Annotated in this window: 58 protein-coding genes (2 of these 58 running past the window's edge); 28 read left to right on the top strand and 30 right to left on the bottom strand. The window is 36.0% G+C overall.

What is annotated here, in order from left to right; all coding sequences use genetic code 11:
* Window positions 1–757, bottom strand: partial view of a glycogen synthase gene (locus tag SFA27_RS09940; protein ID WP_407297949.1) — the 5' portion only. 650 nt of this gene lie to the left of the window's left edge; only the first 757 of its 1,407 coding nucleotides appear in the window; the start codon lies at window positions 755–757; its stop codon lies off the left edge, out of view.
* A 3-nt stretch (window positions 758–760) separates the two neighbouring features.
* Window positions 761–2,707 (bottom strand): 1,4-alpha-glucan branching protein GlgB, encoded by a 1,947-nt coding sequence (gene glgB, locus SFA27_RS09935; RefSeq protein ID WP_407297948.1) that lies wholly within the window; start codon window positions 2,705–2,707, stop codon window positions 761–763.
* A gap of 198 nt (window positions 2,708–2,905) precedes the next feature.
* Here glgB and SFA27_RS09930 point away from each other — a divergent pair, with 198 nt between their 5' ends.
* The 9 genes from SFA27_RS09930 to SFA27_RS09890 all read left to right on the top strand — a co-directional run bounded on the left by SFA27_RS09930 (window position 2,906) and on the right by SFA27_RS09890 (window position 12,978).
* Window positions 2,906–4,027 carry an alpha/beta hydrolase gene (locus SFA27_RS09930; RefSeq protein WP_047374350.1) on the top strand — a complete coding sequence of 374 codons (1,122 nt, stop codon included), beginning with the start codon at window positions 2,906–2,908 and terminating at the stop codon, window positions 4,025–4,027.
* Window positions 4,028–4,118: 91 nt separating this feature from the next.
* A complete protein-coding gene (locus SFA27_RS09925) occupies window positions 4,119–5,534 on the top strand; it encodes a M17 family metallopeptidase (protein ID WP_407297947.1) in 1,416 nt (471 codons plus the stop codon).
* A 141-nt stretch (window positions 5,535–5,675) separates the two neighbouring features.
* The gene (locus SFA27_RS09920) at window positions 5,676–6,890 is read left to right on the top strand and encodes an acetyl-CoA carboxylase biotin carboxylase subunit family protein (protein ID WP_407297946.1); all 1,215 of its coding nucleotides are present in this window, start codon (window positions 5,676–5,678) and stop codon (window positions 6,888–6,890) included.
* A 306-nt stretch (window positions 6,891–7,196) separates the two neighbouring features.
* Window positions 7,197–7,910, top strand: a complete 714-nt coding sequence (locus tag SFA27_RS09915) for an alpha/beta hydrolase-fold protein (protein WP_264517776.1) — start codon at window positions 7,197–7,199, stop codon at window positions 7,908–7,910.
* A 54-nt stretch (window positions 7,911–7,964) separates the two neighbouring features.
* The gene (locus SFA27_RS09910) at window positions 7,965–8,918 is read left to right on the top strand and encodes a RimK family alpha-L-glutamate ligase (protein ID WP_407297945.1); all 954 of its coding nucleotides are present in this window, start codon (window positions 7,965–7,967) and stop codon (window positions 8,916–8,918) included.
* A gap of 30 nt (window positions 8,919–8,948) precedes the next feature.
* Window positions 8,949–10,067 (top strand): carboxylate-amine ligase, encoded by a 1,119-nt coding sequence (locus tag SFA27_RS09905; protein WP_047374342.1) that lies wholly within the window; start codon window positions 8,949–8,951, stop codon window positions 10,065–10,067.
* Window positions 10,068–10,100: 33 nt separating this feature from the next.
* Window positions 10,101–10,934 carry a type 1 glutamine amidotransferase gene (locus SFA27_RS09900; RefSeq protein ID WP_264517774.1) on the top strand — a complete coding sequence of 278 codons (834 nt, stop codon included), beginning with the start codon at window positions 10,101–10,103 and terminating at the stop codon, window positions 10,932–10,934.
* Between the two features lie 191 nt (window positions 10,935–11,125).
* A complete protein-coding gene (locus SFA27_RS09895) occupies window positions 11,126–12,310 on the top strand; it encodes a hypothetical protein (RefSeq protein WP_047374339.1) in 1,185 nt (394 codons plus the stop codon).
* A gap of 176 nt (window positions 12,311–12,486) precedes the next feature.
* Window positions 12,487–12,978, top strand: coding sequence for a MepB family protein (locus SFA27_RS09890; protein ID WP_407297944.1), 492 nt, complete (start codon window positions 12,487–12,489; stop codon window positions 12,976–12,978).
* Window positions 12,979–13,202: 224 nt separating this feature from the next.
* Here SFA27_RS09890 and cphA read toward each other — a convergent pair whose 3' ends face one another.
* Window positions 13,203–15,833, bottom strand: coding sequence for a cyanophycin synthetase (cphA, locus tag SFA27_RS09885; protein ID WP_047374336.1), 2,631 nt, complete (start codon window positions 15,831–15,833; stop codon window positions 13,203–13,205).
* A 198-nt stretch (window positions 15,834–16,031) separates the two neighbouring features.
* Between cphA and SFA27_RS09880 the strand changes: the two genes are divergently transcribed.
* From SFA27_RS09880 to SFA27_RS09870, 3 genes are all read left to right on the top strand, one after another.
* Window positions 16,032–16,922: a cyanophycinase gene (locus tag SFA27_RS09880; protein WP_047374335.1), complete on the top strand. Its 891-nt coding sequence runs from the start codon at window positions 16,032–16,034 to the stop codon at window positions 16,920–16,922.
* Window positions 16,923–17,201: 279 nt separating this feature from the next.
* Window positions 17,202–18,044: an isoaspartyl peptidase/L-asparaginase gene (locus SFA27_RS09875; RefSeq protein WP_407297943.1), complete on the top strand. Its 843-nt coding sequence runs from the start codon at window positions 17,202–17,204 to the stop codon at window positions 18,042–18,044.
* A 99-nt stretch (window positions 18,045–18,143) separates the two neighbouring features.
* Window positions 18,144–18,380 carry a YtxH domain-containing protein gene (locus SFA27_RS09870; protein ID WP_047374332.1) on the top strand — a complete coding sequence of 79 codons (237 nt, stop codon included), beginning with the start codon at window positions 18,144–18,146 and terminating at the stop codon, window positions 18,378–18,380.
* A 118-nt stretch (window positions 18,381–18,498) separates the two neighbouring features.
* On the opposite strand, the gene SFA27_RS09865 is transcribed toward SFA27_RS09870, so the two are convergent.
* From SFA27_RS09865 to SFA27_RS09830, 8 genes are all read right to left on the bottom strand, one after another.
* Window positions 18,499–19,290 carry a class I SAM-dependent methyltransferase gene (locus tag SFA27_RS09865; protein ID WP_407297942.1) on the bottom strand — a complete coding sequence of 264 codons (792 nt, stop codon included), beginning with the start codon at window positions 19,288–19,290 and terminating at the stop codon, window positions 18,499–18,501.
* A 59-nt stretch (window positions 19,291–19,349) separates the two neighbouring features.
* The gene (locus SFA27_RS09860; protein WP_407297941.1) at window positions 19,350–19,886 is read right to left on the bottom strand and encodes a PH domain-containing protein; all 537 of its coding nucleotides are present in this window, start codon (window positions 19,884–19,886) and stop codon (window positions 19,350–19,352) included.
* A 65-nt stretch (window positions 19,887–19,951) separates the two neighbouring features.
* Window positions 19,952–20,599, bottom strand: coding sequence for a GNAT family N-acetyltransferase (locus tag SFA27_RS09855; protein WP_407297940.1), 648 nt, complete (start codon window positions 20,597–20,599; stop codon window positions 19,952–19,954).
* Window positions 20,600–20,608: 9 nt separating this feature from the next.
* Complete coding sequence (locus SFA27_RS09850) at window positions 20,609–21,466, bottom strand: PH domain-containing protein (protein ID WP_407297939.1); 858 nt, start codon at window positions 21,464–21,466, stop codon at window positions 20,609–20,611.
* 9 nt (window positions 21,467–21,475) lie between these two features.
* Complete coding sequence (locus SFA27_RS09845) at window positions 21,476–22,336, bottom strand: PH domain-containing protein (RefSeq protein ID WP_407297938.1); 861 nt, start codon at window positions 22,334–22,336, stop codon at window positions 21,476–21,478.
* Window positions 22,337–22,562: 226 nt separating this feature from the next.
* Window positions 22,563–23,930 (bottom strand): histidine--tRNA ligase, encoded by a 1,368-nt coding sequence (gene hisS, locus SFA27_RS09840; RefSeq protein WP_407297937.1) that lies wholly within the window; start codon window positions 23,928–23,930, stop codon window positions 22,563–22,565.
* Window positions 23,931–24,054: 124 nt separating this feature from the next.
* On the bottom strand, window positions 24,055–24,510 hold the full coding sequence (locus SFA27_RS09835) for an HRDC domain-containing protein (protein ID WP_264517764.1): 456 nt from the start codon (window positions 24,508–24,510) through the stop codon (window positions 24,055–24,057).
* A gap of 14 nt (window positions 24,511–24,524) precedes the next feature.
* Window positions 24,525–24,857, bottom strand: coding sequence for a single-stranded DNA-binding protein (locus SFA27_RS09830; RefSeq protein WP_047374319.1), 333 nt, complete (start codon window positions 24,855–24,857; stop codon window positions 24,525–24,527).
* A 349-nt stretch (window positions 24,858–25,206) separates the two neighbouring features.
* On the opposite strand from SFA27_RS09830, the gene SFA27_RS09825 reads away from it, so the two are divergent.
* Complete coding sequence (locus SFA27_RS09825; protein ID WP_407297936.1) at window positions 25,207–25,581, top strand: helix-turn-helix domain-containing protein; 375 nt, start codon at window positions 25,207–25,209, stop codon at window positions 25,579–25,581.
* A 74-nt stretch (window positions 25,582–25,655) separates the two neighbouring features.
* Here SFA27_RS09825 and SFA27_RS09820 read toward each other — a convergent pair whose 3' ends face one another.
* From SFA27_RS09820 to SFA27_RS09810, 3 genes are all read right to left on the bottom strand, one after another.
* A complete protein-coding gene (locus tag SFA27_RS09820; protein ID WP_407297935.1) occupies window positions 25,656–26,438 on the bottom strand; it encodes a GLPGLI family protein in 783 nt (260 codons plus the stop codon).
* A gap of 62 nt (window positions 26,439–26,500) precedes the next feature.
* Window positions 26,501–26,701 (bottom strand): hypothetical protein, encoded by a 201-nt coding sequence (locus SFA27_RS09815; protein ID WP_407297934.1) that lies wholly within the window; start codon window positions 26,699–26,701, stop codon window positions 26,501–26,503.
* A gap of 323 nt (window positions 26,702–27,024) precedes the next feature.
* Complete coding sequence (locus SFA27_RS09810; RefSeq protein ID WP_407297933.1) at window positions 27,025–28,050, bottom strand: methyltransferase; 1,026 nt, start codon at window positions 28,048–28,050, stop codon at window positions 27,025–27,027.
* Between the two features lie 344 nt (window positions 28,051–28,394).
* Between SFA27_RS09810 and SFA27_RS09805 the strand changes: the two genes are divergently transcribed.
* The 12 genes from SFA27_RS09805 to SFA27_RS09750 all read left to right on the top strand — a co-directional run bounded on the left by SFA27_RS09805 (window position 28,395) and on the right by SFA27_RS09750 (window position 36,866).
* Window positions 28,395–29,291, top strand: a complete 897-nt coding sequence (locus SFA27_RS09805) for an arginase family protein (RefSeq protein ID WP_407297932.1) — start codon at window positions 28,395–28,397, stop codon at window positions 29,289–29,291.
* A 10-nt stretch (window positions 29,292–29,301) separates the two neighbouring features.
* Complete coding sequence (locus tag SFA27_RS09800) at window positions 29,302–29,904, top strand: HPP family protein (RefSeq protein ID WP_264517761.1); 603 nt, start codon at window positions 29,302–29,304, stop codon at window positions 29,902–29,904.
* A gap of 4 nt (window positions 29,905–29,908) precedes the next feature.
* A complete protein-coding gene (locus tag SFA27_RS09795) occupies window positions 29,909–30,253 on the top strand; it encodes a hypothetical protein (RefSeq protein ID WP_047374313.1) in 345 nt (114 codons plus the stop codon).
* A gap of 24 nt (window positions 30,254–30,277) precedes the next feature.
* The gene (locus SFA27_RS09790) at window positions 30,278–31,186 is read left to right on the top strand and encodes a TIGR01777 family oxidoreductase (RefSeq protein ID WP_407297931.1); all 909 of its coding nucleotides are present in this window, start codon (window positions 30,278–30,280) and stop codon (window positions 31,184–31,186) included.
* Between the two features lie 4 nt (window positions 31,187–31,190).
* Entirely contained in the window at window positions 31,191–31,781 is a 591-nt protein-coding gene (locus SFA27_RS09785; protein WP_407297930.1) for a Crp/Fnr family transcriptional regulator, read from the top strand.
* A gap of 53 nt (window positions 31,782–31,834) precedes the next feature.
* Complete coding sequence (locus SFA27_RS09780; RefSeq protein WP_047374310.1) at window positions 31,835–32,194, top strand: NUDIX hydrolase; 360 nt, start codon at window positions 31,835–31,837, stop codon at window positions 32,192–32,194.
* Window positions 32,181–32,762 (top strand): GDP-mannose pyrophosphatase NudK, encoded by a 582-nt coding sequence (gene nudK / locus SFA27_RS09775; RefSeq protein WP_407297929.1) that lies wholly within the window; start codon window positions 32,181–32,183, stop codon window positions 32,760–32,762. Before SFA27_RS09780 ends, nudK begins: the two co-directional genes overlap by 14 nt.
* Before the next feature lie 121 nt (window positions 32,763–32,883).
* Complete coding sequence (locus tag SFA27_RS09770; protein ID WP_407297928.1) at window positions 32,884–33,549, top strand: DUF2306 domain-containing protein; 666 nt, start codon at window positions 32,884–32,886, stop codon at window positions 33,547–33,549.
* A 284-nt stretch (window positions 33,550–33,833) separates the two neighbouring features.
* Entirely contained in the window at window positions 33,834–34,214 is a 381-nt protein-coding gene (locus SFA27_RS09765) for a VOC family protein (RefSeq protein ID WP_407297927.1), read from the top strand.
* Window positions 34,215–34,424: 210 nt separating this feature from the next.
* Entirely contained in the window at window positions 34,425–35,189 is a 765-nt protein-coding gene (locus tag SFA27_RS09760; RefSeq protein WP_264517755.1) for a hypothetical protein, read from the top strand.
* A 184-nt stretch (window positions 35,190–35,373) separates the two neighbouring features.
* Window positions 35,374–36,270, top strand: coding sequence for a retropepsin-like aspartic protease (locus SFA27_RS09755; RefSeq protein ID WP_407297926.1), 897 nt, complete (start codon window positions 35,374–35,376; stop codon window positions 36,268–36,270).
* A 149-nt stretch (window positions 36,271–36,419) separates the two neighbouring features.
* Window positions 36,420–36,866: a KTSC domain-containing protein gene (locus SFA27_RS09750; RefSeq protein WP_047374300.1), complete on the top strand. Its 447-nt coding sequence runs from the start codon at window positions 36,420–36,422 to the stop codon at window positions 36,864–36,866.
* 462 nt (window positions 36,867–37,328) lie between these two features.
* On the opposite strand, the gene SFA27_RS09745 is transcribed toward SFA27_RS09750, so the two are convergent.
* The 5 genes from SFA27_RS09745 to SFA27_RS09725 form a co-directional block, all read right to left on the bottom strand.
* Window positions 37,329–40,517, bottom strand: a complete 3,189-nt coding sequence (locus SFA27_RS09745; RefSeq protein WP_407297925.1) for an efflux RND transporter permease subunit — start codon at window positions 40,515–40,517, stop codon at window positions 37,329–37,331.
* Window positions 40,518–40,524: 7 nt separating this feature from the next.
* Window positions 40,525–41,586, bottom strand: coding sequence for an efflux RND transporter periplasmic adaptor subunit (locus tag SFA27_RS09740; RefSeq protein WP_047374295.1), 1,062 nt, complete (start codon window positions 41,584–41,586; stop codon window positions 40,525–40,527).
* Window positions 41,587–41,595: 9 nt separating this feature from the next.
* Entirely contained in the window at window positions 41,596–42,948 is a 1,353-nt protein-coding gene (locus SFA27_RS09735) for a TolC family protein (RefSeq protein ID WP_047374293.1), read from the bottom strand.
* Window positions 42,949–43,037: 89 nt separating this feature from the next.
* The gene (locus SFA27_RS09730; RefSeq protein ID WP_047374291.1) at window positions 43,038–43,631 is read right to left on the bottom strand and encodes a TetR/AcrR family transcriptional regulator; all 594 of its coding nucleotides are present in this window, start codon (window positions 43,629–43,631) and stop codon (window positions 43,038–43,040) included.
* A gap of 253 nt (window positions 43,632–43,884) precedes the next feature.
* Window positions 43,885–44,709 carry a S1 RNA-binding domain-containing protein gene (locus SFA27_RS09725; protein ID WP_047374289.1) on the bottom strand — a complete coding sequence of 275 codons (825 nt, stop codon included), beginning with the start codon at window positions 44,707–44,709 and terminating at the stop codon, window positions 43,885–43,887.
* A gap of 135 nt (window positions 44,710–44,844) precedes the next feature.
* Here SFA27_RS09725 and SFA27_RS09720 point away from each other — a divergent pair, with 135 nt between their 5' ends.
* Window positions 44,845–45,291, top strand: a complete 447-nt coding sequence (locus SFA27_RS09720; RefSeq protein ID WP_407297924.1) for a hypothetical protein — start codon at window positions 44,845–44,847, stop codon at window positions 45,289–45,291.
* A 28-nt stretch (window positions 45,292–45,319) separates the two neighbouring features.
* Here the strand turns inward: SFA27_RS09720 and SFA27_RS09715 are convergent, their stop codons facing one another.
* The 11 genes from SFA27_RS09715 to recQ all read right to left on the bottom strand — a co-directional run bounded on the left by SFA27_RS09715 (window position 45,320) and on the right by recQ (window position 55,921).
* Window positions 45,320–46,111 carry an SDR family NAD(P)-dependent oxidoreductase gene (locus tag SFA27_RS09715; RefSeq protein ID WP_407297922.1) on the bottom strand — a complete coding sequence of 264 codons (792 nt, stop codon included), beginning with the start codon at window positions 46,109–46,111 and terminating at the stop codon, window positions 45,320–45,322.
* Window positions 46,112–46,156: 45 nt separating this feature from the next.
* Window positions 46,157–46,738: a TetR/AcrR family transcriptional regulator gene (locus tag SFA27_RS09710; RefSeq protein WP_407297921.1), complete on the bottom strand. Its 582-nt coding sequence runs from the start codon at window positions 46,736–46,738 to the stop codon at window positions 46,157–46,159.
* A gap of 57 nt (window positions 46,739–46,795) precedes the next feature.
* On the bottom strand, window positions 46,796–47,716 hold the full coding sequence (locus SFA27_RS09705; RefSeq protein WP_407297920.1) for an AraC family transcriptional regulator: 921 nt from the start codon (window positions 47,714–47,716) through the stop codon (window positions 46,796–46,798).
* A 17-nt stretch (window positions 47,717–47,733) separates the two neighbouring features.
* A complete protein-coding gene (locus SFA27_RS09700; RefSeq protein WP_407297919.1) occupies window positions 47,734–48,567 on the bottom strand; it encodes an SDR family NAD(P)-dependent oxidoreductase in 834 nt (277 codons plus the stop codon).
* Between the two features lie 126 nt (window positions 48,568–48,693).
* A complete protein-coding gene (locus SFA27_RS09695) occupies window positions 48,694–49,548 on the bottom strand; it encodes a DUF4476 domain-containing protein (protein ID WP_407297918.1) in 855 nt (284 codons plus the stop codon).
* 121 nt (window positions 49,549–49,669) lie between these two features.
* On the bottom strand, window positions 49,670–51,073 hold the full coding sequence (gene lpdA / locus SFA27_RS09690; RefSeq protein ID WP_407297917.1) for a dihydrolipoyl dehydrogenase: 1,404 nt from the start codon (window positions 51,071–51,073) through the stop codon (window positions 49,670–49,672).
* A gap of 130 nt (window positions 51,074–51,203) precedes the next feature.
* A complete protein-coding gene (locus SFA27_RS09685) occupies window positions 51,204–51,590 on the bottom strand; it encodes a cupin domain-containing protein (protein ID WP_081995422.1) in 387 nt (128 codons plus the stop codon).
* 48 nt (window positions 51,591–51,638) lie between these two features.
* Window positions 51,639–51,989, bottom strand: a complete 351-nt coding sequence (locus SFA27_RS09680; protein WP_047374274.1) for a hypothetical protein — start codon at window positions 51,987–51,989, stop codon at window positions 51,639–51,641.
* A gap of 78 nt (window positions 51,990–52,067) precedes the next feature.
* The gene (locus SFA27_RS09675) at window positions 52,068–53,150 is read right to left on the bottom strand and encodes a glycosyltransferase (RefSeq protein ID WP_047374272.1); all 1,083 of its coding nucleotides are present in this window, start codon (window positions 53,148–53,150) and stop codon (window positions 52,068–52,070) included.
* 10 nt (window positions 53,151–53,160) lie between these two features.
* A complete protein-coding gene (locus SFA27_RS09670) occupies window positions 53,161–53,715 on the bottom strand; it encodes a hypothetical protein (RefSeq protein WP_047374270.1) in 555 nt (184 codons plus the stop codon).
* 1 nt (window position 53,716) lies between these two features.
* Window positions 53,717–55,921, bottom strand: a complete 2,205-nt coding sequence (gene recQ / locus SFA27_RS09665) for a DNA helicase RecQ (RefSeq protein WP_047374268.1) — start codon at window positions 55,919–55,921, stop codon at window positions 53,717–53,719.
* A gap of 158 nt (window positions 55,922–56,079) precedes the next feature.
* Between recQ and SFA27_RS09660 the strand changes: the two genes are divergently transcribed.
* Together SFA27_RS09660 and tatC are read left to right on the top strand one after the other, a co-directional pair.
* The gene (locus SFA27_RS09660) at window positions 56,080–57,039 is read left to right on the top strand and encodes an SIS domain-containing protein (RefSeq protein ID WP_047374267.1); all 960 of its coding nucleotides are present in this window, start codon (window positions 56,080–56,082) and stop codon (window positions 57,037–57,039) included.
* A gap of 134 nt (window positions 57,040–57,173) precedes the next feature.
* Window positions 57,174–57,671, top strand: the 5' portion of a protein-coding gene (tatC, locus tag SFA27_RS09655) for a twin-arginine translocase subunit TatC (protein ID WP_185097806.1). 330 nt of this gene lie beyond the right edge of the window; only the first 498 of its 828 coding nucleotides appear in the window; the start codon lies at window positions 57,174–57,176; its stop codon lies beyond the right edge, outside the window.

Below are 57,671 nucleotides of genomic sequence, written 5' to 3'. Positions count from 1 at the left end.
GGTTCCAGACTTCAGCATCAATACCGTTGATGATTCCATATGCTTTTCCAAATTCCTGGCGGACGAGACTTTCCAAACCGCGAAAGCTTATAAAAAGTTCTTCCAGATATCCTTCTGAAACGGTGGTAAAGGCATCGGCACATTTAATCATACTGGCCAGAGGATTCATAAATCCGTTCCAATCCATCAGTCCCCATTTATAAGAATCGAAAGACGGCATATAATTGGCCATTCCCCAGCTCATCATCCCCTGGTATTCTCCGTTGTGGATCGTTCCTATTGTTTTCACTCCTTTTAAGAATCGGAATTCTGAACAGTTTTCTACCATAAAAGGAACCAGACCCGTATGATAATCATGACAGTGTAAAACATCAGGGCGGATTTCCATGGCACACAGCCAGTGTAACACCCCATGCTGGAAAGCCATAAACTGGAAACTTTCATCCTGATAACCATAAGGATTGTCTCTGTCTAATAATCCGGGAATTCTCACCATATAGAGTTCAAATCCCAAAACATCTGTCTTTTCTTTCAACACCTGAACCTGCAGCATATTGGTTCCCTGATGAATAAATCCATCAAAAACCAGATCAAATTCATGATCATATATAAAGGGCTTATTGTACCATGGCATTACTACCTTAGCTTCTATTCCTTTAATTTTATTCTGATATTTTGGCAGCGCTCCCACTACATCCGCAAGACCACCTACTTTTGCTACAGGATAACATTCTGTACTTAAATGATAAACAACCATTCTTTATCTCTTGTGTTTAATTCTGTGTAATTTATACTTTTTATCTTTCTTCTGTCTTAAAATAATTCCTGCCAATGGCGGTAATTTCACAGTCATTGATTTCGGATATCCTCTCCATTCTTCATCCTTTTCTTCCAGGATTTCAGGTTCTACACCACTTCCGCTGTATTTTTCATCATCGGAATTTAAAATAACCTCCCAATGAGTTCCTGAAGGAATCCCGATTTTATAATCCAGTACTTTTGGAGCCAGATTTAAAGCTACCATAGCAACATCATCTTTTCGTTTTCCTTTTCTCAGGTATACATACACAGAGTTTTCCAGGTCATCGGCTTCTACCCACTCAAAACCATGTTTATCAAACTGATTTTCATAAAAGGCAGATTCTGATGTATACAGGTGATTCAGTTCTTTAACAATTTCCTGCATTCCTTTATGAACAGGATATTTCAGCAAATGCCAGTCGAGACTTCGGGTAAAGTTCCATTCACTCGTCTGCCCGAATTCATCCCCCATGAAAAGCAGTTTGGCCCCGGGATGGGTATACATGTATACATATAAGGTACGCAGATTGGCAAATTTCTGCCATTCATCACCTTTCATTTTATAGATCAGACTTGCTTTTCCGTGTACGACTTCATCGTGCGACAAAGGCATCATATAATTTTCATTATACATATACATAGAAGCAAACGTCAGCTTATGATGATGGAATTTACGATTATCAAAATCTTCTTTGAAATAATCCAAAGTATCATGCATCCAGCCCATCATCCATTTCATTCCAAAGCCTACACCTCCGTCATGCACAGGTTTTGTAAGCATAGGGAAATCTGAACTTTCCTCTGCTATGGTCATGATATTATTTCCGAATTCCTTATAAACTGCAGTATTAAATTCCTGCAGAAAGGTTTTTGCTTCCAGATTTACATTGGTTCCATAGATATTCGGTTCCCATTCTCCTTCATTTCTAGAATAATCCAGATGAAGCATTGAAGTTACTGCATCCACACGCAATCCGTCAGCATGGTAGCGGTCCAGCCAGAACATAGCATTTGAAATCAGAAAAGATTTGACTTCATTTCTTCCGTAATTGAAAATATGGGATTTCCAATCGGGATGAAAACCTTTTCTAGGATCTTCATGTTCATAGAGATATGATCCATCAAAACGGTGAAGACCATTAGCATCTCCCGGAAAATGAGACGGAACCCAATCCAGGATAACACCTATATTATTTTTATGAAGTTCATCAATGAGAAACATCAGATCCTGCGGTGAACCGAAGCGTGAAGTAGCTGCGTAAAAACCTGTAATCTGGTATCCCCAGCTGGGATCATATGGATACTCCATCACAGGCATAAACTCTACGTGGGTAAAACCCATTTCATTGACATAGGGAACCAGCTTTTCCGCAATATCCCGATAATTTAAAAACTGACCCGGATTATCACCTTCCCTCACCCAGGAACCAAGATGCAGCTCATACACTGATATAGGAGCTTCAAGTCTGTTTCTTTCCCAGCGTTTATCCATCCACTCCTGATCATTCCATTCATACCAGGTGGTAGAAACCAAGGAAGCCGCCTGAATATTCTGTTCCCAGCTTACGGCATAAGGATCGCTTTTTTCCAGGATCTCGCCTCTTGCTGTTTCAATGGCATACTTGTATAATGTACCCCAGGTTAATCCTTCAATAAATCCTTCCCAAATTCCTGATCCATCCCATCTTGGAAACAAAATATGATCTTTATGATTCCAGTTATTAAAATTTCCGATCACGGAAACTTTCTTTGCATTAGGAGCCCACACTGAAAAATACACGCCCTTCACGCCATCTTTTTCTGCAGAATGCGCTCCAAATTTACCATACAGCTTATAATGCCTACCTTCTTTGAAAAGATACACATCATGATCAGTGAAAAGCGTGTAGGTTTTAACAGAATTCATCAAGATCGGTTTGTATTTATAATTTCCCTGAAACTACGAAAAATACTGACAATAGCGATTAATTATTCATCAAATAATTATCAATATCATTTCGTGTTTTGTCATTCTATCAAATATATCATTTTTTACCTCACATTTTTATGATTTCAAAACAATCTTTTTTTATAAATTTAACATCAACATTATTAAACACACACGATGAGGTTTGAACTTTATACCGAAGAAAAAGACGACAGGCCGGTATTTATTACCGGAAATTTCAACAGCTGGAATCCCAAAGACTACAATTTCCAGCTTAAACAAACTGACTCCTCCAATTACTTTATAGAAATTGAAGATCAGCTTCTGCCAGAAGAAATTGATTATAAATTCACAAAGGGAGGCTGGGAGAATGTGGAACTGGACCAATATGGAAATATTACTCCCAACCGCAAAGTAAAAAGATCTGCCGGCAAAACTTCTGATACGATAGAAAAATGGAGATTAAACTGGGGGCCGTTCAAAGAAGAATATTATCCCATTGCTGAAGTGATTTCCGAAAATTTTTATATCCCGCAGCTTGACCGCCACCGTAAAGTCTGGGCACTGCTTCCCTATGATTATCATACAACAGATAAGCGATATCCTGTTTTATATCTTCAGGACGCCCAGAACTTATTCAATGAAGGAAGCGGCTTCGGAAACTGGGAAATTGACAAAAAACTGTCTATCCTTGCAGAATATGGCCGTGGTGACCTTATCATCATTGCCATAGAGCATGGCAGCGAGGAAAGAATCAAAGAATATATTTTTGATAATGATCATGTAGCCAACGGCTCTGAGGGAAAAAAATATATCCGCTTTATTGCAGATACTTTAAAACCTTTTGTAGATGAAAACTACAGAACAAAAAAAGACCGCGACAATACCGGAATCGGAGGCAGTTCATTGGGAGCACTGATCAGCATATACAGCGGGTTTCTTTATCCTGAAGTCTATTCCAAATTATTGATCTTCTCACCCTCTCTTTGGGTAGAGCCTAACAACAACTTTCCGATGATGAATTTCAGGGTTCCTTTTAAAACAAAAATTTATCTTTATGGAGGAGGCCAGGAAGGATCTAAAATGGTCAAAAGAATTCATATTTTTGAAGAATATCTTAAAAGATGGGAAGAGAAAAAGCTTTTTGATTTTGAGTTTAAAACCAATATCAACCCTGAAGGCACCCATAATGAATTTTACTGGTCACAGGAGTTCCCAAGAGCCATTGAATGGCTTTTCTATGACAATACAGAAAACCCTGTAGAAGTAAAACCACAACAACAAAGCATTAAAAACTAAGCTTACAAAATCGCTGAAGAAGATTTTCAGAAAGACAAGAACAAATGGGAAGGTGATTGTGTATGATCTTAGAAAAATATAATATCTATTTATGAAACTAATTAATAAAAAAAACAAAAATTACACTCAGGTCTTCCACCTATTTACAGAGGAAGAATGGACAAAATCCAGTAAAAATTTCAATAAAAACATTGCTACTTTTTTTACGGGTAAGAAGTATGAAGTTTTCATCAATGCTCATGAAGAAGGAATTACCTATTTCATTGGATTAGGAAAATCCACATTACAAAATTTTGAAATCCAGCAGGTTGCAGCTAAATTCTCACAAACACAGAAAGAAAAACTGCAGGCAGTACCTACGTTAGCTCTTGCAGATTTCATGAATGAAAAACAATTTGAGGAATTTGTAAAAGGACTTTTAGCCGGAACCTACAATTATCCTTTTGAAAAAAAACATACTTTCTGGAACGCAAAATTTGAACTGCATTTTGAAAATGTAAGCCAGAAAAAATTAGACCATATCAGTCAGAAAACAGAAGCTCTGATTAACGGACAGACCGCATGTCAGGACTGGCTCAACAAACCAGCTAATCTTAAAAAACCGGATATTTTAAGCGCTTACCTTAAAAATCTGGCAAAAAAATATGAATTAAAATATACTGTATTCAACAGGAAGAAATGTGAAGAGCTTGGATTGGGCGCTTATCTTTCTGTCAATCAAGGAAGTGCTTATGATGCAGCATTCACTATTTTAGAATATAAAACTACGGTTAAAAATGCCAAGACTTTCGGACTGGTTGGAAAATGTGTGTTGTTTGATACCGGAGGAATATCAATAAAAAGCTCTGCCAATCTGCATTATATGAAGTCTGATATGGGAGGCACTACAGCTGTTTTGGGCACTTTAATTTATGCTGCAGAAATGCAACTTCCTGTGAACATTATTGCTGTTCTTCCTATTACGGATAATGCTGTTTCTGAAAAAGCCCTGCTTCCGAGTGATGTGATCACAGCGTACAACGGAAAAACCATTGAAGTGCTTGATACTGATGCCGAAGGCCGTTTAATCCTTGCAGACGGATTATCCTACCTTTCTAAAAACTACAAAACAGATTTTCTTATTGATCTGGCTACTTTAACAGGCAGCTCTGTACGCATGTTTGGAGATACTTGTGCCGCAATGTTCTCCAATAATGAAGACTTGAAAAATAATCTGATAAAAACCGGAGATCAAACCAACCAGAGAGTATGGAATCTTCCTTTATGGGATGTCTGGAAAGACGATATTCAGTCTGATGTAGCCGATATGAAAAACATCTCCCTAAAGCCTGTGGGAGACTGTATTATTGCCGCAAAATTTCTAGAGCAATTCATTGAAAACCACCCTAAATGGGCTCATTTGGATATTGCCGGAGTAGCCTTCGGAAGTGTAGGTTATGCTAAGGAAAAAGCAGCAACCGGTTTTGGGGTTCAGCTCCTCGTGAATTTAATTGAAAATTATCACTAAAAATTAGTTTTTTACAAAAAAACTCTGTATAATTGATTAGTGAATTTTCAAAAACGCACGATATTACATTTTTTAATATTAATAAAATAATAAATAAATGCTTTTATTTTTGAAAATTCACTAAACATTAAAAAACATTATATGGAGAAGAAAACTATTGTGTGTATTTCGTGCTATTACAAAGGCTACGATTTTATGGACGAAATGAAGAATCTCGGCAATAAAATCATCTTGGTAACCTCAGAAAATCTTAAAGAAAAAAACTGGCCCTGGCATGCCATTGATGAGGTATTTTATATGCCGGAACTCAAGCCGTCCGTATGGAATCTGGAGCATCTGATTCAGGGATTTTCTCACCTGATGAAAACCAGAAAAGTAGATGCTGTAGTGGCATTGGATGATTATGATGTAGAAAAAGCTGCATTAATCAGGGAAACATTCCGTATTCCGGGAATGGGACAGACTACGCACCGATATTTCAGAGATAAACTGGCTATGCGCCAAAAAGCAAAAGATTCAGAGATCAATGTTCCTGAGTTTACAGCTGTATTCAATGATAATGAAGTCAATGAATTTACAGACCGTATTCCTGCACCATGGGTACTGAAACCCCGCTCTGAAGCTTCAGCATCGGGAATCAAGAAAATAACTTCCAAGGAACAACTTTATGAGGCGCTAGAAACACTTGGAGAAGAACGTCATCTTTTTTTACTGGAAAGTTTTAAACCCGGAGACGTTTATCATGTAGACAGCCTTACTTTTAATAAAAAAATTGTATTCACTTCTGCCTCAAAATACCTTGCTCCTCCTATGCAGGTTTCCCATGAAGGCGGCGTTTTCAGATCCAAGACTTTAGGAAGATATTCTGAGGAGTTTAAAGCACTGGAAGACATAAATGGCAAGGTTCTTTCCAATTTCGGATTGATCAATGGCGCAACCCATACAGAATTTATCCGGGGAAAAGAAGATGGAAAATGGTATTTCCTTGAAACCTCATCAAGGGTTGGTGGTGCTCATATTCCGGACCTGGTAGAGGCTTCAAGCGGTATTAATATCTGGAGAGAATGGGCTAAAATTGAAGATGCACTTCTAAGGGGAAATGATTACAGTGTTTCACCACCCACAGGATATTATTCGGGGCTGATTGTTGCTCTGATTAAAGATAAAGAACCCGATTACAGTAATTTTGAATGTGAAGAAGTTGTAAAATTCCTTCCGATAGATTACCATGTCGGAATTGTTTATAAATCCGGAGATGCCTCCGTTGTACAGGACAGACTGGATTCTGCGGCAGATATGATTCATGCAGATATGCTGAATATCCTGCCTCCCAAAAGCAATAAGTTGAGTTCCTAAAAAATAAAACGTGACATTGATATTCAAAATATTATTGAATTCATAATATATAATCTGCCAGAAGATTCCAAACTAAAATGTAATTTAGAAAACATAAGTCCGGGAAAATGGCAAAGCAAAGCATATTATCAGTTCGTTGACTCAACTCACGCCAACAAACCTGGATCAAAATGGATCTTTAAAGAAAATATAATCCTCGAACATCCGAAATCAGGAACAATCGTACTGGATATTTTAGAAAAAGATCAGCTTGGAGGAATTGAATTTATCAAATATAAGTGCAATATTAAAATTAAACAAGGAAAAATGCCTCACATAGAACATACAGAGTATTATTCAAATATATTGGGAACAAGTCTTCAGGTAGAAGTGACCGGACATTACGGCCACCCTATTATCATGTTTCCTACTTCCCAGGGACAATACACCCAAAATCATGATTTTCATCTTAACGGAAGTATCAACTGGTTTATAGAACAGGGAAAAGTAAAGCTTTATAATGTTCAGACCATTGACAGCTGGAGCTTTTATGATGACAAAATATCTCCTCAGCAAAGAATAAGAAACTATGAAAGATATGTACAGTTTCTGATCAAGGAATTTGTTCCCTATATTCAGAAACTTCATAAAACTCATCGCGTAGCAGTAGCCGGAGCAAGTTTTGGAGGATATCACGCTGCTAATTTTGCTTTCAGATTTCCTGATGTGGTTTCCCACCTGTTTTGCCTTTCCGGAGCATTCAGCATAAGAAATTTCATGGATGGTTATTCTGACGAAATGGTATATTTCAACTGTCCCAGAGAATTTGTAAGAAATGATGATGCCTGGAAATACAAACACATGCATATTGTACTCAGTACTTCTGATCAGGATATCTGCAAAGATAAAAATGTTGAAATGGCCGAAATTTTAAGACTGAAAGGGATAGACTTTTGGTACGACGAAAGAAAATGGATAGGCCATGACTGGCCGCTATGGAGAATGGTTTTCCCAACCTTCATAGGAGCATTTTTCTCTTAAAAACAATAAAAAGACAAATAGAAAAAATATACACCCATCTTAAAAACAAAAATTATGACAAAAAAAGTAGGAATTCTTTTCGGTATGGAAGACACCTTTCCCTGGGCATTTATAGATAAAGTGAATGAACTGGGAGGTGGAGACATCATAGCTGAACCCGTTACCATCGACAAATTAGAACAGGGTGCAGATTATGGTTATGCGGTAATCATCGACAGAATTTCACAGGATGTTCCCTTTTACAGAGCTTACCTGAAAAATGCAGCACTTAATGGCACTTATGTAATCAACAATCCGTTTTGGTGGAGTGCTGATGAGAAATTTTTCAACAATGCCCTGATGTCTAAACTTGGAATTCCGCTTCCTAAGACAGTTCTGCTTCCGTCACACGAAAGACCGGACAATACTTCTGAAACTTCATTCAGAAACCTGAAGTTTCCGCACGACTGGGAATATATCTTTAATTATGTAGGGTTTCCGGCATATATGAAGCCTCACGATGGTGGTGGCTGGAAAAACGTATACAGAGTGGAAAATCCGGATGACCTTTGGAACAAATTAGGCGAAACAGAACAGCTGGTAATGATGGTACAGGAAGAAATCATCTTTGATGATTATTACAGAGTTTACTGCCTGGGCAGAAAATATGTCCACATCATGCCTTATGAGCCCAGAAATGCTCCTCATTTGAGATATGCTACGACTCATCAGACACAAGGTGAAGAACTTGAAAAACTACTAAAAACCATTCATGATTATACCATTAAAATGAATGAAGCGTTGGGATATGATTTCAATACAGTAGAATTTGCTGTAAGAGACGGTATTCCTTATGCTATTGATTTCTGCAACCCGGCTCCGGATGCAGACCGAAATTCTGTAGGAGAAGAAAATTTTGCATGGATTACAGAACACGCAGCAAAACTGGCTGTAGAAAAAGCAAAAGAATATGTTCCAGAGAAACCTAATATTGCTTGGGGAACCTTTGTGAAAGATTCCATAAAATAACATTGAAAAGAAATAAAAAACACAAGAAAAATGCATCAGTTTACTATTGGAATTGAAGAAGAATATCAGATCATTGATGTGGAAAGCAGAGATCTGGTTTCTCACGTTTCAAAAATCATTGAAGGCGGCAAAGCAGTTTTAAGTGAAAATTTAAAGCACGAAATGCACGAATCCATGATTGAAATGGAAACAGGGATCTGCCAGAATATTCAGGAAGCCAGAGCAGAGTTAACGAATTTAAGACGTCATCTCATCAATATTGCTCATGAGCAGGGACTTCGTGTTTCCGGAGGAGGTACTCACCCTTTTTCGCATTGGTCTGATAACAATATCACTCAAGGAGAAAGATACATTAAAATCGTAGATGACATGGGAGACGTAGCCCGGGAAAACCTTATTTTCGGACTGCACGTCCACATTGGAATTCCTAATCGTGAAGAAGGCGTAAGAATTCAGAATGTAATGCGTTACTTTCTTCCTCACGTGTATGCTCTTTCTACCAATTCGCCATTCTGGATCGGGAGATACACGGGATTTAAATCTTACAGACAGGAAATCTTCGTAAAATTCCCGAGAACCGGTATTCCGAGCTATTTTAATTCTCTGGCAGAATTCGACAGTTATGTAGATCTTCTTGTGAAAACAGGAACCATCGACAATGCCAAGAAAATCTGGTGGGATTTACGGGTACATCCATTCTACCCTACAATTGAATTCAGAATCTGTGATATGCCGCTGAGAATTGATGAAACGGTGTGTCTAGCTGCAATCATGCAGAGTCTCGTTGCTAAAATCTATAAACTTCACCAGCAAAATCTGAGCTTCAGAAGCTACAGAAGACTCCTTTTGAACGAAAATAAATGGCGTGCCTCTAAAAGCGGCATCGAAGCCCATCTGATCGATTTTGGAAAGGAAGAATCTGTTCCTTATCCTCATTTATTGAAAGAACTTTTAGAGTTTATTGATGATGTGGTAGACGATTTGGGATGCCGCCATGAAGTGGAATATGCCTGGAAAATTCTTGAAAACGGAACCGGCGCAGACAGGCAGCTTCAGATCTTTAAAGAAACAGGTGATCTCACGAAAGTCGTTGATTATATGATCTCTGAAACGGAGTATGGCATAACACATGGTGAACCTGCTTCATAATTTTTTTGGTAACTTTACAAAAAATATGATGTAATGAAAGATATTCGAATTGCTCTGCTGGACATGAACAACAATCATGTGAATCAAGGTTTTAGGAACATTAAAGAAATTTCTGAAGCATTTCAGCAGAACTCTGAAGAAAATGTTGTCATCAAGACATTTGATGTGAGGTTTAAAGATGAAATGCCGGAGATTGGAGACTTTGATATTTTCATTTCTTCAGGCGGTCCGGGAAACCCACATCGTGAAGGTTTTGCATGGGAAGACAGATTTGCCCATTTTCTAGATTCTGTTTTTGAGCATAATAAATATAATGAAGATAAAAAATACCTTTTCCTTATCTGCCACTCATTCCAGCTGGCAAGTATTCACTGGAACCTGGGTAATATCTGCAAAAGAAAATCTTACTCTTTCGGAGTAATGCCTGTTCATAAAACAGACGAAGGTAAAGAAGAGTTTTTATTCAAAAATCTTCAGGATCCTTTTTATGCGGTAGATTCCAGAGCTTACCAGTTTATCGAGCCGGATCATGAGCGTTTTGAAGAACTTGGAATGACCATCATGGCGATTGAAAAGTTCCGTCCTCATATCAATCTTGAAAGAGCGGTAATGGCGGTTCGTTTTTCAGAAGAGATATTCGGAACACAGTTTCACCCTGAAGCTAATCCTGAATCTCTGATCGAAAATCTGAAAGATGAAAAAAACAGAGAAGCCATGATTGAAAATTTCGGTATGGAGAAATATCTCGAAACTATCGACAGAATAGACGATGAAGATAAAATCATTCTGACCAGACATCAGATCCTTCCGAGATTCCTTCAGTTTGCAAAAAAAAACATTTTGAAAGAAGCTGAATCTTTGGTTTAAAAGGCTGGAAGCTGGAAGAAGGATGCCGGAAGTTATTATCGGTTAAGGCTACTGAAAATCTTTTTTATTTTAGAATTAATACTATAGATTTTCAGACCTGAAAACGTCCCTCGCCCAGCTTCTCTCTTCCAGTTACCTATAACAATCGGGCAGAAATGTTCGATTTTTTTAACATCACAAAGAAAAAAAATATGATTCCAAAATACAGAAAACAGTATAATCAGGAGTTTTCGGATGAAAAATACAATCAATTAAAAAATATACTGGCAGAAAAAGGAGGTACAGCAACCACTTTCAGGGTTTCAGAAAGCCCTATTTTCCTGACTAAAGAGTTTGAAAGCAAGCTTATTGATGCCAGTGAAAGTATTATCAGCCAGATTAAGGCAATGCCTGCAGAACTTCTTCAGAAAGCCGTTCCTGATAACTGCAGAGTTCCCAATGATACAGATCAACCTCACTTTTTCACGATAGATTTTGGAGTCTGCAAAAGCGAAAACGGAGCAATAGAACCTCAGCTGATAGAACTTCAGGCGTTTCCCTCTTTATATGCTTTTCAGAAAGTGTATGAAGAAACTTTTTGTGAAGTTTACCCTTTTCTTTCGGAAATCAGAAATCCTATGCCTCATGAAACCTTTAAAAACTATTTGAAGGAACTGATTGTTGGTGATGAAAACCCTGAAAATGTAATCCTGCTTGAAATCTTTCCTGAAAAACAAAAAACGGCTATTGATTTTGCTTTAACAGAGAAGTTATTAGGAATAAAAACAGTATGCCTTACCAAAATTAAGAAAGAAGGTAAAAAACTGTATTATGAAAACAATGGAAATCTGGTAGAAATCAAGAGAATTTACAACCGTGTTATATTTGATGAACTGGACAACATTCCAGATCTTACCACTGAGTTTGATTTCCGTGAAGAGGTGGATGTCAAATGGATCACCCATCCAAACTGGTTCTTTAAAATCTCAAAATTCCTTTTACCATTATTAAAACACCAGTTTGTTCCGAAGAGCTATTTCTTACATGAATTTCCGGAAAATGAAAACCTTGAAAACTTTGTATTGAAACCTTTATTTTCATTCGCAGGAAGTGGTGTTAATTTAAATCCTACGAAGGAAATTACAGATACCATTCCGGATAAAGAAAACTATATTCTGCAGAGAAAAGTGTACTATGAACCAATTTTTGAAGATATCAACGGAGAATTTTCAAAAGCAGAGATCCGTTTGTTGTATATTTGGCGGGAAAATGACGAACGCCCTATTCTATTGGAAAATCTTGGAAGAATGACTAAAGCCGCGATGGTAAATGTTGATTTCAATAAAAAAGATGCCATCTGGATCGGAAGTTCAAATGCTTTTTTTGGAGAAGGATAAATGAGGAAAATTGAATAAAACATAAACCACCCGTCAAAAATTCTTTGAATTTTTGCCACCCCTCCAGCGGAGGGGAATATGGTTATCCCCTATTGAATAGGTGGTTATTCAAGCGAACTATTATAGGTTGGGTAACCCACTTTAACCCTTAAACATTGAACTTTAAACATTAACTCTTGAATTTAAAAACCATTGAAGATCAGCTATTTAAACCACTTGGATTAAGTTGTTCAAACATTGAAGAAGACTTAGAATGCAGGGAATATTCAGGTTTTAACTGTGTGGTCAATAGTTGGAACATCAAGTTCCGGATTTCTAAAATAACACCCACCAAAACAGGACAATTTGTAACCATCTGGAAAAGAAATAAAAAAGGAGAAACGGCTCCTTTTGATATCACTGACAATGTTGATTTTTATCTCGTTGCTTCTTTTAAAGATAATCTTTCAGGAATATTTATTTTCCCTAAACATATTTTATTAGAAAAAGGAATTTTATCTGACGGTAAAAAGACAGGCAAACGGGGAATAAGAGTTTATCCAACCTGGGATAAAACAGAAAGTAAACAAGCTCAAAAAACACAGGACTGGCAAACTCAATACTTTTTGGAATTTTCTAAAGATCAAGATGAAATACTTCAACAGGCTAGATTATTACTGAAGATTTAAATCATCAAAAATACCTTATTGAAACATAGCTCTACTGATATAGATTCATATCAAAAAATATTGGCTCACACTGATTTTGCAGATACCGCAGATGTTTATTATTAATCTGCTTAATCAGAAAAATCTGCGAGAGATTATAAAAAATCATTAGAAATCATTAGAAAACCCATAAAAAATGGCTATACTTTTCGGTACAGCCATTTTCTTTATTTTAAAACTCCTTTCTACAGGTTTTTATCATCTTCCAACAATTCTCTCGCCTGATATTCCTGTACCAGATCAATGGCATTGGAAATAACATCACTTAATGCCGTGATAAACGTTCCTTCTTCCGCCATTCCCATAGCATGTTTCAAGGCTTCGATCTCTTTAGGAATAATCTCGTAACTCACATCTCTGCCTGCATTATTAATTCCATCAATGATCAATCCGTTGATTTCCTCTTCCGTTCTTCCACGAAGATGTTTTTCATTTCGGATGATAATATAATCAAACATTCTTCCCGCAATCTTTCCGCATTCTCTGATATCATTGTCTCTTCTGTCTCCAACACCAGATATAATTCCAATTTTCTTTGTTGACTCAACATTTTTAAGATAATCTTCAATAGCTTCATATCCTGAAGGATTATGAGCGAAGTCAATCAGCACTTTAAAGTTTTTGAATTTAAAGACATTTAATCTTCCCGGTGTAAGCTGAGCACTTGGAATAAATGTTCTCAAAGAATTGGAAATATCTTCAATTCCGAATCCATAAAGGTAACTTGCCAAACTGGCTGCCAATACATTTTCAATCATAAACCTGGCTTTTCCTTCCATCGTGATCGGGAAATCTTTGGCTTTTCCTATTCTGATTTTCCAGTCTCCCTTTTTAATGGTAACGAATCCTTCTTCATACACACAGGTGATCTTTCCTTCTTTCGCAAATTTTACAATATGCGGGTTGTTTTCATCCATACTGAAAATGGCCACATTAGAATCAAGATCATTCACAATCTTCATAGAATATTCATTATCGGCATTCAGTACACTCCAGCCACTCTTTTTGACGCTGTCCAGTACTACACGTTTTACTTTGGTAAGATCTCTCAAGTTGTGAACGTCATTCATTCCCAGATGATCTTCCTCAATATTGGTAAGAACTCCGATATCGCATTGTGAAAAACCGAGCCCTGAACGTAAAATTCCTCCTCTGGCAGTTTCCAGTACTGCAAACTCTACCGTTGGATCTTTTAGGATAAATTCTGCTGAAAGCGGTCCGGTAGTATCTCCTTTTGACAACATCGTATTTTGAATATAAATTCCGTCCGAAGTCGTGAATCCCACTCTATAACCGTTACTTTTTACAATATGAGAAATAAGTCTTGTAGTCGTTGTTTTTCCATTCGTACCCGTCACGGCAATAATTGGAATCGTAAAAGGTTTCCCTTGTGGATAAAGCATATCTACTACCGGTGCAGCTACATTTCTTGGCAGACCTTCACTTGGGGCCAGGTGCATTCTGAAGCCCGGAGCAGCATTTACTTCAATAATAGCTCCTCCGCTTTCTTTTAAAGGCTGAGTTAAGTTCTCTGCCATCACATCAATACCACAGACATCCAATCCGATAATTTTGGAGATTCTTTCTGCCATTGTGATATTTTCCGGATGTACCATATCCGTTACATCAATGGATGTTCCACCGGTTGAAAGATTCGCTGTTGATTTCAGGTAGACCACTTCTCCTCTTTGAGGAATGGTTTCCAGAGTATATTGAAGCTTTTCAAGAAGTTCCAATGTATCTTTATCTACTTCAATCTCAGTAAGGACATTTTCATGGCCATACCCTCTCCTAGGATCTTTGTTTTCTTTCTCAATAAGCTGCTGAAGATTCAGTTCCCCGTCTCCTACAACATGTGCAGGAACTCTTCTTGCTGCTGCCACCATCTTATTATTAATCACCAGTATACGGAAATCGTAACCTGTGATATATTTTTCAACGATTACTTTTCTGGAATATTTTTGGGCATGTTCCAAACCTATTTTAGCGGATTCCCATTCATTGACATTAATTGAAGAACCTTTTCCGTGATTCCCATCCAAAGGTTTTAAAACAATCGGATACCCAATTTTTCTGATCACAGCATTTAATCCTTCTTCGTCTACCACCAAATCACCAATCGGCACGGGAATAGCAGCATCATGAAGCATTCTTTTCGTTAATTCTTTGTTACATGCAATATCAACGGCAATAGAACTTGTTTTTCCGGTAATGGTAGCCTGAAATCTTTGCTGATTTACTCCATATCCCAATTGTACAAGGGAATTTGTTCCCAACCTGATCCAAGGAATTCTTCTGGAAGCAGCTTCTTCTACAATACTTCCTGTAGATGGTCCAAGACGGACACGCTCTCTGATTTCTTTTAATCTATGAATACAGGCATTTAAATCATAATCCTTCCCTTCTATTAAGGCTTCTGCTATCTTCGTTGCTTCTTCAGCAGCGTAGATTCCCGCATTTTCTTCAATATAATTGAAAACTACATTATACACTCCCGGTGTTTTTGTTTCCCGGGTTCTTCCAAACCCCACATCCATTCCTGCCAGTGTCTGTATTTCCAAAGCGATATGCTCAATGACATGCCCCATCCAGGTTCCTGTTTCCACTCTATGAAAAAAACCACCTTCCACTCCTTCCGAGCATCGATGGGTAATCAACGAGGGTATTAATTTTTCAATCCTTTCCCTGAATCCTTCGATTTTATTGGTAGGATAATTCTCCATTTCTTCTAAGTCTAACCTCATCTGTATCAGCTTCTTTCTTCTGATGCTCCAGATGTTAGGACCTCTTAGTGCCTGAATCTTTTCGATTTTCATAGTCTATTGGCATTTTAACAGTTAACAATAACTCCTTTCATAGCCAAAGATAATGCAAAACCCAAAACGAAACCATAGCAGATTTAAAGATTTGTTAAAAAAAAATTAATTTTAATTAACATTCCTAAAACATTAAAAATCAATTAAAGATGGCATGAAATTCGCCAAAGAATGTTAATTATTTTTTAATTTTGTACCATGACGAAACCTGTTGGAAAATTAATAGTTATTGGAGGAGCTGTAAACAAAGGAAGTTTTGCTGAAACCGATTATGATCAGAATATCGAAAAGAATCTTAATTTTTTTGAACGTGGGATCTTACGAAAGATCATCAACGAGTCAAAACTCAAAGAGGATTCTGTTATTGAAATTGTAACAACCGCCTCACAAATCCCCCAGATTGTAGGTTCTGAATATAAAAAGGCTTTTGAATTTCTGGGTGCTAAAAATGTAAATGTTCTGGACATCCACAACCGTGAAGAAGCCAACTCTGATGCAATGGTGGCAAGAGCCAACGCTGCCGATGTCATGATGTTCACCGGAGGAGACCAGCTGAGACTGACTTCTATTCTTGGAGGAACAAGATTCCATGATACCATTCTATTAAAATATCAGGAACAGGATTTTATTTATTCCGGAACTTCTGCGGGAGCTGCAGCAGCATCTGAAAACATGATCTATCAGGGAAGCAGTTCTGAAGCACTTTTAAAAGGAGAAATCAAAACCACTCAGGGATTAGGTTTGATTGATAATGTCATTATTGATACACACTTTGTACAGCGTGGCAGAATTGGCCGCCTTTTCCAGGCGGTAGTCAACAATCCTAGAACACTGGGAATAGGACTTGGAGAAGATACGGGACTTTTCATCCATAATGATGTGATGACAGCTGTAGGTTCAGGCCTTGTGATTCTGGTAGACGGCAGGTTTATTAAAGATACCAATCTTACGAATATCAATCTTGGGGAACCTATCTCTATTGATAATTTAACGGTACATGTCATGTCTATGAATGATCATTATGATCTTACAACAAAGACATTAACGATTGAGAATTCTCAGTTTAATCCTATCCCACAAGACAAGTAGTACGGGATTTTGAGATGCGAGGTCAGGACAACCAGGATTCATTTTGAAAATACTATAAAACTCCAAATCCCGGAATACGAAACTCGTGTCAATGTAGAGTGCGGGGTTTACAAATAATCAAGATCAGTTATTAAAAAAACAATAAAATCGAAACTACGGAACCCGTATTAACTCGATATTTGAATAAAATTCTTATCTTTTCTTTTTTATTAATACCCGGGATTCGTATTATTGACTGTAATAAACACGGAACTCCGGAATACGAAACCCATATCTATTATGAAAATCATTATCCACGGAGGTTTTTTCTCAGAAAGCGACCAAAGCCATGAAGTAAAAACTGCAAAACAGAATTCTTTAAAAGAGATTGCCCAAAAAGCCTTTGATTATCTGAAGACCCATTCAGCTTTCGATACTGTTGCTTATGCCGTTTCACTATTAGAGGATGATCCGCTGTACAATGCGGGAATTGGTTCTCAGATCCAGAGCGATGGTGTGATCCGTATGAGTGCTGCTATTATGAACGGAGATACTCAGAAGCTAAGCGGAGTCATCAATATCCAGGATGTAAAGAACCCTGTTTTTGTTGCTAAAGATCTTATGGCTGAAGATGACAGGGTTTTGGGAGGCCACGGTGCAAAAATCTATGCTACGGAGCATGGTTTTAAGAATTTTTCTACAGAGATTCCCCAAAGAAGAAGTGAGTATGAAGCCAAACTGGCGAACGGAGGTAAAGGAACGGTAGGCTGTGTAGCGATTGATCAAGAAGGAAAGCTGGCTGTTGCTACCTCTACAGGTGGAAAAGGTTTTGAGATTCCGGGAAGGATTTCAGATTCTGCCACAGTGGCCGGAAATTATGCCAATTCCTTCTGTGCTGTAAGCTGTACCGGTGTGGGGGAAGATATTGTGAGCAATGCTACTGCCACAAAAATCGTAACGAGAGTTACAGACGGGATGAGCCTTCAGGAGGCTTTTAGTAAGACATTTGATGAACTTAAAACCATCGATGGGTTCGCAGGAGCCATTGCTATTGATAAAAATGGAAACCTTTATCATCAGGATTCATATCCAACTATGGTTTTTGCTAGTTTTGATGGTGAAAAATTTGAAGTCTTCTCTTAAATTTAACATTTTTTTATAATTCGATTTATTTTTTTGGCACGTATTTTACATTATTAGTAATAACAAATTTTAATATTAATACATAAAAAAATAGAAATCATGGGAAACAAAGCAAAAGGTTTATTAGCATTATTAGGTTTAGGTGCATTGGCTTATTGGAAATATAAGAATTCAAGCCCTGAAGATCAACAGGCAGTAAAAGATAAAATCAATACAGCGAAAGATAATCTTAACAAATGGGGAAATGACCTTAAAACAAAAGCCAATGATGTTGCTTCCCAGGTTCAGAATAAAGTGGACGAAGCAAAAACAAAGGCTGAGGATTCTCTGAGCTAATTTAACAAGAGCAGTTTTTTTTAACATTCATATATAGGAAAAAGTCATCGTAATAGCACTACGATGACTTTTTAATTTTAATTTAAACCGTTCAGATATTGATCTGTTTCAATTAATTTTACTTTTTCTGTGCTGCTAATGCATACACAAGAGGCATCTTATTTCCAAACTGTGGAATTCTCCATTTTCCTTTTTCAAATTCATCTACATGTCTGAAACAAGCATATGGTGACCAGTCGAACTCACGGAAAGTATCCAGAATTAAATCTTTTTTAATGAGATTATCAAGAACTTCCGATAAAGAGTGATTCCACATGACATATTCCTGTACGATAGGTGCAGATTGATCTGCATACGTTCCTTCATAGGTCTCTACGATCGGTTTTTCATTAAAATAGTTGTAAGCTACTTTTGTAAAATCATCATCAAACATCCAGACAACCGGGTGAAACTCTGCCATAATAAACTGTCCGCCGGGTTTTAGGAAATGACTGATAACACCAGCCCATTTTTCAAGATCGGGAAGCCAGCCTATTGTACCATAACTTGTATAAACGACATCAAATTTCTGATCCAAAATATTAGGCAGATCGTAGACATCTGAACAGATAAACTGTGTATTCGTACCACATTTTTCCGCAAGATCTCTGGCAGCATCAATTGCTTTATCAGAAAGATCTATCCCGGTAACTTTTGCACCCATCCTTGACAGTGAAATAGAATCCTGTCCGAAGTGACATTGCAGATGTAGAATACTTTTTCCTTTTACATCTCCCAGAAGCTCCAGTTCTATTGTATTGAGCGAAGTTCTTCCTTTTAAAAATTCATCTACAAAATAAAAATCCGACTTCAGGTGCGGTTCAACCTTTGCATTCCATGATTTTTTATTTATTTCTAAGTAATTTTCCATTGTTTTAGTTTTAAAATAGTGTTAATTCTGCTTTTCATTAAAGCCTCTCTGCATATAGATCATAATTGATCCATGAGCTTTTTCTTCTGCTCAAGAAATTCTTCTTCACTTAAAACTCCGATCTCTTTTAATCTTCCCAATTGTTCGAGCTGATCCAAAACACTTGGTTCTGGTATATTCTGAAAAGAAACTTCAGGACGGGACATAAAATCTCTTACCTTTTCACAAAACAGCTCAGCATGGTACTTTCCTACTCCATCTATCTCTACGATATCATCAGTAACCTGAATATCTATGGAAGCCAGCAATACTGCTGTTTCATATTGTATTGAACTTATTTTGCTGTAAGAAAAATCTTCTACTTTCAATCCGTACATGAATTCCTTATCTACAAAGATCAATCTTCTGTCTGTAGCTACTAGAACAATATGATGATTGTTTATTTTATTTCTGCCTTCAACGAGATAGACAATCTTTTCATCTGTTGAAAGAATATCCGGCAGCTCATGAATTTCTTTTCTGGCAAATATGGTAGGACTGATATCCAGTCTTTTAAGCTCTTCTCTTATTTCGTCAAGTCTTGATTTTTCACTCATAGTAACAGTTTATGAGCCTAAATTACTATTTCTTGGGAAAAGAATAATTTAATTTGGCTAAAATATTAAGTTTCAGATGGAATTACAATAGAACTGTGCAAACAATACATCTGCCAGCCTAGCGTTTCATACAATAGTTTTCCTTCTTCTGTTGCTACTAAAAGATTATTTGAAAATCCTTTTGCTAAAGCTATCTTTTCAAGTTCTCTCAATAAAAAAGAAGCAAGCCCTTTCCTTTGATGATTTTTTTCGGTAATAATCCGGTCATATACAGCCACACCATTGATAAGCGAGACACGGCCTATAGAAGCCTGCTCGCCATTCTCTGCTACAATGCTGACTACAAAAGTCGTGTTATATTCAGAAAATACTAACTGATACCCTTCTGCAAGACTGATTTCAGGGAAATTCATCGGGTGAAAACAGGTCATCATATATCCTTGTGACTGCAATTTCCATCTTTCAGGGATTTTCCCCATAAATTCATCAGGAGAAGTAGATACTTTGAGATAAATCCAGGGCTCTTCAATTGAATCTGCAAGCTCAAAAAAATCATTATTAAGTTGAGGAAATACAAAACGTTCTTTTTGTGTTTCATCTCCTACTATCACATTGAATCCGGATTTATACTGAACAGGAAAAGGTACTTCTCTTGACAGACACCATCCTTTAAGCCAATTTTCTACTATTTCTGCTGATACTTTATCCTTCATTATTCGATGTTAAAAGTTTTTTTTTAATTGCTCCAGCAGTTTCTTTTTTTGTTCTGCAAATTCTGCATCAGTTAAGATTCCGTTTTCTCTCAGTTTTCCTAATTTCTCAAGCTGATTAAAAACTTCTTCTGGTGACACTGAAGCACTTTTACTTGCTATATTAATTTCTTTCGGAGATTGTTCCTTTGGAGTATTATAAATGACCTTTATAGTGTCATAAAACTTCTCTGCATCTTCTTTATCCATATAGCATTCAAATTCAACTACTCTTTCGTCCAAATGCAGTTTAATAACCGGAGATCTCGGGTCTGTTACAAAACTTACCGATTGTATGGTCTCATTACGATAATCATTAATTTTTGCTGCACCAAACATTCCTTTGGATACAGAAAGCATCCTTTTGGGAGTTGCCACCAATACTCCGGCATCCAATGTATTGACAAACTGAGCATCTGTAATGGCAATTATTTGTTCATCTTCTGAAATCAGGTAAGGAAGTTCTTTGATCTCTCCTTTGGTAAACATGGAAAGATTAGCATTTAGCTTTTCCAGTTCAAATTTTATTTTGCGCTGTCTCCGTTTATAAACTTCTTTTGAAATTTGGGTTGAATCAGAATCTATCGTTACAGGAAAATTTTGCTCTACCACTGCTACTGGCAGAACTGGTTCCTTTGTCTCTGTTTTCAGCATTTCATTAATATCATCAATACTGAATTTATTGAGATTGTACAGCAATTCTTCATTGATATTGCTCGTTTGATTCAGACATTTATTGCATAAGACATTGCCATCTGAAAGCTTATTAGCTCCCAGAAGCGTATCCATAGAGGTTAATTCTGTTTTACACAATGCACAGTTATTACTCATTTCTTCTTTTTATAATTTATCAAGCAGTTTTTTCTTTTGTTCAGCAAATTCATCTTCTGTCAGCACACCAATTTCTCTGAGTTTACCCAGTTTTTCCAGCTGCTCAAAAATAGCTCCGGAATCTTCTTTATTGGTAGAATAAACGTTTTCCTGAACCAGATCCGGGATTGTTTGGGAAAATGCCTGCAATGGACTAGAATCCCTTCTCACATTTTCAGAATAGTCTGTACTTTTATTTTTAACATTGGAGAATGCCCGCCCATCATTTTTATTATGAAGTTTAAACTGTGCATCACCTCTATTGGTATTGATTTTCAGAATTGAATACAAAAGGTTTTCAATATGATCAATAGAAGAAATGTCCTGAAGGGGAAATTCATTCTTTACAACCCCGCCCAAAAATTTTTTATCAATGAAAGTCACCCTTTTCTGGGTTGAAAATATAATTCCTTCTCTGTTGCTTTGAAGATCAATTCCTTCTGCAATAGCCAGCAATTTTTCGTCCTTGTCCAGAACATTAGCCAATTCATTCACCTCTTCATTGGCAAGAACGCTCAGTCTTGCATTCAGCGCAACAATCTGATCTTTTATTTCATCCAGTCTTGTTGGTGCATCATATTTATAATGGTTGTTGGCTATATATTGGGATCCTCCACTGCTCTGGCTTGCATCAATTTTACTTTTCAGAATCATTCCTGTAATTTCTGCAAAATAAAACTGATCAAGATTATGAATAAGATCTCTGTTGATAGTAATGGCTTTGGTAAAGCATCCTGCACACAAATAACCACCGTCGGCAAGTTTATTTTTACCTACAGACATATCTGTTGCCGTTAGCGGTGTTCCGCACAATGCGCAAATAGTGTTCATCTGGTTTTTATGTTTAAAAGTTTTTTAATGAATTCAGAGTATAATTTTCACTCTGTTTGTATACATTGATCCAAATTACAAATTCTGAACCGATTTTAAAGATCAAAAATATTTAAATCTTAACACGAATCAAAAAAAATCAACCACAAAAAGTTTTTGTGGTTGATTTTTCTATTTATATATCCCCAATAAAATGATATTCTATTGGGCAATTTTTTCAAAACTATTATCCTAAGAATTCTTCAAGAGAAACGGTTTTCTTTTCACCAGCTTCAAGATCTTTATAAGTAACGGTGTTATTTTTAATTTCTTCTTCACCCAGGAAAACCATATTTTTTATCCCTTTCTTTTCTGCGTAAGTAAACTGCTTATTGATTTTTGCATTTTCAGGATATAATTCTGCTGAAATTCCCTTTGCTCGTAGCTGCATAATCAATTTCAAAGCTTCTACTGTTCCTTCACCCCCAGAATTAGCAAACAAATATTCGATCTTGGATGATGCTTCTTCAGGGAAAAGGTTCAATTCTTCCATTACCAGATAAATTCTGTCTAATCCGAATGAAATCCCTATTCCCGGAATATTTTTAACTCCAAAAACTTCTGTAAGATTATCATATCTTCCACCACCACCAATGGATCCCATAGCAACCTCATCTGCCTTCACTTCAAAGATAGCACCTGTATAATAATCCAGTCCTCTTGCCAGTGTAATATTGAATACAAGATTTTGCATATCAACACCAAGGCTCAGAGACTGTGTAAGAACATATTCAAGTTCTTCTACTCCTTTCAGACCGATTTCGTTACCTGCAAATTTCTCTTTCAGTTGAAGAAGATTTTCCAGTGCATCGTCTGACTGGCTGAAAAGAAAATCCAACTTGTCAATAGATTCCTGAGAAATTTCTCTTTCCAGTAATTCTTTTACAACGCCTTCTTTACCGATCTTATCCAGCTTATCCAATGCTACAGTGAAATCAATCAGTTTATCTGTAATTCCTGCATATTCTGCCAATCCCGAAAGGATCTTTCTGTTGTTCATATGAATCGTAACAGGAACTTTCAGATCAGAAAATGATTTTAAATACAGCTGAACAAGCTCTACTTCCTGTAATAAGCTTTCACTTCCTACTACATCTGCATCGCACTGATAAAATTCTCTATATCTTCCTTTCTGAGGCTTGTCTGCTCTCCAAACAGGCTGAATTTGAGAACGTTTATATGGAAACGTCAGCTTTCCATGATTCATAGCCACGAATCTTGCAAAAGGTACGGTAAGGTCATAACGAAGAGCTTTATCCGTTATATATTCTGAACTAAATGGTTTATCCAGCGCTCTTTGAAAATCATGAAGCATTTGAACTTTTTTCTCTTCTCTTGCTTCATTAATGCTTGAATTTAAAATTTTAAAGATCAAACGGTCTCCTTCTTCCCCGTATTTCCCTGTCAATGTAGAAAGATTTTCAAAACTTGGAGTTTCCAATGGTTGAAACCCGAATAATTCAAAATTATTCTGTAAAATATTGATGATATATTTTCTTCTGGAAACTTCCTGTGCCGTAAAATCTCTCGTCCCTTTTGCTAAACTTGGCTTCATTTGTTGTATGTCATTTTGATAAATGCAAAAGTACGGAATTGCATGGACTTTACACAGCATAAAAAGCTGAAGAAACAATCTTCCCCAGCTTTTTTGCTGTTGTGTTATCAATTATTCTGAAAAATCAGACGCTTTCTAGAATCTCAAGGATCTCTTCACCATAATTTTCAATCTTATGCTTTCCAAATCCTTTGATTTCCAGCAATTCTTCTTTCCTGGCAGGTTTATACTTGGCTACAGACATCAGTTCTTTGTTACTAGCGATGAAATAAGTAGGAAGATTTTGTTCCCTGGCTTTTTCTGACCGCCAAAACTTCAGCGCATCCAGTATCTTTTCTTCATCTGTATTCAGGAAATCATTCTCTGCAGAATATTTAACTGCCTTTGGTTCTTTAACTGTATTTTTTGTCAGTTTTAAATTTTCAAAATACAATATTACAGACCAATACCGTTCTTCACTTACGAAAGCTGTTTCCACTTTCATAATCTCATTGGCTTCCAGGAAATCATCCAGCATTCTCTGATCTTTGTAGAGAAATTCTTCCGGAAGTCTAATTTTAAAAACTTTTACTTTCATCATTTGTGTTTTTAGAATTATTTCCCTCCTAATAACAGGATCTCATCTACACGAATTTCTGTGATATAACGCTTCACCCCGTCTTTATCATCATATGATCTGTAGGTAAGCTTCCCTTCTATGGCAATTTCTTTTCCTTTGGAAACATATTTCTCGAAAATTTCAGCTGTTTTCCCAAAAGCGATAAGATTGTGCCATTGTGTTTCTTCTACTTTTTCTCCTTTGGCATTTGTGTAATGATCACTTGTTGCTAAGGATACGCTTGCTTTTACATTTCCATTATCGAAGTTTACCATTTCAACTTCTTTTCCTGTGTAACCAATTAATGTTACTTTGTTTCTTAGTGACATAACTTTTAGATTTTAAAGATTAATAATTCAGATAAGAGACGTTCACTGTTTTTCTCAAATCTCTGTTGCAAAGATTGCGATGTTCCGATATCACAGTCGGTTATAAACTATTTAAATCCGTTTGTAGTCGTTTGAAAACGGATAATAAAATAAATAGAATTCTGTTTAAAACAATATTTACTAAGCTTAAAAAATAATAATCACATTTTTTAAAGTAAAAATTCAATAATAAAAAACCATGTGCTAAAATATTTTTCTATTAAAAAAAACATTGAAAAACAGATGCATTAACAAGGATTTTTTTCTATTTAATTTAATTTTTTTTTGCAAATTTGTAAAAATGTCTGATATGCAAAAAGAAAAACTACGCACAGTAAGAAAGAGAAAAGGTTACACTCAGCAGCAAATGGCTGATGTAATCCCCACTGACGTTTCCAACTATAGCAGAAAAGAAAGTGGTGCTGTAGCTATAACACAGACAGAATGGTCCAAACTTGCCAAATTTTTAGAGGTTCCTGTAGAAGAAATCTACGAAGAAGAGGAAGCTAAGATTATTATTGAAAACCCTGTTTTTAATGACAGCCCTGGTTCAAATGTTGGAAATAGTGGTTTTTCAGCCCATAATATGGGATATATCACAAATGAATTAAGCTTAGAAATCATTAAAACGATGCAGGAATATATTGGCCTATTGAAAGAGGAAATCGAAAGACTAAAAAAATAGAAAGCATCAAAACAAAATTTGAAAGATTAAAATAAATTCTCTTAATAAAAAAAACATCTTTTAGAGATGTTTTTTTATATGCTTAATTCGATTGGATTATAATTTTTTGCTCTATTTCCTGCTTTTTTAAGAAGAGAACGACGCTCTTCAGGATCTTCAATGAATTTATTATAAAGAGTGGGATCAGTTAATTCTTTTCGTTGATAGTCAAATATTTTTTCTTTCTTCACTGGCTTAGCATTAGGATGTAAATTAGCAGAACTACAATAATATTTCCTTTTTCTGAAATTATACATCGTAAAATGATAATCATCTTTGTCATCAAACACTTCTAAAATCAACCCTGGTAATTTACTAAACTTGTATGGCCCAAAAGGAAAGGGTATTTCTTTTGTAAAATATGCAATCCAGATTCTACCATATTTTTTTGTTATAGCTTTTTGGCATTTATACTTTCCAATTGTTTTAAATTCTTTTACAAGTTGCCAATTGATATTATTTGTTTCTTCATATTTAAAGTATTCATTAGATGTTTTAAAAGTCACATAAATCTTTCCTGTTGTTGTACCTATATTTTCCGGAAAGTCGGAAGTATATTTCATTTGTTCGTCAATCGGACTGTTCTCATGAAGCTTTTTTTCTAAACGCAGTGAGTCTCCAACATATTGATTCATGTTTTTATAGTAAGATTCTTTCTCGTTTATCAAAAGAGCAAACGCAGCATCCTGAGTAATAGCATTTTTGGTTTGATTTTTATAAACTAATTTGTAATCAGCTTCATATACAACATTAAACCCTCCTTGAGATTTAATAATGATTATAAAGAAAAAGAAAAATAGACTGTAGTAAATTTTCATAGTTTAAATAATACAAGCAAAGCATTATTTATGTTTTGCTTGAAGTTTTGAATTAGAGTTAATTAATGAATATAAAGAGTTATTCCCTTGGGCTTAGTACCACATTCATTATAATTAACAAATTGTAAAAAGTTTGTTATTTGCTCCATTGTATATCCTTCCGTTTGAGTTACGTTTACAACAGTACCACAAGAGGTTCTAAAAGGGAATGCACTAACTATACTAGTAATAAATACTGCGCCTAATAATAATGTTTTTTTCATAATTATTTTTTTTAATGATTAGTTATTAAGTTTCAAAAATATATAATAAATCAAATATATTGTGAATTATTTTTTTATGTTAAATATCTATAAAACAAACATTTAAATACCTAAAACACATATACATTAAAAAAAATATAGTCTTAGGTAATATCAGTAAAATATAATTTTTCTCATTACAACTATATAAGAAAAAAATATAGATTATGAGAATGGAGAAATTTCCATTCTGGCTTTCTTTTTATAAAAACGGAATAAATGAAAAGGTACTCAACAGTTTTGTTGAGTACCTTCATTTAATCATCTAAGCTTAGAATTGAAATTTATGGTTTTTCACATTCTACAATACTTTTAACCTCTGTCCCAATTTGAACTACTCTATTGAATTTCAATCCCGATTTGTCCAGAAGGTTTTTAAATTCGTTCAATGTTCTTTCTCTCCCGGTAAGACATGCCATCATTACGATATCAAACAACTTTGAAATATGGGGTTCATTTCTGCTGTTGTCAGGAATAACGGCATCTACAATCAATAATTTGGCTCCTTTGGGCATTGCATTGTAGCAGACTTTTAGAATCTGTATACATTCATCATCATTCCAATCATGGATGATCCATTTCATTGTATACAGGTCTGCGCCTGAGGGAACTTTTTCAAAAAAACTTCCTGTAGCAACGGTACAACGGTCTTTTAAATTTTCAGGAATGAGCTGAAGTGTTTTTTCAGTAACATGGGCTTCATCAAAGATAATCCCAGAACTTTCTGGTGAAGCATTCAGCATTGCATACATCATGGCACCATTACCTCCACCTATATCTACAATGGTTTTATAGGGAGCAAAATCAAAGTTTTCTACAATACCATTCAGAACCATTCCGGACAAGCCAGTCATTCCTCTTCCGAAATTTGCCCCCAGTTCCGGATGCTCCTTGTAATATTCCCAGATATTCATCCCATGAACATGTTCAAAAGGAACTTTACCTTTCTGGACGGCATAGATAAGATCTGCAAAACCGGGAAAATGTTCTCCCACATTGGCTATAATGAAATCTTTTACTGTTCCGGGAACACTTGTTTGCAAAGCTGCTCCGAAATCATTCAGTGCAAAAGTTTTATTCTCCAGTTCCTCAAAAATCCCTTCACTGCTCAGGGCTCTCATAATCCGGTACAGTTCTTTTTCATTGGAGTGGGTTTCTGCCGCCAATGCAGAGATTGTTTTGGGACCATATGCCAGCTGATCTGCAATATTAAGTTCTGCAGCTGTTTTTACACAGCCTACAAGCCACATCCGGCTTAGTACCTCAAACATTTTCAAAGTAAATTCCGGCTTAACAGGTTGTTTTTTCATAGTAATAGTTTTTGATTGATTTTTAAATAACAATAAGAAATCCTTATTATCAAATTTATAAAAAAACACAATAGTGTGAAATAAAAACTCAAAACACCTAAATGAAAACAAGTCAGTTATGGACAAAAAATATAACTTTACAAGTGACTTATCATTTTAAAAACATTGGCGAATACAGCTTTTTCAAAAGAAATTGCGTTAACTAAAATAGTATATCAAATGTTCTTAAAAACTCATTTATGAAATAATTTCTATCCTTTCCAAAATTTCAAATGAATGATCAGCCTGTCACAAAGCTATCCATTTACAAACGGATAATTCCGTATCTTTGTCAAAATTCATCTATGAAAAGGAATATCAATATTTTTGAGTTTCCTCTCAATTTGGGACTTACAAAAAAGGAACATGAGACAGAACCCGGAGTTCGGAAACTTCCGGACTGGCTCAGGAAATTTGATTTTCATCATAGAATTGCTTCTAAAAATGTTTTCAGACTTAATGCTCCGGAATATTCCATGGATTTTGATGAAGAATCAAACGTCAGAAATGCAGAGCCAATTATCGAATATGCCAAAAAGCAATCTGATTGCATTCTCAAAAATTACGAAAAGAATACATTCAATATTGTCCTGGGCGGTGACTGCAGCATCCTGATTGGAAATGCGGTCGCTTTGAAAAAACTGGGAAACTTCGGACTCTTTTATCTTGACGGGCACACAGATTTTATCCCGCCAGAGCTTTCAGAAACTGGAGGTGCAGCCGGAATGGATCTCGCCATCATTACCGGAATCGGACATGAGAAACTAACCAATATTGATGGTTTAAAACCTTATTTATCTGAAGAAAATATTTTCTGCTGTGGCAATGCAGAAACAGATGATGAAGAATATGTTAGTCAAATCATCAACTCAAAAATACATTATTATGATCTTTACCATCTCAGAGAGAATGGCTTTAGAAAAACTGCTGAAGAGTTTCTGAAAATGGTGAATGATAAAAATTTGGACGGCTTTTTTATCCATTTTGATGTGGATATTCTGAAAGATAAAATAATGCCGGCCGTAGACAGCAGAATGGAAGACGGAATAAGCTATGATGATCTCAGAGAAATACTGGAACCTTTATTTGAAAGTCCTCTGTGTTTTGGGATAGAGATTACTATTTTAGATCCTGATTATGATAAAGACGGAGTACATACCCGGCCATTTGTAGAAAATTTAATTCAAATTATAAAAAAATAAAGAAGACTAAATGAAGAAGACCATAAAAAGAACATTCAGAGTTTCCAAATATGTGATTTATAAAGAAACGCTTGTTGATTACAAAGAGCATTTCTGGTCATTTTTGGGTGCATTTTTCGGAATTGGAATCATTGCATTTATCCAGTCACATTCATTAATGGAAACTGAGAATATATTCCTGATTGGCTCTTTTGGGGCTTCAAGTGTTCTTATTTATGGAGCAATACAGAGTCCGCTGGCACAACCCAGAAATCTTATAGGCGGACATGTCCTGTCTGCATTGGTAGGGGTTACGGTTTATCAGTTTGTTCCGGATATTATCTGGCTTTCGGCACCTTTAGCGGTAGCCTTTTCTATTGTATTGATGCAGTACACCAAAACCCTGCATCCACCGGGTGGTGCTACAGCCCTGATTGCGGTAAGTTCTACCGGCAAAATTCCGGAATTGGGATATTGGTATGTGATCTCCCCCGTTCTTTCGGGATGTATCATTCTGCTGCTTGTAGCTTTATTTTTTAATAATATTACTCCTAACAGAAGCTATCCTACCCACAGCAGATTCATGAAACTGTTAAGAAAAAGACATGCACACCCCCACAAAATAAAAAAATAAGAAGATGAATTGTCTGGAATGTGGCGAAAAAATAATCGGGAGGTCTGATAAAAAGTTTTGCAACGATGCCTGCCGTAACGCCTATAACAATAAGCAAAATAAGGATTCTAACAACCTGATGCGGAATGTAAACAACAAACTCCGTAAAAATTACCGCATCCTGATGGAAATCAATACTGACGGTAAAACAAAAGTAGCCAGATCCAGGCTGGATGGCTTAGGTTTTGATTTTGATTATTTCACCAACCTGAAAGTCTATAAAAACGGTTCTGAATACAAGTTTATTTATGATTATGGCTATAAACTTCTGGAAGATGATTTTGTACTGATTGTAAAGAACCAGGCATAACCCACACACCTTAAATAAAGTATTATGAAAGAAGTTGTTCTGATCACCGGAGCCAGTGGTATGATCGCCAAAGAACTGGCCAAAAAGATAGACAAGGAATATGAAATCAGATTTCTGACCCGGAAAAAAAAATATGATAATGAATATGAATGGGATATCAGAAAAGGAAATATAGATGAAGCTGCTTTGGAAAATGTCTCTCACATCATTCATCTTGCCGGTGCCAATATTTCAGAAAAACGCTGGACCCCGGAAAGAAAAAGAGAATTGATTTCGAGCCGTGTTGATTCAGCGGAATTACTTCAAACTGCTTTAAGAAAAAATAAAATAAAGCTTAAATCTTTTATTTCAGCTTCAGGAATTAATTTTTATGGTACTGAAACTTCGGAAAAACTCTATACTGAAAGTGATCCTCCCGGTAATGATTTTCTAAGTGAAGTTGTGGTTTTATGGGAAAGAGCTGCTGACGATTTCAAAGAAAAGAATCTGGCAGAAAGAGTGGTTAAAATACGCACTGCTGTTGTGCTTTCTGAAAAAGACGGAGCTTTAAAGAAAATGATTCCACCTATTCAATATTATATAGGATCCCCGCTAGGAAGCGGTAAGCAATATATGCCATGGATTCATCTTGAAGATATTTGTTCTATTTATGAGTTTGCTTTAAAAAATTCAACAATGGAAGGAGCCTACAATGCTGTTTCTCCGCAACATACTACGAATAAAGATCTTACAAAAAAGATTGCAAAAGTACTTGGAAAACCTTTATTCATGCCCAATGTTCCGGGATTTGTCCTGAAACTCATCTTCGGAGAACTGGCTACGGCAATATTGGAAGGTTCAAGAGCCTCTTCACAGAAAATTCAGGATGCCGGGTTTCATTTTAAGTTTCCGGACCTGGATGAGGCTTTAAAGAATCTATTACAAAAGCATTAGCAGAATGGAGGAAGAACATTTAATTCTAAAAAATATTTCCAGGCATATTTCACTTACCAATAAGGAGCAGTCTTATTTTCTGTCTCTATTAAAAGAAAAAAAAGTTGCTAAGAAAGAATTGATTTTACAACAGCAACAAGCCTGTAAAGAGATCAATTTTGTTCAGGCTGGAATTTTGAGAGCTTTTCATATGGATACCACAGGAAAAGAATCTACGATCATGTTCGCGGTTTCTGACTGGTGGATCACTGATATGTACTGCTTTATCAATCAAAAACCTGCCATGCTGAATATTGAAGCATTGGAAGAAAGCTGTATTTTGCAGCTTCAGAAAGATCATCTGGACGACCTTTATCATAAAGTTCCGAAATTTGAACGCTTTTTCCGGATTATGATGCAGAATGCTTATATCAGGGAACAGCTCCGAACAATTGAAAACCTTTCTTTACCTGCAGAAGAACGCTATTATAACTTTCTTCAGAAATATCCTGAAGCGGTAAAACGTATCAGGCAAAAACAAATTGCTTCTTATTTAGGGATTACTCCTGAATTTTTAAGCCTTATAAAATCTAAACAAAAAAACAGTTTCTCTTAAGCTATATTATTTTTTTTATTCTGAAAGTTCTGTTACTTTACCCAAAAAAAATTATGTTTATACTTATTGCAGGTCCTTACCGCAGCGGGACGAACGATGATCCACAGCTTATCCAGCAGAATCTTCACAATCTTGAAGCCGTTGCTCTTCCTATTTTCAGAAAGGGCCACATTCCAATTATCGGGGAATGGGTTGCGCTGCCATTGATCCATCTTGCGGGCTCTACGCAAATAGGTGATGAAGCATGGCAGGAAATACAGTATCCGGTAGCTCATGCTCTTCTTGAAAAATGTGATGCAGTGCTGCGTATAGAAGGAGCTTCAAAAGGAGCTGATGAGGATGTAAGAATAGCCAAAGAAAGAGGTCTGACCATTTATTATACCATAGAAGATATTCCTTATGCAAAATCCTGATATCAAAATCCTTCAGACAGAAATCCTTTCAAACAACTGGTATACACTGAACAAAGTCACCTATTCTGTTTTGAAAAAGGATGGAACCACAGAAACTCAGAGCAGAGAGGCTTACGACCGCGGAAACGGAGCTGTTATTCTCCTTTACAACACACTTTCAAACACGGTTATTCTGACCAGACAATTCCGGCTCCCAACTTATATCAATGGGAATTCTACAGGAATGCTCATTGAAGCCTGTGCCGGACTTTTGGATAATGATAATCCTGAAGATTGTATAAAAAGGGAAACAGAAGAGGAAACCGGATATAAAATTTCCAGAGTTGAAAAAGTATTTGAAGCTTATATGTCCCCCGGATCTGTTACAGAAATCCTTCATTTTTTTATTGCAGAATATTCAAATGAAATGAAGATCACGGACGGCGGCGGATTGGAAGAGGAAGGTGAAAATATAGAAGTTCTTGAATTATCTTTTGAGGAAAGCCTGGCCATGATTGATACCGGGGAAATCAAAGACGCCAAAACGATTATGCTTTTGCAGCACTTGCGGATGAAAGGGATCATGTAGAATCAGGATATAAAAGCTGATTGATCCATAATAAATGATGACTAAAATGTATATTTAAAAGATCAGAGAAGTTTTGGAAAATTAAGTTTCAATCCACTAGAGTTTATCTGTTAATCAATAAATGATGAAGTTGTCAGGAACAAAAATCATTAAAGTAATCGCTTTATTTTCCGTTTTAATTTTCAGTATTCTCATGCTGAAAACGATTTCTCAGTATACTTCTTTTGATAAAAACATTGGGTTTCTGGCCTTTAAACAGCAGGTAGTCGGCAATCCGTATTGGATGGCCTTTTTCTATATTCATATTTTTTCTATAACGCTCTGTCTTCTGACTGGTCTTACGCAGTTTTCAACTCGGTTTTTAGCTGAAAACAGAGACCTCCATAAGATCATTGGGAAAATATATGTTTACAATATTCTGATCATCAATGTTCCGGCATGTTTTGTACTGGGACTTTTTTCAAATGGAGGCCTTATCGGGATTACAGGATTTCTGATACAGGATGTTCTCTGGGCCTATTTCACCATTGTGGCTGTACTTTCTATTAAAAAAGGCAATATCAGCAGACATAAAACTTATATGATTCTAAGCTATGCAGTAACCACAACAGCAATTACATTCAGAATCGTTAAGAATCTGTTTTACAACGAAGCATATCATGATTACCAGCTTTTTTATGGCTTAAATGTCTGGGCAGCCCTTTTGATCAACCTCGGCATTGCTTATGCAATTCTTAGAAAAAACACAGAGCTATCTGGAAAAATCAACGGTGGAAAAGAAGATTAAAAGACTGAGAAATGATACCAGAAAAAAAGATCCGATAAATATTAAGGTGTTAAAAAGAACTTCATACTTATTATTTCGGGTCCATTTATTGAAAAAACGCATTATAAGATAAGCAATTCCTCCAAAAACGGCGATAATAAAAAGAAGAAAAAAATAATAGATCATGATTTCGTGTTAATTCGTGTAAATCTATTATTTTAAATCTAAAAAAACAATCAATAACAGTAACAACAGGCTTACAAATACCCTTAATTTTATTCAGAATTAATGCTTAAAAGTAAATTATGGAAATAAAGAACCTTGACCATCTTGTCTTAACTGTGGCAGATATTGATAAAACTATTGAATTCTACACCCATGTGATGGGATTTGAAGCAGTCATTTTTGGAGATAACAGAAAAGCATTGATCTTCGGAAATCAAAAGATCAATCTGCATCAGAAAGGACATGAATTTGAGCCTAAAGCAGAATATCCTACCAGTGGTTCTACAGACCTTTGTTTTATAGCACAGACAGACATTCATGATGTAATGGAAGAGCTCAGACAGAAAAAGGTAGAAATCATTGAAGGGATTGTAGACAGAACCGGAGCTGTAGGAAAAATCAAATCGGTTTACTTCCGCGATCCTGATCAGAATCTTATTGAAGTAAGCAACTATTACTAGGTAAAAAATACACTACGTTTTGGTTTTCTTTACCCGTTTTTTAGTGTTTTATTCTCCTAGTTTTGCAAAAAATAAAATGCAGGTACAAAATCTTTATAAAATATTGGAAATCTATTGAGAAAATCTATTTAATTCTTTAGATTTTGAATTTAAAGCCTTAATTTTGCACCGAAATTCAGAAAAATTCGGATTCTTTCAGAACTTATGTGCATGAAAAAAATGATGATTGGGCTTGCACTGGCCTTATCCATTACTATATGGGGGCAAAAAGCTCCAGCAAAAACAAACAATCTGACACCTTATAGTTATCAGACTTTCAATTGTGACAATAAAGGGTATTTTGATTCGGCTAAATATAAAAAAGAAGAAATAGACGGAGTCAATAAGCTTTTGTATCAGTTCAATGGGGTTGTATTTGATACCCGCCCTGTTTTTAAACTTTCCCAGCTTGAAGAAATCCGTCAAAACAGAGAAGCTTACTTACAGGATCTTGAAAAACAATATGAGGAAAAGAAAAAGGAATTGTACAGTATTAAAGTCATTGATCTTCCCAGATGGAAAAAATTAATGGAAAATACCATTGATTCTTTTGAAAATGAATACCAGCTGAATAAAGAAGAAATCCTGGCTTATTCTGATCCTTCCACCCTTAAAAACAGTAAATATTACAATACCTGCAGAGAACAGATTGACGCTATATCCTCTCCGGACAGAGAAAAGATGTTTGCTGCATGGAAAAATTACACTGAACTTAAGAGTAAAAACAATGCTGATCCGAAAAGTGTAATGGCAAGATTTGATGCCAAAATGAATGATCCGCAAAAAGAAGATTATGCACTGATAGACCTGATTGGTCTTGGCTTTCACAACTGTGCCAACAGCAGCTTCAGGCAGAAACGTGAAGATGAGGTAACTTCTTACAAAGATTTTGATAAGATCTTTACAAAGCTGAAGAGAACCTGTGATGAGCCGTAGGATCATTAAAAGATTGAAAGATTTAATTATTAAAAAATATAATGACAGTACTCAGATTGGGTACTGTTTTTTTGTGAAATTATTATAGGAAACGGTTAAGGAACAGTTAAAGGAGGGTTAATGGCTAGTTATTTCTTTGTAAAAGTGCTCATTACCTCTATTTTCGTACTTCTAAAACTAACCTATGAAACTCATCGTTATTCTTCTGATATTGCTATTTTCTATAGCGGTGTCAGCCCAAAAGGTACCCACTACCCTTCCTTTTTCCCTGGAAAACAATTCTGTTTATGTGTACTGTAAAGTCAATAAAACTGACAGTATAAAGTTCCTGTTTGATACAGGTGCCGATGGTTCTGTCATCAATATCAATGCAAAGAAAAAAGTACCGCTGAAAATTGATGGACAGTCTGAAAATAAAGGATCAAACGGAGTAAATACGGTTGATTACAGCAGCCACAATACAGTACAGTTTGGAAACATTCAGAAAAATGATATACAGTTTACTCTTATTCCCTATGATTCCGCAAATTTTGACGGGGTTTTCGGAACGGATCTGATGAAGGGGAAAATCATTGAAATTGATTATCATCAAAATAAAATCCGTTTTTATGAAGAAAATGATCTGTCCATGGATTTAGCAGGATATGAGAAAGTAAAGCTCCATATGATTGACAATTATCCTGCTGTAGAAAGTAGTATAATAGTGAATGATAAAGAATATTCAGGCTTTTTCGGGCTTGACAGCGGAGCGGATGATGCGCTTACCATAGCTTCTCCTTTTGCCAAAAGTAATGGGCTGGTAAAAGTTATGAAAACCATAGGCAAAGCCACGGCAAGAGGCTCTGATGGCTCAGTATATGAAATGCCTGTTGTTCTTTGTCCGGCTGTAAAATTCACCCAAAAATATCTTTATAACCTCCCGATTACACTTTCTGCCTCCACAGAAGGAATTGATGCTACCGAAAAAATGGCAGGATTTTTTGGCAATCAATTTTTGAAAAGATTCAATACTGTGATTGATTTTAAGAACGGGTTTATTTATTTTAAACTGAATAAAAATCTTTATTTGGAGTTTAATTAGCTGTAAGGGTTAACTATACAAATTTCATCTGTCTGTGATCATGATATTTTTTCACCCAAAAATCCCACGAAATAAATTAATAATGAATAAGTTATGGTGTTTTAAATTTAATTGCTTAATTTTGCACCCCGAAAATAAGGGTTAGAGATATGAAAAAAATTGGTGAGCACAGAACACTTCTTGGAGTAGATAAAAATGTTACTTTAAAAGAATTAAAGACGATTTACAGAAATGTAATGAAAGATACACATCCTGATAAATTCATTAATGATGAATCCGGAAAAATAGAAGCTGAAGAAAAAAGCAAGTCTGTAATTGAAGCATATCATTTTTTGGTAAGTATCAATTCTGAAACACAGGAAAAATACAAAGAAGAATATACCGAAACCATTACGAAATCTAACATTCAGGATTTTTATCTTGAAAAATCGATCTTAACGGTTCAGCATCTGAACGGAAATATGTATGAGTACATGGGAGTTCCTAAAAATACTTATATCAAAATGATCAATGCTGATTCACCAAGCCGTTTCGCAAGAAGACACATCTATGGAAACTTTATCTACAGAAAGTCCGGAGAGGCCATGGCAGATTAATTTTTCTACATTACAATATATAAAAGCTTTCAGTGTATGCTGGAAGTTTTTTTGTTGCCAAAAACCGGATATTATGTTTTGGCTAAAGCCAATATTAGGCCTTATATAATTAAGCGGGCTAAAGCCCGCTCCTATTGATGTCTTATAGTACAACTAGTGTCATTCTGAACACAGACTGAAGGTCTGCGAACAAAGTTCTGCAATGCAGTGAAGAATCTCATGGGTTTAATTATAAATGAGATTCTTCCTTCGTCAGAAATCGAGATTCGACGTAGTCAATGACAAAATCAATAATTTAACTGTAAAAACAACCTTTTTCTTAGTAATAATATTTAACAGAAAGATTTTTATAAACGTTATGATTAACCATCAATGGCTTTAGCCAAAACCTATCAAAACATAATCAACAAAAAAGCCGCATCAAAAAATGATACGGCTTTTAGGTTAATTAAAGGTTTAATTTTATTTATCTAAATGCTTCGGAGTAAATCCGTCTTCATTTAGTTCTCTGTGTACATAATCTGCCTTCATTTCAGCTTCGTAGTCTACTTTTGTATCTTTACCCATTCTGCGTAAAACAGAGTCAAATAAAGAGTAAACTACCGGTACAATAATCAAGGTAAGGAATAGAGACGATGTCAAACCACCGATTACTACCCATGCAAGACCTTTGTTCATCTCAGCTCCTGCACCTGTTGCCAATGCAATTGGTAACATACCGAAGATCATCGCAATCGTTGTCATCAGGATCGGACGAAGACGTGCGTGGTTGGCCTGTACCAAAGCATCGTGAGTATTAGCTCCTGCAGCTTTTCTCGCATTGGTAAAGTCAACGATAAGGATTGCATTCTTCGCTACAAGACCAATCAACATGATCATCCCTAACATGGTGAAGATATTCAGTGAGTTGGCAGTTAAGGCAAGAATCACCATTACTCCAATCATCGCTAACGGGATTGAGAACAATACCACGAAAGGATATACAAAACTGTCATATAGTGAAACCATTACCAGATATACCAATACGATAGCTGCTAATAAAGCAATTCCTAAAGTACCAAAACCTTCCTGCTGGTTTTCCATATCTCCACTCCAGATATAATCTACTCCAATAGGTTTTTTGTTGCTGTTCATGAACTGGTTTGCCCACTCATTCGCTACGTCCCCTACCGGTCTACCTACTGCTTTTGCTCTTACTTTTACCGAAGGAGATTTATCTCTACGTTCAAGTAAGCTTGGTCCGGAGCCCATTTTTACTTCAGCAAACTGGCTTAAACGAACCTGCTGCCCCTGAGGGTTTGTAAACATAAGGTTTTTAACATCATCAATGGATTGTCTGTTGACATCTCCAAAACGGATATTGATATCGTATTCATATTCTCCGGCTCTGAATTTCCCATCTGTATTTCCGTTGAATGCAGTCTGCATTGTCTGTCCTACACTTGAAAGATTTAAACCTAGAGAAGACATTTTATCTCTGTCAATACTTACCTGAACTTCCGGGCTACCTGTATCTGTAGATAATTCAGCATCCACAGCTCCCGGAACTTTTTTCAATAGTTCTAGGATTCTTGTTGCTTCTTTTACTGCTGTTTCGTTATCAGGTCCTGTTACTACCATTTCAATAGGAGCGTTTTCAGCACCCATGATACCAATTGGAGCTGTTTTAAACTCAACTCCTGTGAATTTCTCTTCCAGCTGTCTTTTTATTTTCGCAGCTTTGATGTTGGTGCTTTCAGAACGCTCAGACTTGTCTGTTAAGTTTACCTGAACCTCAGACTGATATGTTGTTGCCTGAGCACCCCCAAAACCTGTAGACTGCTGTCCAACAGTTGTAATAAGGTCTACAACATCTTTATCGCTTCTTAAGAACTTCTCAACATCTAATGTTAATTGGTTTGTTTTTTCAACGGTTGCATCTTTTGACAATTCCATTTGTACAAGGAACTGGCCACGGTCGATTGGCGGGAAGAACTCTCCTCCAATGAAACCGAATGCTACCAGCATGAATGAACTGATTAAGACAATGAATGTAATCACTACTGTTGAGATTCTTCTTAATGTCGTTTTCAGACACCATTCAAGGATTCCGGTGATCCAGTGTGTAAACTTGTCAATTAATCCTTCAAACCAAAGAATGAATTTCTCAAACCAGTTTTTACCTGTTAAATGTTCCAGTTTACCGAATCTTGATGATAACCAAGGAATGATGGTAAATGAAGCCAACAATGATAATAAGGTTGCAATAACTACCGTGACGCAGAACTGAGCAAGGATGTTGGCTACAAGACCTGAACTCATCGCAATTGGTAAGAATACCACCACAATTACCAATGTAATCGCAGCAACGGTAAATCCGATCTCTGAAGCTCCGTCATAAGCTGCTCTGATTTTGCTTTTACCCATCTCCATGTGACGGTAAATGTTTTCCAGCACTACGATCGCGTCATCCACCAGGATACCTACCACAAGGGACAGCCCCAGCAAACTCATTAGGTTCAAAGTATAGCCCATTAGGTTCATTCCGATGAACGCTGCCACCAATGAAGCCGGGATAGAAACCATTACGATAAACGCGTTTCTGATACTGTGAAGGAATAACAACATCACAATTGCCACGAGGATAATCGCTAAGAATAAGTCGAAAATAACGTGGTTGGCTGATTCAAGGGTAAATTCTGTAGTATCGTTTACGATTTTTACTTTTACACCCTGAACTTTATAGGCTTCTTCTACTGTTTTAATTGTTTTCTGAACACTTTCAGATACTGCTACCGCATTCGCATCAGATTGTTTTTTAACCTGCATCAAAATGGTCGGGAACTGGTTGAATCTCGCTACTTTTTCAACATCCTTCTGAGAGTCGAAAACTGTTGCAATATCAGACAAACGTACCTGTGCTCCATTTTTATTGGAAACAACAAGGTTGTTCATTTCCTCAGTAGACTTATATTTTCCTGAAAGTCTGATCGTAGATTTTGTAGTTCTCGTTTTCAAACTTCCTGTTGGGAAGTCAAGGTTTGATGATAGGATTGCCTGTTGTACGTCTCCAATTGAAAGTCCGTACCCCTGTAATTTTTTCTCATCCAGATTCACCTGAATTTCTCTTTCCTGTCCACCCACAAGGTCAACCTGAGCTACACCATTTACACGGGAGAAAATAGGTTCAATCTTTTTATCCAATAAGTCATAAAGATCCTTACTGTTTAGCTTATCAGATGAAATACTCATCGTGATAATTGGTAGATCATCCAAAGAGAATTTGTTCAGAGAGGGTGCTTTCACGTCGTCCGGAAGGTCTGCAAGGATAGCATTTACCTTTCTCTGAGCATCATTCAAGGCGTAGTCTACATCGGCACCATCATTCAGCTGAACCATGATTACGGATAAACTCTCATATGAAGAAGATTCTACTTTTTTTACGTTTTCCAGAGAACCTACGGCATCTTCAATCTTTCGGGTCACGGATGTTTCCACCTCTGCAGGGGAAGCTCCCGGATATACCGTAGATATTGTTACCATGTTGGTTTCAAACTTCGGAATCAATTCGTATCCCATGAGTGTATAACTCAGGATACCTCCCAACGTCAGAATTGTAAATAATACAATTACCAGCGAGGGTCTTTTAATCGATATTTCTGCTAACTTCATAGATCTACTACTTTATAATGTTCACTTTAGATCCATTGTCCAGGTTGATCTGTCCGCTGGTTACTACCTGCTCTCCTCCATTCAATCCGCTTAATACCTGAACTTTATCTCCGTAAACTTTTCCGATGGTTACTTTGATCAATTTAGCAACACCATTCTGAACAACGAATAATTGTCCTGAGCTTACCCCATTTACAAAGGCTTCCGCAGGAACTGTCAGCATATTCTGAGTTTCTGCACCATTATTTGTACTGAATTTAGCGGTTGCATACATACCTGCTTTCAGGTTTCCTCTGTTCTGAACTTCAATTTCAACAGGGAAATTTAAAGAAGCATCACTTTTAGGAGCAATGAAAGTAATTCTACCTACGAAAGAATCTTCAGGTAAAACATTTACTTTAATCGGAACTTCCTGACCTAACTGAATTTTTCCGATCTGGCTTTCATCTACTAAAACAGACAATTTTAAGCTGTTGATATTAACGATCTCAAACATGGAAGTTCCTACCGAAACAACTGTTCCAGGTTCTACCAACTTTTTATTGACTGTTCCGCTGATACCTGCACGGATGCTGGTGTCATTCACTCTTACTCCCTGAGCTTTCACAGCTGCCTGCGCATTTTTCAGTTGAAGTCTTGAATTATCAACCTGTTGTTTTGTAACACCTCCTGTTTTAAAAGCATTTTCGTAACGCTGATTATCAATAATAGCATTCTGTAAATTATTCTGAGCCTGTGTAACATCCACTTCGATAGCATCTCTCTTGATAGTTGCCAAAACCTGGCCTGCACTAACTCTTGAACCTTCTTTTACCAGAACGCTTACAATACGTCCGGCAATTTCAGAAGACTGGTTCATTTCCTGCTTAGGAATGAATGTCCCGTTGGCTGAGTAGTCTGTATCAATATTTTCTCTTGTAACAGTTACAATATTAACGTTGATTTTATCTACCTGCTTAGCAACTTCTTTTACTTCCTGCGTCTGTTTTTCTTTGTTCCCGGCAATCTTGTAAGCGGCTAAACCTACCAGTACTGCTGCTACGATGATATATATTAAAGTTTTTTTCATTTTAGTTTATTATAAGTTTTGTAGTGTGTTTAGTTCACCCTTAGCTTTTATCAGCTTGATCTCTGCCTGTTTGTAATCCAGCAATGCATTAGAATAGTTCTGTTTTGCCTGTGTCAGAGCATTCTCAGAATCCAGCACTTCTGTAAGGGTTGCTAACCCATACTGATAATTTGCCTGTGTATTTTTCTGAACTCTTTCTGCCAATCCTACATTATCTTTCATGCTTTCAATATTAATCAATGCATTTTCCATATTGGTGACCGCATTTTTATAATCTAAACTTAAGCTCAACTGAGTGTTTTCAATATCAACATCAATATCCTGAATATCAATTTCAGCCTGATTGATTTTTGCTTTTGTAGCTCCTCCGGTGAAAATAGGAATATTTACATTCAAACCAATTGCTGAATAATCGCTCCAGAGAACTCCCTTACTAAGACCATTTGTCAGCGGGAATTTTGCTCCGTTTGCTCCCCATCCGTAATTCGCAGTAAGATTTACTGATGGATAAAGATAAGCTTCGGTCGCTTTTTTATTGAAAACCAAAAGTTCCCTGTTTTTGTTTAAAACTTTGATCTCTGTACGATCATTAAGATTTACGTTGCTCGCAATCAGCTCAGGCTTTGGTTCGATCTCTTTTTCTTCAAGCTCAATATCCGTAGAAATCGGGATTCCCATATAGAACTTCAAAGCATTTTTTGAAAGCTCAACAGAGTTGATTAAAGTCTGTTTATTGGAACCAATATTAGTAAGCTGAACATTTGTTCTGTCTAAATCGATTGCCTTTGCCAATCCATTATCAACTAAGCTTTTAATAACATTTCTTACTTTTTCAGTATTGGCATAGCTGGCAGTTACCGTTTTAAGATTTTCCTCCTGTACGAACACCTGATAATAAGCTGTTGCTACATTTTCAATAATCTGTTCATTGGTTAACTGGGCATTCAGTACATAAAACTCTCTTGTTGATTTTGCAGCTTTAAGTCCTGTAAATACTCTCTGATCAAAAATCGCCTGCTGAAGTTGTACAGAAGCTGTAGACCCCCAAGGCTGCCCAAACTGAGCCCTGATTTTCTCTCCTCCAAATTCCAGCAAAGATTCCTGAATAATCGGGTTATAGGTTAAGCCCGCCGTCGCAGTGACCTGTGGAAGAGCACCGGCTCTGGCCTCATCAATCTTGTATTCGGCTTTTTTGACCTGTAAAGCAGCTTTTTTAGCTTCTGCTTTATTTTGAAGTGCCTGTTTTATTGCTTCCTGCAGGGAAACCTGCTGCTGGGCAGACATCAATGTAGAGCCGAAAATCATAAATGCTGAAGCTATCCCAATTTTTAGCTTTGTAGCAGTTATACGTTTTCTATTCATAATTTTATACTTCGTTTATTTTTTATTTAATTTTCAGTCATTATTTATTTCTAAATGACGAATCATTTTCATAAATACTTTAGTTTTTTTTAATTTTTGAACAACATATTGATAATAATCTCTTTTCGCTCAGAAATGATCTTATCATATTCTTCATCATTAATTAATAAATTTTCCATAAATAATGGTCTTATGGCGCTTGGGAACACTAATAGAGCAACCATATTAAGAATAAACTGCACAGGTGCCATTTTTTCTATATTTCCCAATTCCATTTCTTTTTCGATGTCACTATACATTTCATTCAGGATATCTTCCTCAATTTCTCTGTGATGGCAGGTTCCTTTATTGATCTGCGATACAATATACGTTTCCAGATACGGATACTGAAGACTTGTAGAAAGACTGCTTTCTATGAACTTGCTGATCTTTTCTTTAAAAGGCAGAGCAGAGTTCTGAATAATCTTTGACTTTTCCTGTTCTACTCTCTGAGCTTCATCAAAAATGATCTGGATAAGCTTATCTCTTGAACGGAAATAGTAATTAATAAGCGTTCTGTTCACTCCTGCTTCATCTGCAATCTCCTGCGTAGTAGCATCAAATTTTCCTTTCACAAAGAATAAATTCTTCGCTGTCTCCTTGATCAATTCCTGTGTTTGGTCTTTTTTTGCTTGATTTGACATTTTTGTTAAACAAATTTGTGCAAATTTATACTAAAATTTATTTTTGACAAAATTGTTAAACAAAAAAATTAAACAAAAATGTTATGACATCCATCATGTTTTTTGAATTTAAAATTTGGGATAAAAAAATAATTCTCTTCAATAAAAGATCATTGAAGAGAATTATTTTACGCAAAAGAACAACGATTGATCGCTTCTCGTAATTAACGGAAGGAAACAAAAAACGAGCAGAAATTTCTGCTCGTTTTTTATTTTATAATAATTTGATTTTGTCGTCCAGAATATCAATAATCTTATCTTTATAAAGTCCTCCGATCGCCTTTTTAAAGTTTTTCTTACTCATCTGAAGTTCATCCTTGATCTCTTCAGGAGAAGACTTATCTGACACATACAGAAGTCCATAGTTTTCTTCCAGCCTGTTAAGAATTTTCTGTTTGAACTCATCAATATTTTCAAAACCTTCCGGCTGTAAAGAAATATCTATTTTCCCATCTTCACGGATGGTTTTAATATATCCTTTTTCTTCTGATAGCGGATACAGCTTTTTGAAAACATCGGAAGCGTATATCAAACCAATGTATTGTTTGTTGATCACCACATTCCAGCCCAGTTCACTTTCGTTCATCATAAGCAGATCTACTTTGTCTCCTTTTTGAAACGGAAGATTTTCATACTGCGGGTTTCTCTTGAACTTTGTAGTACCCGTAATCAGCTCCATATCTTCATCTACATAAATATAAACCAGATATCTTTTGCCTTCGATAATTTTGGTTTTCTGCTGTTTGTAAGGGATAAATAAATCCTTAATGATTCCCCAATCCATAAAAGCTCCACTTGGAAGACTCTGTACACAGCTCATCACCGCAAACTCCCCTACTTCAGCCAATGGGATCTCAGTAGTTGCCTTTAATTTATCGTCATCCTGATACACGAAAACTTCAACTTCATCACCTGTTTCTTTTTCATCCTGAATAAAGATTTTAGGCAGAAAAGCTTTTTCTCCGGATTCATCTACGAGAATCCATCCTGAATTAATTTGTTCTGAAATTGTTAAAGTCTGAGTTTTTCCGAGTTGCATTGATGATAAAATTAGCTGACAAAGGTACGGAAATTTGAAGATGCCAACCTAGTCAATACCATTATAATTCTTTTAAAGGCTTATCTTTATCTTTTGTAAAGCCCCTAAAACCTTTATATTTGAACAAAAACAATCATGAGAAAGTATTTCATCCTACTTCTTATTTTTTTAACGGCTATTTCAAAAGCTCAGCTGTTGGAAAAAACAGCACTGAATATTTCATATCGCTACACCGGAAGAAATGTTCTGCAGGCAGGATTGGAATACAGATTTGGTGAAAGCTATGAAGGTTCTATTATTATTGGACCATCTCTGCTTTATACTCATGTAAATGATACAGATAAATTGATTCCCGAAATCAACATCAATATTCTCCGTGCCGGACTATTACTGGGAATTTCCGGCAATCCATACTCACTGGAACCAAGAATCGGTATCTCGTTGTTCAATGCGGTGTTTCTGAATAGTGGCTATGCCTTTCCGATTCACAGAGAAAAATATTTTAAAGGGGTAACTTTTGGAATCCAGTTTAATATTACTCCGAAACATTCTAAGTTTTATGATAAGCTGAAAATCATGTAGTTCACTTGAATTACAGATCGTTTTTTAACTAGATTATTTTCAAAACGCCACTATCTGCTCTCAAACTTGCTCCATTAACGGCAATAGAAAGAGGACTGGAAAGATATACGACCAGGCTGGCAATCTCTTCCGGATTTATAAACCTCTGCAAAAGGATATGGGGATTGGAGTTCTTGATAATAATATCTTTCATTTGATCAACTGTCAGATTTTGTCCTTCAGCAATCTGTTCTACTGTAGTGGCAACTCCATCCGAATAAGTGGGACCTCCTAAAATAGTATTAACAGTAACAGCTGTCCCTTTCGTAAGCTTGGATAATCCATTGCTCAAAGCAGACATTGCTGCTTTTGTCATTCCATAATGAATCATATTTTCAGGTACATTTACCCCGGATTCACTGCTGATAAAAATAATTCTACCCGCATTTTTTTTAATCATTCCGGGAAGAAGTTTTCTTGATAAACGCATTCCACTCATCACATTGATCTCAAAATAATGATACCAGTCTTCATCTAATATTTCATAAAAATCATTAACTCCAAAAATGCCTACGTTGTTGATAAGAATATCAATATCTGAAAGTTCTTCAGAAAGCCTGATAATATCCTCTCTTTTAGCAAAATCAGCAGCAATTCCTAATATCTCAGCATCTGGAAATTCCTGCTGGAGTTTTTTTACTGCCCATTCTGTCTTTTCTTTACTTCTTCCGTTGATAATTACTGATGTTCCTTCCTGTAATAATTGTTTTGCTATTGAAAATCCTATTCCTTGTGTAGATCCGCTAATAAATGCTTTTTTTTCTTTTAGTAGTAAATTCATTGTTTTATTTTTGTAATGATCGTTAAATAAATAATTAAAAAAAATTTATTGCAGCAGCTGCAATTGTATTTCAATCTGAGTTTTCAAAGTTTTTTTATCCGGATACATTCTGCGAAGAGAATTAATTCCACACCAAAACGCGATCAGATATTTTCCTAAAACCTCCGCTGGAAGTATTGACTTTAGAGTTCCCTTATTTTGTTGTTCCTGAATAACCGAAGTGTAGAGTTTTTCTGTTTCCTTTAGTATCTCCACAGCCTCTTCTTTCAAACTTTCATCTACGAATGTCATTTCAACAAGCGTATTGGCTACGATACAGCCTTTCATATGCTCATTATAATCAGCATCAGCGATATTTAAAAAGAAGCTTTTAAGGAGTCCAATCGGATCTTCGTTTTTATTCAATTCTTGCTTGAAGTTTTCAAAATCTTCTCTTCGCTGCCCCAGGCTTTTTTTAAACAGTTCTTTTTTTCCTCCTTTGAAAGAGTTGTATAAGCTTCCGGCACCAGCTCCTGTTGCGATGCTCAGATCACTAAGTGAAGTTGCTGTAAAGCCTTTTTCCCAGAAAGTTTTCTGAGCTTTTAAAATGAGTTCTTTATCCTGATGGATACTAGGTCTTCCTTTCATTTATTTTTGTAATGATTGATACAAAAATAATAAAAAAAGATTATCCAACCTATTTTTTTAATTGAAGGATTTTCTGAACTCCAATGGGGTTTGTTTTGTACTTCTTTTGAACAGCTTACTGAATGACTGAGGATATTCAAATCCCAATTGATAGGCAATTTCAGTGATGGTTAAACTGGAAATGGTTAATAGTTCTTTAGCTTTCTCTATTAAATGCTCATGAATATATTGCTGGGTATTCTGTCCAATTGTTTTACGCAGCAGATCTGTCATATAATCAGGAGAAAGATGAAGTTCATCAGCAAGGAACTGAACCGTCGGCAGCCCTTGATTAAGAGCATGCTCATTGTTGAAGTAATCTTTTAAAATCTGTTCAAGCCTGGCAAGAATATCATTATTTACTGATTTTCTGGTAATAAATTGTCTGTTGTAAAAACGATTGGAATAATTGAGTAAAAGATCAATATGAGACACTATAACATCCTGACTGTAATGGTCTATATTATTCTTCAGTTCATGTTGTAACTGCTTCAACAAAGATGAAATAGCAATATTCTCTTTTTCCGAAAGATGCAATGCTTCCGCAATGGAATAAGAGAAAAAGCCATATTGATCTATATTTTTTCCCAAAGGATATGAACGGATCAATTCAGCCTTAAATACCAGCATATAGCCTTTAACAGGGTTATCTTTTATGGATGTTACTGAAAATATCTGTCCGGGTTTTGTAAAAGTCATCATTCCTTCCGCAAAATCATAGTCTTTAAGACCGTATTTAAAATTCCCGTTGCTTCCTTTTTTAAGGACAATACAATAAAAATCATTGGTAAAATGCTTCCATATATCACTATGCTGATAGCTTAATAATTTAAAATCAATTACGCTTACCAGAGGATGATCAGGCTTGGGAAGAGCAAACAAACGATGCAGTTCCGAAATGGATTTTATGATATACGGTTCTGAATAGGCCTTTTTCATTGATTCAAATGTACATATTATTTAAAATCTGTAGAAAAGGAAAGGTTTTTCCACTGCTCAAGTTCTTTTATTTCATTTTTTCTTTGTTCAATAATGGATTCATAACTGTCTTTTCCTAAGATCAGATGCAGAGGAGGAACATTTAAATTACTGATATTATAAAGCACCTGAGCCAATTTTACAGGATCACCAGGCTGATGACCATGAAAGCTTTGAAGCGTAGTGATATGCTCTTCCAAATGATAATCCTCAATTTTATTTTCAGCAGCTACCAAAGTAGTTTCACTCATAAAATCTGTGCGAAACATACCAGGAGCGACTACTGTTACATTGATTCCAAAAGGTTTGACTTCCTGTGCAAGAGCCTCAGAAAGACCTATGACTGCAAATTTTGAGGCATTATAACTTCCTGTATTAGCATAGCCAATATACCCCATATTTGAAGAAATATTGATAATGTGTCCTGATCTCTGGTTTCGCAGAAACGGCATCGCATGTCTTATAACATTTGCCATCCCAAACAGATTTACATCAACCGTTTTACGGAATTCTTCATCACTGATCTCTTCTATACTGCCCACTAAATAATACCCCGCATTATTAAGAACCACATCAATGGCTCCAAAGTATTCAATTCCTTTTTCTATAGCTTCTTTTACATCATTATCGTTAGTGATATCTACTTTCAGGGCAATAAAATCTGCGTTATTTTCACCAACAAATTGTGGCAGATGCTGTATATTGCGTGAAACAGCTATTACTTTATCTCCTCTATTTAAAACTTCTTTTACTACTTCCAGGCCCATTCCTCTTGATGCTCCGGTTATCAACCATACTTTTTGCTTAATCATACTATCTTTTATTAATGATGCAAAATTCGGGTTTAAAAAAACTCAGGAAGTGTTCAGGTCAGGGTTTATTGTATTCAAATACAGGATATAGATTTCGTTTGGGAGAAAACAAAAAATACTATTTTTTTATAAGTTAGAAATATAATCCATCAGTTCCCGTTTGCTGCTTTCAAAATCAAAAGCATCATACACCATAAAATATCGGTTTTTATCTGCACAATTACGGTACATAGATTTAGCGAGTGCCAATTTTTTATTATCAAAACTGATTGCTTTTACCAGATCTCTTATTTGTGCGGAAGTGAACATAGAAGTTCGCATCTGCTGATTGATCATAGCAATTTTCCCATCGTCAAATCTCTCATTACTCATCATCATATCAAAAAACTGACGGAAAGAATTATTATCCATTACATTTCCCTGATGAGACCAGTCTCCGGACTGATTTCCGTAAGGATTATTCCATACGTCATTCCAGTCATTAAAGCCATATTGACCCTGAACGGGATAAGAATCCAAAAGGTATAAACCTTCATTGGTGAAAAAATCCAACACCATTCTGCTATTATTACGAAGCATCAAAGTTGTTTTGTACATCAGAAAACCGTTCTCGTAGATGGAAATAGGTATTCTCCCCGACGACAAATCAAAAAACCTGTATTTTCCGGAACTGTTTGCCATCATCTGATCTCCAACTTCAACAGTAAAAAAGCCTTGCTCAGGTATTCTCAGAAAAACTTCCGCATAACCATAATTTCTGTTCCATTGATAATTTGGACGGGTATTTCTGTTTCCTTGAGAAGTGTTATTGTTTCCGGATCTGGACTGATCGAACGTTTTATTTATTTCATTGAAGCTTTTCGGAGCCTTCATTTCTGTGGTGGAAGCTTCATTTTTTAATAACTCACCTGCTTTTCCTGCTTCCTGAGCAAATGAGCTCATCCCTGCTAAAAGCATCCAACTGATAAAAATCTTTTTCATACACGAAATTTAAAAAGTCAATCTCCATTTTCATGCCAAAAACCACATAAAAAAGGCCGTTTCAAAAAAGAAACAGCCTTTAATTTTAAATATTTAAATGATTAAATCTTTTAATCAATTATTACATATGGATTGGTCTTTTCCCTGTAGCATCCAATGCAGCTTCTTTAATTGCTTCTGCATATGTTGGGTGAGCGTGAGAACTTCTTGCAATATCTTCAGCACTTGCACGGAATTCCATAGCAATTACTCCTTCAGCAATAAGGTCAGCAGCTCTGGCTCCGATGATATGCATTCCTAAAACCTCATCTGTTTTTTCGTCTGCAATAATCTTCACAAGACCATCAACATCACCACTTGCACGGCTTCTACCTAATGCTCTCATTGGGAAAGATCCTACTTTGTAAGCTACCCCTTCTTCTTTCAGTTGCTCTTCAGTTTTACCAACTCCTGCAACTTCCGGCCAAGTATAAACAACACCAGGAATCAGGTTATAGTTGATGTGAGGCTTTTGTCCTGCTAATGTTTCAGCAACAAAAACTCCCTCTTCTTCAGCTTTGTGAGCAAGCATCGCACCTTTGATAACGTCACCGATTGCATAGATATTAGCTACGTTAGTTTGCAGGTGGTCGTTTACTTTTACTCTTCCTCTTTCGTCAAGTTCTACCCCTGCTTTTTCAAGTCCAAGACCGTCTGTATAAGGTTTTCTACCTACAGAAACTAAACAGTAGTCTCCTTCTACTACTACTTCCTCTCCTTTTTTATCTTTAGCGGTGATCTTTACAGTATCTCCGTTTCTTTCAACCGCAGAAACCGCAGTAGAAAGCATAAACTTCATTCCTTGTTTTTTAAGAACTTTAGTCAATTCTTTGCTTAAAGCTCCATCCATTCCAGGGATGATTTTATCCATAAATTCTACAACAGTTACCTGAGCTCCTAATCTTAGGTATACAGAACCTAATTCAAGACCGATAACACCACCTCCGATTACTACTAAATGTTTAGGAATTTCTTTAAGGTTTAAAGCTTCCGTAGAAGTAATCACTCTTTCTTTATCTAAAGAGATGAAAGGCAGTGCAGATGGTTTAGACCCCGTTGCAATGATTGTATATTTAGATTCGATGATTTCAGAAGAACTGTCGTTTTTTGTAACTTTAATCTGAGTAGCAGATTCGAAGCTTCCCACTCCTTCAAAAACAGTAATCTTGTTTTTGTTCATCAGGTAGCTGATTCCATCTGTATTCTGCTTGATCACTTCGTTTTTACGTTCGATCATTCTTGCGATATCCGCTTGTGGCTCATTGATGATAATTCCGTGACCTGCAAAATTGTGTTTTGCGTTTTCGAAATGCTCAGAGCTGTCAAGAAGCGCTTTTGACGGAATACATCCAACGTTAAGACAAGTTCCGCCTAAAGTTGAATATTTTTCAATAATTGCTGTTTTGAAACCTAATTGTGCTGCACGGATAGCAGCAACATAACCACCGGGACCAGAACCTATTACGGTAACATCGAATTGACTCATGTTATTCTATGAATTTGTTTATTATTATCTATCTTAATTCTCACAAATTTACATATAAATTACCAAGCACCAAAGTGAGTTTTATCAATTTTAAAAATGATAATTATATGCTTTAGTTTTATGAAAAATGTTATTTTATGAATTTTATATTTTCCTCACTTCCTTCCTTCAAATAAATTGCAGTAAAGATGAGTGGTTTTTCTGCTGAGGCATTATCAAAATGAAGAATATTGGTATTTTTAGGTTCATAGAAAGCATCTCCCTGATGAAGGATAACTCTTTCCTGTCCTTCTATCTGAAAAACAGCCTCTCCTGAATTGATGATTCCTAAAACGGGACAGGGGTGTAGATGTTTCGGAGCTCCCTGCCCTGCAGCCATTGTTATTTCCTGAATCTCTGTGGATTTTACTTTCTGATCAAGAGCAGTTTTTAACAACTCTTTTCTGGAAATTGTCTTCTGCTGAGCGATTATTACAACAGAATTCAGCATCAAAATAACGATTATAAACGGCTTCATAAATTTGATATTTAATTGTATTGCTTATTCTTAAGTCAGCATAAAATACTACAAACTAACATTCAATTTTCCTTGCCCGAATTCTCCTGTACTTTCAAAAAAAGATCCTCCATATACATACCATTCAAGGTTTTCCAGATACTCTACCGCATTTTCCGGGGTTATTTGAGGAAGGTCTTTTTTAGAAACAATTCCTTTGTACCATCTTCCTGATTTGGAAAAACTTTCATATTCTACAAAATAATGAATCCATATTCTTTGACACAACTTGCACTGTTGAATCGTTACTTCTCCATATCTCCCGTTTGTATGATCAATTCCTAATGCTGAGCTTCTATATTCTGTATAATTTGAACTAGGCTTCTCACAGGCACATCCTAATTTTTGGATTTTATTCATGAATAAAAATTGGTTTTCAGATAAAATTTATAACTCCAAAAGTAAGAAATTAACCACTCATAAAGCAAATAAGGGTTACTAAGGTTTTATTAAATCCAGCAATACCTTTTCATATTTATCCAGAATAATATTCTTTGAAAACCTGGATTTAATAGAGTTTCTTATGGCGTCTCTATTATAATTGTTCTGTAATACCTTTACAATCTGTTGGGCAAAACCATCATAGTTTTCAATATCGGCGACTTCACCATTTACATTATGCTGGATAATTTCATTAATTCCTCCGGGACAGTTGTTAGCCAGAGAATAGGTACCGCAGGCTCCTGCTTCCAGAAGTACATTCGGGAATCCTTCGTATCTTGAAGAAAGTACAAATAGATCTGCATATTTCAGATATTGGTAGGGATTATCCTGTCTGCCATGGAAAATCACTTTTTTTAATCCTAAGAGTTCTTTGGTCTGATATAAGATATCTTTATCTTTTCCGTCACCCAGAATATGAAGCATAATATTTTCATTCTTCAGTCTGGAAAAAACTTTCAACAGGTTATCAAACCCTTTTCTGGATGATAAGTTACCAATAGCCACTACATTTTTATAATTGTATTTAAAGCATTCTGGTTTTAAAGACAGTGCCATTTTATCTTCAATAAAATCAAAGTCTACAGGATTATTGATCTTGACAATTTTTTTCTTTTTAATATTAAAATTATCAACAAGATCCTTCATCATATCATCACTCTGAGCAATGATTCTCTGATAGTTGTTGTAAAAATTATAGAAAAACTTAATCTCTTTACGGGTTACATGCTGGGTTACCACATTGGTTTCCCGGGCAATGAATTTCGTTCTTGGAAAAAGCTTTATAAATAATGATAAATAGGCATTTACTTCACCAAAACCTGAGAACACAATATCAGGTTTTCTTCTGTAGATTTCACCTAAAATAGGCTTTAAGGAATGTCTTATTCTTTCAGTATTGATGTCAATAATTTCGACATCTTTTTTAAGAAAATTCAGATATCCGCCTTGTTTACGTAACAGCAAAATCTTGGGTTCAAACCGATCTCTGGAAAGATGGTTCGCTATAGTAGTAACAATCCTTTCTGCTCCCCCGGTTTCTAAGTCCGGCAGAATAAATATGACAGATATCTTTTTCATCAATGTAAAGTTAGTAAAAAGTTTTATTAACCTTCAATCCCAACTCACTAAATACAGGAATAATTTCGTGAATATTTCCAACACTTAGAAAAGCATATTTATCTTCAGCAAAATTGACTCCTCTTCTCCTAAAAAAAGAAAAATTCTCATCATCTTTACCAAATATTCTTTCCGGTTCTCCAAAAATGATGTTGCCAAAATGTTTTGAATTCATTTCAGCGTTCACCTGATCTATTTCATTCAGTTCTTTAAATTTTAAAATTTTCCCACTTCCCTTTTTAACGATAGCTATTCTTTGGTTTGTAATTACGTAATAATTATTTTTCAGTTTCCAATACTTTACAATCCATCTGAAAAAAGAAATGTATAAAGCATTACAAAAAATCACAACTGCCATTATCGAAAAAAGCCAAAAACTGGAGTTTAAGCTACTCGTAATAAAAAATACACCAATTGCTAAATAAAATATAGAAAAAGCTGTTCTCAACTTTTCTGTCATATTAAAAAAGAAACTCTTCTCAGGAAGAATTTCTTTTAAAATTATTTCGTTATTGTTTAAAGTCATCTTAATTTGCTACGTCACTGATGAATTTAATTCTCAACATTCTCACTTCTTCATCGGACAGCTCATCCCCGAATTCATCCAGCAATACCTTCATACTGTCACTTTCAGATTCGTTCATGAATTCCATGAATCCGTCTACGATGTCTTCGTCAAAATTGTCTTCAATATAATAGTCGATATTCAGCTTTGTTCCCTGATATACAATTCTTTCCATTTCTTTCAGGAGTTCATCCATAGAAAGGTTTTTGGCTCTTGCAATATCTTCAAGGTCAATCTTTTTATCAGTACTCTGGATAATGAAAACTTTATGGCTCGATTTATTGGCCACCTGCTTCAATACCATATCCTGAGTACGTTCGATATTGTTATCTTCTACATATGTTTTAATGTAATCAGCGAATTCTTTACCATACTTTTTAGCCTTTCCTTCGCCTACTCCATATATTTTGGTAATTTCATCTACTGTAATCGGATACTGAACGGTCATATCCTCCAAACTCGGATCCATGAAAACCGTATAAGGTGGAATTCCATGTTTTTTGGCTACCTTTTTCCTCAGTTCTTTCAACAGGTTAAAGAGGTTCTGATCCATACCTCCGCCAGCCTGCTGCTGTATCTGATCGCTTTCTGCTTTTGCCTGAGTAAGGTCAAACTCTCTGTCTTCAGCAATTAAGAATACATCTTTAGAAGTACCATTCAGTACTGTTTTTCCTTTCTCTGTAATCTTTAAAACACCATACGTCTCAATGTCTTTTTGTAAAAAGTTCTGAACGGTTGCCTGCCTCAGGATTGTTTTCCAGTAATTATCTTTTTCATCTTTTCCAAAGCCAAAATAAGAACTTTGCTCAAGTTTGTAAGATTTTGTCACTGCATTTTCTTTCCCTACGATAACGGAAATCAGATCTTTAGACTTGAATTTTTCTCCTGTATCACTAATAAGTTCAAGCGATTTTTTTAAGTCTGCAGTAGCATCCTTTACTTTTGGCGGATTGGATGAGTTGTCACACATATTGGCTCCGTCTCCTTTTACCGGATCGAAACTTTCCCCAAAATAATACAGAATATATTGTCTTCTGCTCATTGAAGTTTCAGCATAGCCTACCACTTCATTTAAAAGCTGTAATCCGATTTCTCTTTCTGAAACGGGTTTTTGTGCCAGGAATTTTTCTAATTTTTCAATATCTTTAGGATCGTAGAATGCCAGACAGTGCCCTTCTCCTCCATCTCTCCCTGCTCTTCCGGTTTCCTGGTAGTAGCTTTCCAATGATTTTGGGAAGTCGTAGTGGATCACAAAACGTACATCCGGCTTATCAATTCCCATCCCGAAAGCAATGGTTGCAACAATCACATCCACTTCTTCCATCAGGAATTTATCCTGATTTGCGACTCTTACTTTTTGGTCAAGACCAGCATGATAAGGAAGAGCATTGATCCCGTTTACCTGCAGAAGCTGGGCAAATTCTTCAACTTTTCTCCGGCTCAGGCAGTATACAATTCCAGATTTTCCTTTATGCTGATTGATAAACTTAACGATTTCCCTATCTATATTGATTTTAGGACATACTTCATAATATAGATTAGGACGGTTAAAACTTTCTTTGAACACCAATGCATTAGTCATTCCTAAAGTCTTCTGGATATCATCCTGAACCTTAGGAGTAGCGGTAGCCGTTAAAGCAATCACCGGTACATTGGCGATTCTGTCTATAATCTGTTTCAGATTCCTGTATTCCGGTCTGAAATCATGTCCCCACTCTGAAATACAGTGGGCTTCGTCGATAGCAAAGAAAGAAATTTTCACATCTTTCAAAAAATCCAGGTAATCATCTTTAATTAATGATTCAGGAGCTACATACAGAAGTTTGGTTTTGCCGCTTTTGATATCGTCAAAAACCTGCTTGGTCTGCGTTTTGTTTAATGAGGAATTTAACACATGCGCTACCCCATCCTCAGATGAAAGGCCGTTCACTGCATCTACCTGATTCTTCATCAACGCTATCAATGGCGAAACGACAATTGCCGTACCTTCCGAAATAAGTGCCGGAAGCTGATAACATAATGATTTCCCACCACCTGTAGGCATTAAAACAAATATATCTTTCCCATTCAATAGGTTGTCTATAATTTGTTCCTGCTGGCCCTTAAATGTAGAAAACCCAAAATACTTTTTCAATTCGCCTGATAAATTGGCTTTTTTTGCGCTCATCTAATTTTCTATTGCTAAATTTGCATCACACCCAAAGTTATAAAAATTTCGCTTAAAATAAAAGCGAACGAATTTATAAAAAATAAAACTTATATTAAATATTCTTTTTAAAATATAACGTTTTTAAAGAACTTTTTTGTATACCTTATCATCATAAAATGGATAGAACCAACATTATATCAATTGCAAAAACCACTTTAGAAATAGAGATTTCTGAACTCGAAAAATTAAAAAACAGAATTGATGACGAATTTGCCCAGGCAGTGGAGATCATCAACTCAGCAAAAGGAAAGCTTATTGTGGTAGGAATTGGAAAATCAGCCCATGTGGGAAATAAAATTGTAGCTACCTTAAACTCAACGGGTACCCCTTCACAATTCCTGCATGCTTCAGAAGCAATCCATGGAGATCTGGGAGTGATTCAGAAGCAGGATGTTGTTTTATGCATCTCAAATTCCGGAAATTCTCCGGAAATTGCCAATCTGGTTCCTTATTTAAAAGACTATTCCTCCGCTTTGATCGGGATGACAGGAAATAAAAAGAGTAAACTGGCTGAGTTTTCTGAAATTATTTTAGATACTCACGTTGACGTTGAAGCCTGTCCGAACAAACTGGCACCTACCAGCTCTACCACAATCCAGATGGCTTTGGGAGATGCTTTGGCTGTTGCTTTAATGGAGTTGAATGGTTTCAAGGCTAATGATTTTGCCAAATTTCATCCCGGAGGAAGCTTAGGAAAAAACCTGACTTCTAAAGTAGAACAGTTTCTTTCTTCTCAAAAACCACAGGTTACAGAAGATTCATCAATAAGAGATGTCATTATCTCAATCAGTGCATCAAGTCATGGAATCACAGTAGTAACGAATGCAGATCAGATCATTGGTGTTATTACAGACGGAGACCTAAGAAGGATGCTGATGAAAGGAGAAGATATCAGTAAAGTATTGGCTAAAGATATTATGTCTGCCCATCCAAGGACTATTGAGAAAGATGCACTAGCCAAAGAGGCTATGAAAACGCTGAAAGAAAATAATATCGGCCAGCTTATTGTAACGGAAAACGGTAAGTATTTCGGGATTATAGACCTGCATAAATTGTTAGATGAGGGGATTAATTAGAAAATAAAACCCAAAGTTTAGAGATTAATAAATGAAAGATGATTTGCAGATCAATAGTAAAATTTAACTAATAATCTGCAGACGCTTACTTCTGTCATTTTTTTCATAAATTTGCGCTTTAAAAATTGTATTCTGTGAGTGATGGTAAAGACATGTCCTTTCTTGGACATATAGGAGAATTAAGAGGGCATCTGATCCGTTCGATTATTGCTATCATAATTGCGGCTTTTGTAGTTGGTTTTAATATCAACTGGATTATGGACCATATCTTTTTTGGGCCCACCAGGAATGATTTCCCGACATTCAGAGTTGTTAATCATTTTTCAAGAATGATTCTTGGGGAAGACAGTATTCATCTTCCGAAAGACTTCCCTGTTCGTGTACAGAGGCTGTATCAGCAGTTCAATGTAATGATGGCTGTTTCTGTTTTTGGAGGAATGGTAGCCGCTTTTCCTTATATTGTATGGGAATTATGGCGTTTTATTGGTCCAGCTTTACATCCGAGAGAGAGAAAAAATTCTATTTATATCATTAATGCAGTATGGATTCTTTTCATGACCGGAGTATTATGCGGTTATTTTCTAATCCTTCCGTTTGCGGTTAATTTCGGAGTTATTTTTAAAATTTCAGAC

The organism is Chryseobacterium sp. HR92, from assembly GCF_045689405.1.
Classification (GTDB): domain Bacteria; phylum Bacteroidota; class Bacteroidia; order Flavobacteriales; family Weeksellaceae; genus Chryseobacterium; species Chryseobacterium viscerum_A.
Note: the sequence above shows the minus strand (reverse complement) of the source record. Positions and strands in the feature narration are given on the sequence as shown.

Bases quoted from the DNA above. Each gene is read 5' to 3' on its own strand.
- SFA27_RS09805 (WP_407297932.1), top strand. From the start codon at position 28,395: ATGAAAAGGAATATCAATATTTTTGAGTTTCCTCTCAATTTGGGACTT.
- SFA27_RS09760 (WP_264517755.1), top strand. From the start codon at position 34,425: ATGAAAAAAATGATGATTGGGCTTGCACTGGCCTTATCCATTACTATA.
- SFA27_RS09745 (WP_407297925.1), bottom strand. From the start codon at position 40,517: ATGAAGTTAGCAGAAATATCGATTAAAAGACCCTCGCTGGTAATTGTA.
- SFA27_RS09740 (WP_047374295.1), bottom strand. From the start codon at position 41,586: ATGAAAAAAACTTTAATATATATCATCGTAGCAGCAGTACTGGTAGGT.
- SFA27_RS09850 (WP_407297939.1), bottom strand. From the start codon at position 21,466: ATGAGTAATAACTGTGCATTGTGTAAAACAGAATTAACCTCTATGGAT.
- SFA27_RS09835 (WP_264517764.1), bottom strand. From the start codon at position 24,510: ATGATGAAAGTAAAAGTTTTTAAAATTAGACTTCCGGAAGAATTTCTC.
- lpdA (WP_407297917.1), bottom strand. From the start codon at position 51,073: ATGAGTCAATTCGATGTTACCGTAATAGGTTCTGGTCCCGGTGGTTAT.
- SFA27_RS09865 (WP_407297942.1), bottom strand. From the start codon at position 19,290: ATGGAAAATTACTTAGAAATAAATAAAAAATCATGGAATGCAAAGGTT.
- SFA27_RS09905 (WP_047374342.1), top strand. From the start codon at position 8,949: ATGCATCAGTTTACTATTGGAATTGAAGAAGAATATCAGATCATTGAT.
- SFA27_RS09930 (WP_047374350.1), top strand. From the start codon at position 2,906: ATGAGGTTTGAACTTTATACCGAAGAAAAAGACGACAGGCCGGTATTT.
- SFA27_RS09790 (WP_407297931.1), top strand. From the start codon at position 30,278: ATGAAAGAAGTTGTTCTGATCACCGGAGCCAGTGGTATGATCGCCAAA.
- SFA27_RS09710 (WP_407297921.1), bottom strand. From the start codon at position 46,738: ATGAAAGGAAGACCTAGTATCCATCAGGATAAAGAACTCATTTTAAAA.
- cphA (WP_047374336.1), bottom strand. From the start codon at position 15,833: ATGAAAATCGAAAAGATTCAGGCACTAAGAGGTCCTAACATCTGGAGC.
- SFA27_RS09700 (WP_407297919.1), bottom strand. From the start codon at position 48,567: ATGATTAAGCAAAAAGTATGGTTGATAACCGGAGCATCAAGAGGAATG.
- SFA27_RS09910 (WP_407297945.1), top strand. From the start codon at position 7,965: ATGACAAAAAAAGTAGGAATTCTTTTCGGTATGGAAGACACCTTTCCC.
- SFA27_RS09880 (WP_047374335.1), top strand. From the start codon at position 16,032: ATGACGAAACCTGTTGGAAAATTAATAGTTATTGGAGGAGCTGTAAAC.
- SFA27_RS09730 (WP_047374291.1), bottom strand. From the start codon at position 43,631: ATGTCAAATCAAGCAAAAAAAGACCAAACACAGGAATTGATCAAGGAG.
- SFA27_RS09830 (WP_047374319.1), bottom strand. From the start codon at position 24,857: ATGTCACTAAGAAACAAAGTAACATTAATTGGTTACACAGGAAAAGAA.
- SFA27_RS09685 (WP_081995422.1), bottom strand. From the start codon at position 51,590: ATGAAGCCGTTTATAATCGTTATTTTGATGCTGAATTCTGTTGTAATA.
- SFA27_RS09925 (WP_407297947.1), top strand. From the start codon at position 4,119: ATGAAACTAATTAATAAAAAAAACAAAAATTACACTCAGGTCTTCCAC.
- SFA27_RS09820 (WP_407297935.1), bottom strand. From the start codon at position 26,438: ATGAAAATTTACTACAGTCTATTTTTCTTTTTCTTTATAATCATTATT.
- SFA27_RS09875 (WP_407297943.1), top strand. From the start codon at position 17,202: ATGAAAATCATTATCCACGGAGGTTTTTTCTCAGAAAGCGACCAAAGC.
- SFA27_RS09695 (WP_407297918.1), bottom strand. From the start codon at position 49,548: ATGAAAAAGATTTTTATCAGTTGGATGCTTTTAGCAGGGATGAGCTCA.
- SFA27_RS09725 (WP_047374289.1), bottom strand. From the start codon at position 44,709: ATGCAACTCGGAAAAACTCAGACTTTAACAATTTCAGAACAAATTAAT.
- SFA27_RS09660 (WP_047374267.1), top strand. From the start codon at position 56,080: ATGGATAGAACCAACATTATATCAATTGCAAAAACCACTTTAGAAATA.
- SFA27_RS09860 (WP_407297941.1), bottom strand. From the start codon at position 19,886: ATGAGTGAAAAATCAAGACTTGACGAAATAAGAGAAGAGCTTAAAAGA.
- SFA27_RS09765 (WP_407297927.1), top strand. From the start codon at position 33,834: ATGGAAATAAAGAACCTTGACCATCTTGTCTTAACTGTGGCAGATATT.
- SFA27_RS09770 (WP_407297928.1), top strand. From the start codon at position 32,884: ATGATGAAGTTGTCAGGAACAAAAATCATTAAAGTAATCGCTTTATTT.
- SFA27_RS09755 (WP_407297926.1), top strand. From the start codon at position 35,374: ATGAAACTCATCGTTATTCTTCTGATATTGCTATTTTCTATAGCGGTG.
- SFA27_RS09720 (WP_407297924.1), top strand. From the start codon at position 44,845: ATGAGAAAGTATTTCATCCTACTTCTTATTTTTTTAACGGCTATTTCA.
- SFA27_RS09715 (WP_407297922.1), bottom strand. From the start codon at position 46,111: ATGAATTTACTACTAAAAGAAAAAAAAGCATTTATTAGCGGATCTACA.
- SFA27_RS09920 (WP_407297946.1), top strand. From the start codon at position 5,676: ATGGAGAAGAAAACTATTGTGTGTATTTCGTGCTATTACAAAGGCTAC.
- SFA27_RS09785 (WP_407297930.1), top strand. From the start codon at position 31,191: ATGGAGGAAGAACATTTAATTCTAAAAAATATTTCCAGGCATATTTCA.
- SFA27_RS09800 (WP_264517761.1), top strand. From the start codon at position 29,302: ATGAAGAAGACCATAAAAAGAACATTCAGAGTTTCCAAATATGTGATT.
- SFA27_RS09780 (WP_047374310.1), top strand. From the start codon at position 31,835: ATGTTTATACTTATTGCAGGTCCTTACCGCAGCGGGACGAACGATGAT.
- SFA27_RS09670 (WP_047374270.1), bottom strand. From the start codon at position 53,715: ATGACTTTAAACAATAACGAAATAATTTTAAAAGAAATTCTTCCTGAG.
- SFA27_RS09735 (WP_047374293.1), bottom strand. From the start codon at position 42,948: ATGAATAGAAAACGTATAACTGCTACAAAGCTAAAAATTGGGATAGCT.
- SFA27_RS09855 (WP_407297940.1), bottom strand. From the start codon at position 20,599: ATGAAGGATAAAGTATCAGCAGAAATAGTAGAAAATTGGCTTAAAGGA.
- glgB (WP_407297948.1), bottom strand. From the start codon at position 2,707: ATGAATTCTGTTAAAACCTACACGCTTTTCACTGATCATGATGTGTAT.
- recQ (WP_047374268.1), bottom strand. From the start codon at position 55,921: ATGAGCGCAAAAAAAGCCAATTTATCAGGCGAATTGAAAAAGTATTTT.
- SFA27_RS09825 (WP_407297936.1), top strand. From the start codon at position 25,207: ATGCAAAAAGAAAAACTACGCACAGTAAGAAAGAGAAAAGGTTACACT.
- SFA27_RS09810 (WP_407297933.1), bottom strand. From the start codon at position 28,050: ATGAAAAAACAACCTGTTAAGCCGGAATTTACTTTGAAAATGTTTGAG.
- SFA27_RS09815 (WP_407297934.1), bottom strand. From the start codon at position 26,701: ATGAAAAAAACATTATTATTAGGCGCAGTATTTATTACTAGTATAGTT.
- SFA27_RS09705 (WP_407297920.1), bottom strand. From the start codon at position 47,716: ATGAAAAAGGCCTATTCAGAACCGTATATCATAAAATCCATTTCGGAA.
- hisS (WP_407297937.1), bottom strand. From the start codon at position 23,930: ATGAAGCCAAGTTTAGCAAAAGGGACGAGAGATTTTACGGCACAGGAA.
- SFA27_RS09895 (WP_047374339.1), top strand. From the start codon at position 11,126: ATGATTCCAAAATACAGAAAACAGTATAATCAGGAGTTTTCGGATGAA.
- SFA27_RS09845 (WP_407297938.1), bottom strand. From the start codon at position 22,336: ATGAACACTATTTGCGCATTGTGCGGAACACCGCTAACGGCAACAGAT.
- SFA27_RS09750 (WP_047374300.1), top strand. From the start codon at position 36,420: ATGAAAAAAATTGGTGAGCACAGAACACTTCTTGGAGTAGATAAAAAT.
- SFA27_RS09675 (WP_047374272.1), bottom strand. From the start codon at position 53,150: ATGAAAAAGATATCTGTCATATTTATTCTGCCGGACTTAGAAACCGGG.
- SFA27_RS09870 (WP_047374332.1), top strand. From the start codon at position 18,144: ATGGGAAACAAAGCAAAAGGTTTATTAGCATTATTAGGTTTAGGTGCA.
- SFA27_RS09915 (WP_264517776.1), top strand. From the start codon at position 7,197: ATGCCTCACATAGAACATACAGAGTATTATTCAAATATATTGGGAACA.
- nudK (WP_407297929.1), top strand. From the start codon at position 32,181: ATGCAAAATCCTGATATCAAAATCCTTCAGACAGAAATCCTTTCAAAC.
- SFA27_RS09795 (WP_047374313.1), top strand. From the start codon at position 29,909: ATGAATTGTCTGGAATGTGGCGAAAAAATAATCGGGAGGTCTGATAAA.
- SFA27_RS09900 (WP_264517774.1), top strand. From the start codon at position 10,101: ATGAAAGATATTCGAATTGCTCTGCTGGACATGAACAACAATCATGTG.
- SFA27_RS09680 (WP_047374274.1), bottom strand. From the start codon at position 51,989: ATGAATAAAATCCAAAAATTAGGATGTGCCTGTGAGAAGCCTAGTTCA.